This is a genomic window from Streptomyces sp. NPDC107654 (assembly GCF_055639035.1).
Genome location: NZ_JBVKBI010000032.1, coordinates 1 through 55,081, shown reverse-complemented (window position 1 = coordinate 55,081; position 55,081 = coordinate 1). Strand labels below are relative to the sequence as shown.

The window sequence follows — 55,081 nt, the reverse complement described above, 5'->3', positions numbered from 1 at the left end:
ACCGGTCGGCCTCCAGGCGCTTGCGGGCCCGGTAGGCGGCGACGTTGGCGCGGGTGGCGCAGCGGTCCGAGCAGTAGCGGCGGGAGCGGTTGGTGGAGGTGTCCAGGTAGGCGTTGCGGCAGGGGGCCGCCTCGCACAGGCCGAGCCGGTCGACGCCGTACTCGGTGAGGTGGAAGGCAAGGCCCATCGCCGCGATCGCCGCGTAGCCGGCGGTGGCGTTGGACGGGTGGTCGGCGAGGTGCATGTGCCACAGGGGGCGGCCGTCCTCGTCCCGGAAGTCGTGCCCGGAGATCTGCGGGCTGACCGGGAACTCCAGCAGGAGCGAGTTCAGCAGGTCCACGGCCAGGGTCTCGTCGCCCGAGTCCGCCGCCTCGAAGACCCCGCGCAGCCGCGCCCGGACCGAACGGAAGCGGGTGACGTCCGCGTCGGTGGCGCGGCGGGCCGCCGACGAGTTGTCGCCGAAGAGGTCGCGGACGGCCTCGACCGTGGTCAGGATGTCCTTGCCCCGGGCCGGTTCCTCGCTGTTCACGAGACGTACGGCGTAATCCGAGTAATAGGCCAGTTCCACTTGTAGTCCTTACGGGGGCGCATTATCGTCGGGTCTGCGGTCGGGTAACAGCCGGTCGTGCTTCCAGGGTATTACTCGAACCGAGGGGGGTCGGAGTTCCATGACCACAAGTGCCGGAACCGACTGGGCGGCGTGGCAGGAGAGCTGGGACCGGCAGCAGGAGTGGTACATGCCGGACCGCGAGGAGCGCTTCCGGATCATGCTCGACATGGTCGAGGCGCTCGTGGGCACGGCCCCGCGCGTGCTCGACCTCGCGTGCGGCACCGGCAGCATCACCGCCCGGCTGCTCCGCCGCTTCCCCGAGGCCACCAGCACCGGCGTCGACCTCGACCCGGCGCTGCTCGCCATCGCGCGGGGCACCTTCGAGGGCGACGACCGGGTCGACCTCGTCACCGCCGACCTCAAGGACCCGGACTGGCCGGCGAAGCTGCCGTACGACTCGTACGACGCCGTACTGACCGCTACGGCCCTCCACTGGCTGCACAGCGAACCCCTCGCGGCCCTCTACGGTCAGGTCGCGGAGCTGGTTCGCGACGGTGGTGTCTTCATGAACGCGGACCACATGATCGATGACACCACGCCCCGGATCAACGCGGCCGAGCGCGCCCAGCGCCGCGCCCGCATGGATCAGGCCAAGCACAGCGGCGCCCTGGACTGGACCGACTGGTGGCAGCTGGCGGCCCAGGACCCGGTACTCGGCGAACCGACCGCCCGCCGCTTCGAGATCTACGGCGAGCACGCCGACGGGGACACCCCGCCGGCCGCATGGCACGCGCGCGTCCTGCGCGACAAGGGGTTCGCCGAGGCCCGCCCGGTGTGGTGCTCGCCCTCCGACACACTGCTGCTCGCCCTCAAGTAGGCCCGCGGCCGCGCAGGGAACGGCTTTTGGAGCCGGGCCGGACGGCTGCTTGGACGCCATGACGGGCGGGACATGACGAAGGGCGGTACGGGAAGCCGTACCGCCCTTCGTCATGCGTGGTGCCGGCGCGCCCTCGGGTCAGAGCACCTTCGACAGGAAGGACTGCGTCCGCTCGTGCTGCGGGTTCGTCAGGACGTCCCGCGGGTGGCCGGATTCCACCACCACACCGCCGTCCATGAACACCAGGCTGTCGCCCACCTCGCGGGCGAAGCCCATCTCGTGGGTGACGACGACCATGGTCATACCGGACTCGGCGAGGTCGCGCATGACGTCCAGGACGTCACCGACCAGCTCCGGGTCCAGGGCCGAGGTCGGCTCGTCGAACAGCATCAGCTTCGGCTCCATCGCCAGCGCCCGGGCGATCGCCACGCGCTGCTGCTGGCCGCCGGAGAGCTGGGAGGGGTAGTGCCCGGCCCGGTCGGCCAGGCCCACGCGCTCCAGCAGCTGCATGGCGCGCTCCCTGGCCTGCGTCCGGTTGATGCCCTTGACCTGCACCGGCGCCTCCATGACGTTCTCCACGGCCGTCATGTGCGGGAACAGGTTGAAGCGCTGGAAGACCATGCCGATGTCCCGGCGCTTCAGGGCGACCTCGCGGTCACGCAGCTCGTACAGCTTCTCGCCCTGCTGGCGGTAGCCGACCAGCTCGCCGTCCACGTACAGCCGCCCGGCGTTGATCTTCTCCAGGTGGTTGATGCACCGCAGGAAGGTCGACTTGCCGGAACCGGAGGGGCCGATGAGGCAGAACACCTCGCCCGGCTTGACCTCCAGGTCGATGCCCTTGAGCACCTCGACGTGGCCGAAGGACTTGTGGACGCCCTCGGCCCTGACCATCGGGACGGCGCCCCCGGCCGCCGGGGTGTCCTGCGTCTTGCTCAGCTTGTCGGTCATGCCATGCCTCCCTTGGGCCGGCCCAGGGACAGCATGTTCGTCTTCACTTTCTGCCACGGCGTCGGCGGCAGCTGACGGCTGGAACCGCGTGCGTAGTACCGCTCGATGTAGTACTGGCCCACGCTCAGCACCGAGGTCATGATCAGGTACCAGGCCGCGGCGAGGAAGTACATCTCCACCGGTGCACCGGAGTTCTGGCCGATGTCCTGGGCGTAGCGGAACAGCTCGGGGTACTGGACGGCCGCCACGAGCGAGGTCGTCTTCAGCATGTTGATCACTTCGTTGCCCGTCGGCGGCACGATCACCCGCATCGCCTGCGGGATGACCACCCGGAGCAGCGTCTTGCCGTGGCTCATGCCGAGCGCGTGGGCCGCCTCGGTCTGGCCCTCGTCCACCGCCAGCAGGCCGGCGCGGCAGATCTCCGCCATGTACGCCGCCTCGTTCAGACCCAGGCCGAGCAGCGCCGTCAGCAGCGGCGTCATGAAGTTCGACCAGTAGTCCTTGTAGAACGGCATCAGGTTGATGTACTCGAAGACCAGGCCCAGGTTGAACCAGAGGAACAGCTGGACCAGGACCGGGGTGCCGCGGAAGAACCAGATGTAGAACCACGAGATGGACGAGGTCACCGGGTTCTTCGACAGCCGCATCACCGCGAGCACGATGCCGCCCACGATGCCGATCAGCATCGACAGCACCGTCAGCAGCAGGGTCTTGCCGACACCGGTCATGATCCGGTCGTCGAAGAAGTAGTCCGGTACCGCGTGCCAGTTGATCCTGCCCTGGCCGAACGCGTAGATGATCGCGACGAGGAGCGCGATCGCGATGACGGCGGCGACGTACCGCCCGTAGTGCCGGACCGGGATGGCCTTGATGGCCTCCACGCCGGCCGGGGGCGTGTCCGTCGGCCCCGCCGTCTTGTCGATGTCAGTCACGGGTATTGCCTTTCAGTGGCCGCTGGCTGCCGCGGGTCACTTGCCGCCATTGATCACGGACTGCTTGACGGCGCCGTCCTGGGCGCCCCACTTCTCGAGAATCTTCTGGTACTCGCCGCTCTTGATGATCGCGTCCATCGCGGCCTGGAGGGCGTCGCGCAGCTGCGTCTCCGTCTTGGAGACCGCGATGCCGTAGGGGGCCGCCTCGACCTGCTCGCCGACGGTCTGGAAGTCCTTGCCGCCGCCGGAGGTCTTCACCGCGTACGCGGCCACCGGGAAGTCGGCGGACACGGCGTCCGCGCCGCCCGAGCGCAGCCGGGTCTGGGCCTGCTGGTTGTCGTCGAAGGGCTCGATGGCGAGCTTCTTGCCGCTCGGACACTTCTTGGCCTGCTGCTTGGCCAGGTCCTCCGAGGTGGTGCCGCGCTGCACGGCGAGCCTCTTGCCGCACAGGTCGTCCCAGGTCGTGATGCCCTTGGTGTCGCCCTTGCGGGTGTAGATGGAGACACCGGCGGTCAGGTAGTCGACGAAGTCGACGCCCTCGCCGACCTTCTTGCCCGTGTCCGGGTCGACACCCTCCTGACGGTTCTTGTTGTCCGTCATCGCCGACATCGCGATGTCGTAGCGGTCCGAGCGCAGACCGGTGATCAGGCCGTCGAAAGTGCCGTTCTGGAAGTCGAACGTCACGCCGAGCTGCTTGCCGAGGGCCGCCGCCAGGTCGGGGTCGAGGCCGACGACCTTGCCGGAGGAGTCCTTGTACTCGACCGGGGCGTAGGCGATGTCCGAACCGACGCGGATCTTGCCCTTGCTCCGGATCTCCTGCGGGAGCTTGTCGGCGAGCGGTGCGCTGGTGGTGGACGCGCTGCCGGAGTCGTTGTTCTTGTCCTTGGTCTGGTCACCGCAGCCGGTGAGCAGCAGGGCCCCTGCGACCGCGATCGCACCGGCCGCGGCCAGACGTGAGCGCGCTGCGGTCGTACGACGGGTGGAGCTTGCGGTCATCGTGGTTCCTCCGGCGGATGCGAAGAGTTGCCGATGGGTCGACGGAAACACACACCTTCGGGTGTCGCGACCTCGTGGGTTTACGGCATCTTGCCATTCGGACTACGCCATTCAGGGGAGTCGCTATGTCAAAATCGGATAACGGGTGACCCCCGAACCGCATCAGGTCCGGACATCCTTGGTCCGTCACCGTCGAACATCTACGGGAATCCAGCGCTCCGGCCGGAAAATCTTCGGCGTGTCTCAGTATGTGATCACCCTTCCCCCGGGCACCATCGGTCGGCCTTGGGCGTTTTCGCGCCGTTCCGGTCCGTCGGCCGCGTGTCACCGGCGTGTCGCTTTCCGGTTCCTGGATGTGACCTTGCACCTAATGGACTCGTCCTGGGCACCGTCCGTCCGGTAAGAAGGTTCTTTACACCCCTCATCCGGGGCTCAGGGCGCGTGTGCGGCGCGCCCGTCGCGTATGAGCTCGTACGTATCCGCAATCGAGCCGTACGCGGTGCCCGCCCACCCCTCACCAGGAGTGGTCGACCCTCAAACCATGCATACCTAAGGGGTAAAACAAAGTGGCAGCGGAGATCGTCAATCCTCGCAGCGACGGCACTACGGACCAGGACGGCGGGGCCGAGCCCCTCGATTCCTTCGATCCGGTGTTCGCCCTGCACCGCGGCGGCAAAATGGCTGTGCAGGCCACCGTGCCGGTCCGCGACAAGGACGACCTTTCCCTCGCGTACACGCCCGGCGTCGCTCGCGTGTGCACCGCGATCGCGGAACAGCCGGAGCTGGTCAACGACTACACATGGAAGTCCAGCGTGGTCGCCGTCGTCACCGACGGCACGGCCGTGCTCGGACTCGGGGACATCGGTCCCCAGGCCTCCCTCCCCGTGATGGAGGGCAAGGCGATCCTCTTCAAGCAGTTCGGCGGCGTCGACGCGGTGCCGATCGCGCTCGACTGCACCGACGTGGACGACATCGTCGAGACCGTCGTCCGGCTCGCTCCCTCGTTCGGCGGAGTGAACCTGGAGGACATCTCGGCCCCCCGGTGCTTCGAGATCGAGCGCCGCCTCCAGGAGCGCCTGGACATCCCGGTCTTCCACGACGACCAGCACGGTACGGCCGTCGTGACGCTCGCGGCGCTGCGGAACGCGGCGCGGCTGAGCGGGCGCGAGATCGGGCAGCTGCGGGCCGTCATCTCGGGCGCCGGCGCGGCCGGTGTCGCCATCGCCAGGATGCTGGTCGAGGCCGGCATCGGGGACGTGGCGGTCGCGGACCGCAAGGGCGTCGTGTCGGCCGACCGGGAGGACCTGACCCCGGTCAAGCGCGAGCTGGCCGGCTTCACGAACAAGGCCGGCCTCACCGGCACGCTGGAGGACGCCCTCGCGGGCGCGGACGTCTTCATCGGCGTCTCCGGCGGTACGGTCCCGGAGGAGGCCGTGGCCTCCATGGCCGAGGGCGCCTTCGTGTTCGCGATGGCCAACCCGAACCCGGAGGTGCACCCCGACGTCGCGCACAAGTACGCGGCGGTCGTGGCCACCGGACGGTCGGACTTCCCGAACCAGATCAACAACGTGCTGGCCTTCCCCGGGATCTTCGCGGGCGCGCTCCAGGTGCGGGCCACGCGGATCACGGAGGGCATGAAGATCGCCGCGGCGGAGGCGCTGGCCGCGGTGGTCGGCGACGACCTCGCCGCCGACTACGTGATCCCGTCGCCGTTCGACGAGCGGGTCGCTCCGGCCGTCACCGCCGCGGTCGCCGCCGCCGCCCGGGCCGCGGGCGTCGCCCGTCGCTGACGTCGCGCTGAACGGCCCCGCCCCCGTGGGCGGGGCCGTTTTTCTGCCTTTGCCCTCCCCTTTTCCTCCCCTTCCTGCCCTTTCCTTCCGCGCGGTCGCCCCTCCGGCCGGGCGCTCCCCGGCGCGCCGGCGCGGTGCTGCGCCGCATGGGTGCGGTTGCGCAAGAGGGCATGTGTCACAGGGGGCGCTGGTTCCGCCGACTGCACCGTGCACCTATCGTCGGCACCATGTTCGCTGTCTACGCCGCCCGAATCGACCGCGACCAGCCGCTCACCGGCCTTGAGTTGGGGGAGCGTCCGGCTCCCGAGGCCCGTCCCGGCTGGAGCACCATCACCGTGCGGGCCGCTTCCCTCAATCACCACGACCTCTGGTCCCTGCGGGGCGTCGGCCTCCCGGAGGACCGGCTGCCGATGATCCTCGGCTGCGACGCCGCCGGGATCGACGCGGACGGCAACGAGGTCGTCCTGCACTCCGTCATCGGCCAGACCGGCCACGGCGTCGGCCCCGACGAGCCGCGCTCCATCCTCACCGAGCGCTACCAGGGCACCTTCGCCGAACAGGTCGCCGTGCCGACGTGGAACGTCCTGCCCAAGCCGAAGGAGCTGTCCTTCGCCGAGGCCGCCTGCCTGCCGACGGCCTGGCTGACCGCGTACCGGATGCTGTTCACCAACGCCGGTGTACGACCCGGGGACTCGGTCCTCGTGCAGGGCGCGGGCGGCGGTGTCGCCACGGCCGCGATCGTCCTCGGCAAGGCGGCCGGACTCCGGGTCTTCGCCACCAGCCGGGACGAGGCCAAGCGGAAGCGGGCCCTGGAGCTGGGCGCGGTGGAGGCCGTGGAGCCCGGGGCACGGCTGCCGCAGCGGGTGGACGCGGTCATCGAGACCGTGGGCGCCGCCACCTGGTCCCACTCGGTGAAGTCCCTGCGGCCCGGCGGAACGCTCGTCATCTCCGGTGCCACCAGCGGGGACCGGCCCTCGCACGCCGAGCTGACCCGGATCTTCTTCCTCGAACTGAAGGTGGTCGGCTCCACCATGGGCACCAAGGACGAGCTGGAGGACCTCCTCGCCTTCTGCGCCGCGACCGGGGTACGGCCCGTCATCGACGAGGAGCTGCCGCTGGACCGGGCCCGCGAGGGCTTCGAACGGCTGGCGTCCGGGGAGCAGTTCGGGAAGATCGTGCTCACCAACTCCTGAACCCGCGGGGCCGTTGGGCCAAGAGCCGGTCCGGGGCTTGAGTCGGGAGCTGGGCCGGGAATTGGGCCGGGAGTGGGTTGAGAGGCGGGTCCGGGATGCGGGCCCGCCTTTCGTTCGGCCTGCCTGTCAACCGTGGTTGACGGATCGGGCTTGTCAACCTACATTGACATCATGAGTGAGGCAACCGATCTCGCCGAGCGCGCCGGTGACCGGGACCCGCGGGTGGGACTGCGGGCCGTGGCCGCGCTGCGCCGGCTGCTGGAGCAGTTGGAGGCGGTACAGGTGCGCAGTGCGCGCAATCAGGGCTGGTCGTGGCAGGAGATCGCCGCGGAGCTGGGTGTCAGCAGGCAGGCCGTGCACAAGAAGTACGGGAGGCGTTGATGTTCGAGCGGTTCACCAAGGACGCCCGGGCGGTGGTCACGGGCGCGGTCGAGAACGCGCGGAGCGGCGGGGCGCGGACGGTCGACGCCGAGCATCTGCTGCTCGCCCTCCTCGACGGCGAGGGCAGCCGGGCCTCGTTCGCGCTCGCCGCGCTCGGGCTCGCGGAGCCGCAGGAGCGGGAGCCGGTACGACGGGCCGTGCGCGAGGCGCGGCGGCGGGCCGGGCTGACCCGGGCCGACACCGAGGCGCTGGCGGGACTGGGGATCGACGTGTCGGAGATCGTCGCCCGGGTGGAGGAGGCGCACGGGGCCGGTGCCATGTCCGGTGAACTGCGTGGGCGGCCCGAGGGACGCCGGCCGGCCTTCGGCAGGGCCGCCAAGGGGGTACTGGAGAGGTCGCTGCGGATCGCCCTCGCCCGGCATGACCGGCGCATCGGGGACGAGCATCTGCTGCTGGCGCTGACGGTGGTGCCGGGGGTGGCGGGGGAGGTGCTGGCCGACCACGGGGTGACGTTCGAGTCGGTGACGAGGGTCTGCCCGCCCGCCCGGGAGGCTCGCTCGGCTGGACGGTGAGCGTGTACTGAGCGGGTGAGCGGGTGCCGAGAGGGTGGTGTGCGGGCGGTGCCGGGTGCGGACAGGCCCTGGGTCGCCGGGCGCTGTGCTCACGGCGCTTGCGGAGCGTCATCCGTCGGTCGGCGCGCGGCGGCTCGCAAGCCCGGACGCCAGGCACGGCAACGCCGGCCGCGCCACGCACACCCCATGGTCGTGATCGGCGAACGTCCGGCCGAAGCCGCCGACCGGGCCGTCCCGGGCCACTGGGAAGACGACCTGATCAGCGGCAAGGACAACGCCTCCGCCATCGGCACCCTCGTCGAGCGGAGCACCCGCCACCTCATGCTGGTCCCCCTGCCCAACGGCCGTGCCACCGACCGTGTCCGCGACGCCCTGGCCGAGACCGTCAGCCGCCTGCCGCCTCACCTCGAACCGTCCCTGACCTGGGATCAAGGCAGCGAGATGGGCCGCCATCACGAGTTCACGGCCGCAGCCGACATGCCGGTCCGTTTCTGCGACCCAGCCGGCCCCTGGCAGCGCGGCTCGAACGAGAACACGAACGGCCTGCTACGGCAGTACTTCCCCAAGGGCACCCATCTGGTCGTCCGCTCCCGTGCGGACTCGGACGCCGTCGCCGCCGAACTCAACAGCCGACCACGCGAAACGCTCGGCTGGGACACCCCGGCCGAGCGCCTCGCACAGCTCCTGGAGACAGCCGGTCGATCACTGTGACGCGACGACCGCCGGAACGCGCCTCTCGACGGTGGGAGGTGTCACGCGGGTGGCCTCACCCCCAACAAGCTGACGCGCTATAGCCCGCGTAGTTGTTGTTGTAGACGTAGAACCAACCGTTGCCGTTCGATGTGCCGCAAGCGGTATACCGGCCGCCCAGTAAGACGCTATTCGCACCACAGGCCCACGTCTGCCCCTTCAGGGCAGTGGTCACCAGAGCGGCACTGGTGCTGGTACTGGTGCGGATGGCCACGTTTTCCGATGCTGTCGCCTTGCCGTCGTTACAGGCCGTGTTGGACCTGAGTGGGGCCGAGCCATCCGCCGCACCGGCAACTCCCGGAAGGGCAAGGCCGACGACGGCGGCGACCGCCAGCGTGACAGCCAGCCTCGATCGCGTGATCTTTCCCATTGAGCCCCCTTTGATCGGTATGTGTGCAGTGAGTACCGACAAGTAGCGCCTGAGCTCCGCACCCCGTCAAGCGCCCTGTATGAGGTTGACCTGTTTTCAACGTGAACCCGTGGTCGAGGAACTGGAGACTCGTCGGCCGGGTGCAGCCGCCAGGAGCCGGACGCTGCTGCCGCCGAACTCGACAACGGCCCACACACACCGCTCGGCTGGGGTGCTGACGGCCTTCACGGCCCCGACGGTCGGCCGGCTGTGCTTGCCCGGCTGGAAGGCGGGTGGGGTCCGGCTCGGCGTGGGGGGTGGGTCAGTGGGTCGGGGTGTGGAGTATCGCCGCGATGTGGGCGGCCGCTGAGGACAGATGCCGGCGGGCCTCGCTCAGCTGGGTGGGGGTGACGCCGTGGTCGCGGGCCGCGTCGCGGATGCCGTCGCGGAAGCGGTCCAGCAGGCGGTCCAGATCGCGGGCCGGGTCACCGGTGGACTCCTCGTGGGCCCAGGAGGGCTCGTACGCGGCGGGGAAGCCCTCCGGGGGCGAGGTGTAGTGGACTTCTGAGGCGGGGTCGGGGCCGGGCGCGGGCGCGGATGTGCGCGTCTTGTCACCGGGGTGGTCGAAGCCGCGGTCCCTGCCGAACTCCTTGCCGAGGTTGTTCCCGAAGTCCTTCCCGAACTCGCCGAGATCCTTGGCCAGTTCCGTCAGGCCCTCGCGGAGGCCGGTCGGCCAGTCGCCGCGGGCGAAGTGGTCCTGGACCCGGTCCTGGACACGGCGGGCGATGCGCTGGAGCTCCTCCTGCGCCTGGGCCCGAGCCCGGGCCTGTGCCTCCTGGGCCTGGCGGTGGGCCCGCTGGGCCTCCTCGCGGGCCCGGCGGCTCTCGTCCTTCGCGCGCCGTGCCTGCTCCTTCCACTCCTGCTTGACCCGGCGCATCTCCTCCTTGGCGGCTTTCCAGGCCTCCTTGTCGTCCGGCTCGTCGTACCCCCCGTGAGCGGGCTCGCCCCCGGTGTCCTTCGCGTCCCGGCGGGCCTCGGAGGCGGCGGCGCGCACCTCGCGGCGCAGGTCACCGGCCGCGCCGCGCACGTCGGCCCTTATCTCGGCGGCCAGTTCCGCGACCGACTCGCGGATCTCCAGCTCCAGGTCGGCCAGCTCGCCGCTGCGGTCGGCCAGTTCGGCGCGGCCGGCGTCGGTGATGGCGTACACCTTGCGGCCGCCCTCGGTGGTGTGCCGGACCAGGCCCTCCGCCTCCAGCTTGGCCAGGCGGGGATAGACCGTGCCGGCCGAGGGGGCGTAGAGCCCCTGGAAGCGCTCCTCGAGGAGTCTGATCACCTCATAGCCGTGACGCGGGGCCTCGTCGAGCAGCTTGAGCAGGTACAGGCGGAGGCGGCCGTGGGCGAAGACGGGAGGCATGTCAGAGCACCTTCTTGTCGGTCGTGCCGTCGGCCGGGGCGCCGCCGGCGCCGGGGGCATCGGGGGTGCCGGTGGCATCGGTTGCGTCGGGGGCGGTGGCGGTGGTGTCCCGGCCGGATACGGAATTGTCTCCCGGGGTGGCCGAGGGGCGGCCGGGCGGGTGCGGTGCGTCGGAGGCCGGGGGCTTCGGGGGCTCGGTCTCCCAGGGGGTGCTCTCCTCGTCGTCCCGGGGCGGGCGGCGCAGCAGGGCGATCGAGCCGGAGACGGTGGTGGCGCGCAGCTTGCCGGTTCCCGCGCCGAGGCGGCCGGTGATCTTGTGGGCGCCCCACCGGCCGTGTACACGGAGTCCGTCGAAGGCGTTGGAGATCGTGCCGCTCGCCGTGTTCGCCTCCACCTCGGCGTCCGCCGGGTGCGGGAGACGGATGGCGATCTCGCCGGAGACGCTGGTGAGGCCGATGTCCGTGGGGCCGTCCGGGTCCAGGTCGACGATCATGGAGCCGCTGACGGAGTCGGCGCGCACGGAGGTGCCGGAGCCCTCGACCACGGTGAGGTCGCCCGAGACCGAGTGGAAGCGGAGATCGCCGGTGACCGCCTGGGCCTCCACGTTGCCCGAGACGGTGTCCGCGCGGACGGGGCCGGAGAGGCCGACGAGGGTGGTGTCGCCGGTGACTCCCTTCACCGCGGCGGGGCCGCGGATGCCGGAGACGACCGCGGTGGCGCCGACGACGCCCACCTCCACGCGGGTGCCGGTGGGGACGGCCAGGGAGACGACGGCGGTGCGGCGCCAGCCGTTGTGGTCGAGCCACTTGAGGAAGCCCTTCCAGGGGAGGTCCTCGTAGGCCACGGTGAGGGTGCCGCCGCGCTGGGTGACCACCAGGGGTGGGCCTTCCAGGTCCGAGACCTCCAGGCGGGCGGGGCCGTCGTCCGTGCCGACCACGTTGACCGTGCCGTTGACGATGCGGACGTGGAGGTCGTGGACGGAGGTGTCGAAGGTGAGCTTCCGGGGCTCGGTGACGGACCACTCGGACATGGGGCCTCCTCGGCCGGTCACGGTGTGCGAGACGCGGACGCGCCATATCGCGTCCCGTGGTAAACACGATATATCGCGGATTGGGGAAGTCAAGACACCCGTTCGAGGGAAGCCGAGCGAGGGGGCGAGGGGAGGGGCGCTGGTGCCGGCCCGGCGTCGGGGTCGCTCGCCCGCGGGCCTCCGTGGCCGACGGCGAGGGACGGGGCGCATACGCTGGGGGGAGTTGTTGGCAGGCTGATGTTTACGCAGGAGACGTGACCCTATGTACTTCACCGACCGCGGTATCGAGGAGTTGGAGAAGCGGCGTGGCGAGGAAGAGGTCACCTTTGAGTGGCTCGCGGAGCAGCTACGGACGTTCGTGGACCTGAACCCGGACTTCGAGGTGCCCGTGGAGCGGCTGGCGACCTGGCTCGCGCGGCTCGATGACGAGGACGACGAGTAGGAGACGAGGGGGGGCGAGCAGGAGGGCCGGAGGCCGTAGTACGGGCCGGGCTCAGTGCCGCCGAGGAGGAGGCGCTGGGGTCATCGGCACGGCGGGCGGACCGGCCGGCACGGTCGGAGGGGCGTGCGCTCCCCGCACTCCGGGCCCACGACCTCCAGTGCGAGGTCCTCGACGGCGACGAGCGGCTCCCCGGCCCCGACGAGCCGCCCACCCTGGTCGCCCGGCGCGACCTCGGCGTCGCCCTGCGCATGCCCGGCCGGTACGCCGAGGCCCTCGGCTCGGCCCGGAGGCCCTGATCCGGCGCGCGGGCGCGCCGGCGGCGGATCCGCGCGCGGCGCACGAGCGGCAGGAGGCCGGGAAGCCGGAGGAGGACGCCCTGCCGGCTCTCACCCGCACGCTGGGCGTCCAGCACCCGCACATTCATCGTGGCCCGCCAACAGGCGCGGCCGTACGGGACTTCGAGGCCCCCTGGCGGAAGCGGCCCGAAGAGGCGCGAGGCACCGAAGGGGCGTGGGGCACCGAAGGGGCGTGGGGCACCGAGGGGGCGCGAGGGGGCGTGGGGCACCGAAGAGGCGCGGGCACCGAAGAGACGCTGGGAACCGCGCGAAGGGCCCGGTACCGAGTCGGAACTCGGTACCGGGCCCTTGCCTTCGGCTGACCGCCGGAGACGCTACGCCTCGAACACCTCGCGGACGAGCTGCTCCTGCTCGGCCTGGTGCCGCTTCGCGGAACCCACCGCCGGGGACGACGAGTGCGGGCGCGAGATGCGGCGCAGGCGCTCGCCGGCCGGGATGTCCGCGCCGACCGCCAGGTCCAGGTGGTCGATCAGGTTGAGCGCGATGAACGGCCAGGCACCCTGGTTCGCCGGCTCCTCCTGCACCCACAGGTACTTCTCGGCGTTCGGGTACTTGTTGACCTCCGCCTGGAGCTCGGCGCCCGGCAGCGGGTACAGCCGCTCGATGCGGATGATCGCCGTGTCCGTGGCGCCGCGCTTCTGCCGCTCGGCCTCCAGGTCGTAGTAGACCTTGCCGGCGCAGAAGACGACCCTGCGCACCGCGGCCGGGTCGACCGTGCCGTCACCGATGACCGGGCGGAACTCGCCCGTGGTGAACTCCTCCGCCTTCGAGGCCGCGGCCTTCAGGCGCAGCATCGACTTCGGGGTGAAGACGACCAGCGGCTTGTGGTGCGGGTTGTGCACCTGCCACCGCAGGAGGTGGAAGTAGTTCGACGGCGAGGTCGGCATGGCGACCGTCATGTTGTTCTGCGCGCACAGCTGGAGGAACCGCTCGGGACGCGCGGACGAGTGGTCCGGGCCCTGACCCTCGTAACCGTGCGGCAGGAGCAGGACGACGCCGGAGGTCTGGCTCCACTTCTGCTCCGCCGACGAGATGAACTCGTCCACGACCGTCTGCGCGCCGTTGACGAAGTCGCCGAACTGCGCCTCCCACATCACGAGCGCGTCCGGGCGGGCCAGCGAGTAGCCGTACTCGAAGCCCATCGCGGCGTACTCGGAGAGCAGCGAGTTGTAGACGTTCAGCCGGGCCTGGTCCTCGGAGAGGTACTGCAGCGGGGTGTACTCCTCGCCGGTCTCCCGGTCGATGAGCACCGCGTGCCGCTGGCCGAAGGTGCCGCGCTGGGAGTCCTGGCCCGCGAGCCGGACCGGGGTGCCCTCCAGCAGCAGGGAGCCGATGGCCAGGGTCTCGCCCATGCCCCAGTCGATCGTGCCGTCCTCGACCATCGCGGCCCGGCGCTGCAGCTGCGGCTGCAGGCGCGGGTGGACGGTGATGTGGTCGGGGACGTTGACCTGGGACTCGGCGATCCGCTTGACGACCTCGGCGGAGACCGCGGTCGGGACCGCGACCGGGAAGCCGTCCTGGGGCGCCTGGACGTCGCCGGCGGCCGGCTGGGAGGTGGCCTCGCGGACCTCCGTGAAGACCTTCTCCAGCTGGCCCTGGTAGTCCTGCAGGGCCTGCTCGGCCTCTTCCAGGGTGATGTCGCCGCGACCGATGAGGGACTCGGTGTAGAGCTTGCGCACCGAGCGCTTCTTGTCGATCAGGTCGTACATCAGCGGCTGGGTGAAGGCCGGGTTGTCCGACTCGTTGTGACCGCGGCGGCGGTAGCAGATGAGGTCGATCACCACGTCCTTGTTGAACGCCTGGCGGAACTCGAAGGCGAGCCGCGCGACGCGCACGACGGCCTCGGGGTCGTCGCCGTTCACGTGGAAGATCGGGGCCTCGATCATCCGCGCGACGTCCGTCGCGTACATGGAGGAACGCGAGGACTCGGGCGCGGCGGTGAAGCCGACCTGGTTGTTGATGACGATGTGGACCGTGCCGCCGGTGCGGTAACCGCGCAGCTGCGACATGTTCAGGGTCTCGGCCACCACGCCCTGGCCCGCGAAGGCCGCGTCGCCGTGGATCGCCACCGGCAGGACCGTGAAGTCCGTGCCGCCCTTGTTGATGATGTCCTGCTTGGCGCGGGCGACGCCCTCCAGGACCGGGTCCACCGCCTCCAGGTGCGAGGGGTTCGCGACCAGGGAGACCTTGATCTGCTCGCCGTCCAGACCGGTGAACGTGCCCTCGGCGCCCAGGTGGTACTTCACGTCGCCGGAGCCGTGCATCGACTTCGGGTCGAGGTTGCCCTCGAACTCGCGGAAGATCTGCGCGTACGACTTGCCGACGATGTTGGCGAGGACGTTCAGGCGGCCGCGGTGGGCCATGCCGATGACGACCTCGTCCAGCCGGGACTCGGCGGCGGAGTCGATGACCGCGTCGAGCAGCGGGATGACGGACTCGCCGCCCTCCAGGGAGAAGCGCTTCTGGCCGACGTACTTCGTCTGCAGGAACGTCTCGAAGGCCTCCGCCGCGTTCAGGCGGCGCAGGATCCGCAGCTGCTCCTCGCGCTCCATCTTGGAGTGCGGGCGCTCCACGCGGTCCTGGATCCACTTGCGCTGCTTGGGGTCCTGGATGTGCATGAACTCGATGCCGGTGGTGCGGCAGTACGAGTCGCGGAGCACACCGAGGATGTCGCGCAGCTTCATCATCGACTTGCCGGCGAAGCCGCCGACGGCGAACTCGCGCTCCAGGTCCCACAGGGTGAGGCCGTGCTCGACGATGTCCAGGTCGGGGTGCTTGCGCTGCTTGTACTCCAGCGGGTCGGTGTCGGCCATGACGTGGCCGCGGACCCGGTAGGAGTGGATCAGCTCGAAGACGCGGGCGGCCTTGGTGACGTCGTCGTCGTGCGAGGCGTCGATGTCACGCAGCCAGCGGACCGGCTCGTACGGGATCCGCAGCGCCTCGAAGATGTCGTCGTAGAAGCCGTTCTCGCCGAGCAGCAGGTTGGCGACGGTGCGCAGGAACTCGCCGGAGGCGGCGCCCTGGATGACCCGGTGGTCGTAGGTCGACGTGAGCGTCATGACCTTGGAGACGCCGAGCTTGTTCAGGGTGTCCTGGCTGGTGCCCTGGAACTCCGCCGGGTAGTCCATGGAGCCGACGCCCATGATCACGGACTGGCCGGGCATCAGGCGCGGCACGGAGTGGACGGTGCCGAGGCCGCCGGGGTTGGTCAGGGAGACCGTGACACCGGTGAAGTCGTCCATCGTCAGCTTGCCGTCACGGGCGCGGCGGACGATGTCCTCGTAGGCCTGCCAGAACTCGAAGAAGTTCAGCGTCTCGGCCTTCTTGATGGCGGCCACGACGAGCTGGCGGTCGCCGTTCGGCTTGACCAGGTCGATGGCCAGACCGAGGTTGACGTGCGCCGGCTTGACGAGGGTCGGCTTGCCGTCCTTCTCGCCGAACGACCAGTTCATCGACGGCATGGCCTTGATGGCCTGCACCATCGCGAAGCCGATCAGGTGCGTGAAGGAGATCTTCCCGCCCCGGGCGCGCTTCAGGTGGTTGTTGATGACGATCCGGTTGTCGAACAGCAGCTTCACCGGGACCGCGCGCACGGACGTCGCGGTCGGCAGCTCCAGCGAGGCGTTCATGTTCTTCGCGACGGCGGCGGACGGACCACGCAGCGTCACGTACTCGGGACCCTCGGGGGCCTCGGCGGCCGAAGATCGCGCGGCGCCGGCCGCTCCGGTGGAGCCGGTGCCCGCACCGGGCTTCGCCTTCGGCTGAGCGGGCGCCTGTGCGGGCGTCGCCGGCTTGGCCGGGGCGGGGGCCGCCTGCGCCGCGGGAGCGGCGGCCGCGGCGGGCTTCGGGGCCGCGGGGGCGGCCGGGGCGGCGGCCTGGGGGGCCGGAGCCGCGGGCTGGGGCTTCGGGGCCGTGGTGGTCTCTGCGGCCCCCGTGGCCGCAGTACCCGCCGGAGCCGGAGTGGCAGGAGCACCCGGCTTGTAATCGGCGAAGAAGTCCCACCAGGCGCGGTCTACCGAATTCGGGTCCTGGAGGTACTGCTGATAGATCTCGTCGACGAGCCACTCGTTCGGACCGAACGCGGCAGCGGGGTTCTTCCCGGCTTGGTCGTCGGTGGAGATGCTCGAGTTACTGGGGGACTGTGGCGACACGGCGGCAACCGCCCTCTTCCGCTTCACAAGGTGATGGACAGCGGGAATAAAGGCTACGCCTCCCTGGCCGGGAAGGTCAGGCCGGGCATGGTCATCGTCGCGTAAGTCACATCAAGAATCTTGTTTCAGGGCTTGAAATGGCGGGAAACAAGCGTGGTTCCGCATGTGAGAGGGTGCGTCGGCCCGGGCCCGGCGCGCCTTCGTTCGACGGGTGGCGCGGGCCTGCCTGTGATCACACGTGTCCAGCTGCGCGGAGCGGCAGCGACCGTCGTGGATCTTGTGCTTCCGGTTCGGACCCTACGTCAACTCGGGACGGAAGTCAGTCCCGGGAGAGTGACGATGATCCGGCAGCCTCGCTCGGATTCGGCCACACCGATCCGGCCGCCGTGCAGATCCACCGCCCAGCGGGCGATCGCCAGCCCCAGCCCCGTGCCGCCGTCGCTGCCCGGCCCGTGCGGCCGGGTGACGGCACCCCGGTTGAACCGCTCGAACACCCGGTGCCACTCGGACCGGGGGATGCCGGGGCCCTCGTCCAGGACCTCCAGCTCCAGCGACTCCGGCTGCGGCCCCCGGCGCGCCCGCACGGTCACCCGGCCGTGCGGCGGGCTGTGCTTGACCGCGTTGTCGATCAGGTTGGCGACGACCTGGTGGATGCGCTCGGGGTCGGCGTGCGCGGTCAGCTCCGGCGGCGAGACGTCGAGGTGCAGATGGACGTCCGTGCGGGTGTGGCTGCCCGAGCCGGTGGCCATGCCCGCGCGCGCCGAGGCGACCATGTTGGCCTCCTTCAGCACGCCCGAGAGGTACGGCCACACCTCGAACCGGCGCAGCTTCAGCGGGACGACGCCGTTGTCCAGCCGGGACAGGTCCAGCAGGGTCTCCACCAGCCGGCCGAGCCGCTCGGTCTGCTTCAGGGCCGTCCGCATGGTCTCCGGGTCGGCCTCGGTGACCCCGTCCACGATGTTCTCCAGCACCGCGCGCAGCCCGGCGATGGGTGTGCGCAGCTCGTGGGAGACGTTCGCGACCAGCTCCTTGCGCTGGTTGTCCTGGGCCTCCAGCTCATCGGCCATGACGTTGATCGTCTGGGCCAGGTCGCCGAGTTCGTCGCGGCGGTTCTCGCGCACCCGGCGGGTGTAGTCGCCCTGCGAGATGGAGCGGGCCACCGCGTTCATCTCGTCCAGCGGCATGGTGAGCGAGTGCGCCACGAACTGCGTGATGAGCAGTGTGGCGATCATCGAGAAGACCGTGATGAAGCGCAGCTCCGTCTTGGTGTGCACCGCGACGATCGACAGACCGGTGGTGATGAGCACCGAGATGACGACCAGCGCACCCAGCTTGGTCTTGATCGAGAACGGGCGTACGCCGCCCCAGGGGTCCTCGCCGAGGGTCCCGGGGCTCCTCCGTGCGGCCTGGCGCCCGTCGCGGCTCACGGGGTCGGTGTCTCCAGCGCGTAGCCCACACCGTGCACGGTACGGATGCGCTCCGCGCCGATCTTCCGCCGCAGCGCCTTGATGTGGCTGTCGACCGTGCGGGTGCCGGAGGCGTCCGCCCAGTCCCACACCTCGGCCAGCAGCTGCTCCCGGGAGAGCACCGCGCGCGGGGTGTTCGCCAGGCACACCAGCAGGTCGAACTCGGTGGGTGTCAGGTGGACGTCCTCGGACTTCACCCGCACCCTGCGCTGCGCGTGGTCGATCTCCAGCTCGCCGAGGCGCAGGATGCCGGAGCGGGGCGTGGCGGCGGCCAGCGCGGCCCGCTCCATCCGGCGCAGCAGCACGTGCACGCGGGCCGCCAGCTCCCGCATCGAGAACGGCTTGGTCATGTAGTCGTCGGCGCCGACGCCGAGCCCGACGAGCATGTCCGTCTCGTCGTCCCGCGCGGTCAGCATCAGGACCGGTACCGGCCGCTGGGCCTGCACCCGCCGGCACACCTCCAGCCCGTCGAAGCCGGGCAGCATGATGTCGAGGATCAGCAGGTCGGGCTGCCAGGCCTCGGCCGTGTCGACGGCGGCCGGTCCGTCGGCCGCCGTCTGCACCAGGAATCCCTCGGCGCGGAGCCGGGCCGCGATGGCGTCGAGGATCGTGGGATCGTCCTCGACGACCAGCACCCGGCGCTGTGCGCCCGGGGTGGTCGTCGCCGCGCCGCTCTGGGAGGTGTGTGTCTGCTCCATCGCCCGCCCCTGTTGTTGCTTTCCGGAATCCGTGGGGTGATCCCATGTCTGCGATTGACGCTTGAATGATCGGCGTCAGGGCAGCACATTACGGGGACTCACCGCGCTGTCGCTATCCAGGTCGGACGCCGAGGTGGACGGCGTCCGGAACGCCCCGGGCAACCGGCACCTCTTCGGTACGCACCTGCTGGAACCCGGCATTCCGCAAGCTTCCTTCAAATTCCGGAGAGGGCTGGGCCGACCACACCGCGAGCACCCCGCCGGGTCTCAACACCCGCGCGCAGGCGGCGAGTCCGGCCGGTGAGTAGAGGCCGTCGTTGCCCTCCGAGACGGTCCAGCCGGGCCCGTTGTCGATGTCGAGGCACAGCGCGTCGAACGTGTCGGATGTCTCATTGACGTAGGTCACGAGATCCGCTTCCACGATCGAGGTCCGCGGGTCGGCGAGCGCGTCCGCGGACACCTCGGCCAGCGGTCCCTCCCGGTGCCAGCCGATCACGGCGGGCTCCCGCTCCACCACGGTGATCCGCCCCCACCCGGGCCCCGCGGCGGCGTGTGCGAGCGAGAATCCCACGCCCAGCCCGCCGATCAGCACCTCGGGTGCCGGCCGCCCGTCCAGCGCCGACCGGGCCGCGTCGACCAGCAGCCGCTCCGACCGGCCGTCGGAGGTGTCCATCAGGAAACAGCCGTTGGCGATGATCTGCAGCAGCGCACCGTGCCTGCGCAGCACCACCTCGCCGTACGGGCCGTCGCGTCGGTCAAGGACCACAGGAGAGTCGTACACGGCAGTCATGCCCCCATCCTGCTCGAACGGCGCCCGGCGTTCACGGGAATTGCGCATGACGCCCCCGGACGTGTGCCACGGGCCGCGGGCCGGACGCGGCGGGCCGGTGAGAGGTTGCCGTGAAACCGCTCTCGCGTGGCGTCGGTCATAGACAGCGGCGCACCGGGCACGGAGGGTGGGGCGCGACGGAAGGAGCGCCTCACCGTGGAACGGAGCACGACGGGCCCCTCGCAGGGCGTGTCCCCGCCCGCGCCGGGCGCGCCCCTTCCGGACGGCACGGCCGCCGCCGGCCCCCCGGTCCTCGCGGGCCTGCTCGACGGCATACCCCGCCAGCGCGGCGCCGCGCCCCCCGCTCCGGCCGCGCGCCCGTCCCGTCCGCTGCCCCGTCCGTGGCGCCTGCTGCCCACTCCGGCCGGCACCCCGTTCACCTTCGCCTACACGGCCGTCCTGGCCGTCACCTCCCTGGTCGCGGCCCGCGCCGACCCCGGTCTGGTGCACGCCCTGCACCAGGAGTCCAGCACGGACGTGGCCCACCTGGCCGGCGCGCCCGTGCCGGTGCTCCTGGCGAGCGCGCTGTGGGTCGCGGGCGGGCTCCTCTCGCCGTACGCGCTCGGTTTCGTGCTGGTGCTCACCGCGCTGGAGCGACGGGCGGGCGCGCTGCGGGCCGCCGGTGTCTTCCTGGCCGGCCATGTCCTGGCCACCCTCGCCACCGAGGTCCCGGTGGGCCTCGCCGTCCTCGCCGGCCACCTGCCCGGATCCTCGCTGCACCGCCTGGACTACGGCATCAGCTTCGGCGTGGCCGCGAGTACCGGAGCCCTGGCGGGCCTGCTCCGCCCGTGGCTGCGCTGGCCCCTGCTGGCACTGGTGACCGGCGCGCTCCTGGACGCGCTGCTGGTGTACGCCGATCCCCTGACCGACTGGGGTCACCTGATCGCGCTGGCGATCGGCGTGTCCGCCTGGCCTCTCGTACGCCGCCGGGACCGGCCGGCCTGACGGGCGCGGCGAACCGCGCGACCAGCCGCGAAACCCCCGGATGACGCAGGTGCTCCGTTGCCGTGACGCAGGTTTTCCGTCGCCGGCACCCCTTCGGCGCACATGATCGCTCACAGCGAACACCCTCACGGGAACAATGGGCGGCGCCAGAACATTGAGTCGGCATAGCTCAAGTTGACTGCCGAAGGGGAAATCATGGCTGCTGAGTCACCGGCGTTCACGCTGACCCTGCCCGTGCTGCCGCTCGACGACGAGGTCGTGCTGCCCGGGATGGTGGTTCCGCTGGACCTGAGCGACGCCGAGGTGCGGGCCGCGGTGGAGGCCGCGCAGGCCGCCGCCCGTTCCGAACCCGGGAAGCCCAAGGTGCTGCTGGTGCCGCGCGTCGACGGCACGTACGCCAGGACCGGCGTCCTCGGCACGGTCGAGCAGGTCGGCCGGCTGGCCGACGGTGACCCCGGGGCCCTGATCCGCGGGCGGAGCCGGGTCCGCATCGGCGCCGGCACCACCGGACCGGGCGCCGCCCTCTGGGTCGAGGGCGCCCGGGTCGAGGAGGCCGTTCCCGAGCCGCTGCCGGGCCAGGTGGCCGAGCTGGTCAAGGAGTACAAGGCGCTCGCCACCACATGGCTGAAGAAGCGCGGCGCCTGGCAGGTCGTGGACCGCGTCCAGGCCATCGACGACGTGTCGGCCCTCGCCGACAACTCCGGCTACTCGCCGTTCCTGACCACCGAGCAGAAGGTCGAGCTGCTGGAGACGGCCGACCCGGTGGCCCGCCTCAGGCTCGCCACGCAGCAGCTGCGCGACCACCTCGCGGAGCAGGAGGTGGCCGAGACCATCGCCAAGGACGTCCAGGAGGGCGTCGACAAGCAGCAGCGCGAGTTCCTGCTGCGCCGTCAGCTGGAGGCGGTGCGCAAGGAGTTGCGCGAGCTGAACGGGGAGAACTCCAGGGATTCCGTCGAGGAGTCCGACGACTACCGCGCCCGCGTGGAGGCCGCCGGTCTGCCGGAGAAGGTCCGCGAGGCCGCCCTGAAGGAGGTCGACAAGCTGGAGCGCGCCTCCGACCAGTCGCCCGAGGGCTCCTGGATCCGCACCTGGCTGGACACGGTCCTGGAGATGCCGTGGAACGAGCGGACCGAGGACGCCTACGACATCCAGGGCGCGAAGGCGGTGCTGGACGCCGAGCACGCCGGTCTGGAGGACGTCAAGGAGCGCATCACCGAGTACCTGGCCGTGCGCAAGCGGCGCGCCGACCGCGGGCTCGGCGTCATCGGCGGGCGGCGCGGCGGTGCCGTACTCGCCCTGGTCGGCCCGCCTGGTGTCGGAAAGACCAGTCTGGGAGAGAGTGTCGCGCACGCCATGGGCCGCAAGTTCGTCCGGGTCGCCCTCGGCGGCGTCCGTGACGAGGCCGAGATCCGCGGTCACCGCCGTACGTACGTCGGCGCGCTGCCCGGCCGGATCGTGCGCGCCGTCAAGGAGGCCGGGTCGATGAACCCGGTGGTCCTGCTGGACGAGATCGACAAGGTGGGCTCCGACTTCCGGGGCGACCCGGCCGCCGCCCTCCTCGAAGTGCTCGACCCGGCGCAGAACCACACCTTCCGGGACCACTACCTGGAGGTCGAGCTGGACCTGTCCGACGTGGTCTTCCTCGCCACCGCCAACGTCCTGGAGGCCATCCCGGAGGCGCTCGCCGACCGGATGGAGATCGTCCGCCTGGACGGCTACACCGAGGACGAGAAGGTCGTCATCGCCCGCGACCACCTGCTCCCGCGTCAGCTGGAGCGGGCCGGCCTGGACAAGGACGAGGTCACGCTCGACGAGAGCGCGCTGCGCAAGCTCGCCGGCGAGTACACCCGCGAGGCGGGCGTACGGACCCTGGAGCGGTCCGTCGCCCGGCTGCTGCGGAAGATCGCCGCGCAGCACGAACTGGGCGAGCGGGAACTGCCGTTCACCGTCACCGACGGCGACCTGCGCGCGCTGATCGGCCGGCCGCACCACGTGCCCGAGTCCGCCCAGGACCCGGCCGAGCGCCGTACGGCCGTGCCCGGCGTGGCGACCGGCCTCGCGGTCACCGGCGCCGGCGGCGACGTGCTCTACGTGGAGGCGTCCCTGGCCGACCCGGAGACGGGCGCGGCGGGGCTGACCCTGACCGGCCAGCTGGGTGACGTGATGAAGGAGTCGGCGCAGATCGCGCTGAGCTTCCTGCGCAGCCACGGCGCCGAGCTGGAGCTGCCGGTGGCCGACCTCAAGGACCGGGGCGTGCACATCCACTTCCCGGCGGGCGCGGTGCCGAAGGACGGCCCGAGCGCGGGCATCACGATGACCACGGCCCTCGCCTCGCTGCTCTCCGGCCGCCTGGTCCGCACCGACGTCGCCATGACTGGCGAGGTCTCGCTGACCGGCCGGGTCCTGCCGATCGGCGGGGTGAAGCAGAAGCTGCTCGCCGCCCACCGCGCCGGGGTGACCACCGTGATCATCCCCAAGCGCAACGAGCCCGACCTGGACGACGTCCCGGCCGAGGTGCTGGACAAGCTGGACGTCCACGCCGTGACCGACGTCCGCCAGGTCCTGGAGCTGGCGCTCGCGCCCGCCACGAGCGAGTCGGCGCCGGAGGTTCCGGTCGCGGCGTGACGCCCGCTCCCGGAGGAGCGTCCGGATGAGCTCCGGTACGAGCTCCGGTCGAGCGTCCGGATGAGCTGCCGGACGCGGGAGGCCCGGGTCCCGTGAGGGAGGCCCGGGCCTTCCCCGTACGCGCCCCCCGTCCCGGCCATGGGCCCGAAAGGGGATCACTCGGTAGAATCAGGACGTGACGTGGGCTCCCGAGAGCGCCTCCGGCCTGATCGGGGCCGAGATCGCGGGCTACCGGGTGGAGCGCGAACTCGGCCGTGGTGGGATGGCCGTCGTCTACTGCGCCAAGGACCTGCGCCTCGGCCGCACGGTCGCCCTGAAACTGCTCGCCCCCGAGTACACCCGCAACGAGGCCTTCCGCAGCCGCTTCGCCCAGGAGTCCCGGGTCGCCGCCGCCATCGACCACCCCAACATCGTGCCGGTCTTCGAGGCCGGAGAGGCGGACGGGGTGCTGTACATCGCCATGTGCTTCGTGGCCGGCCTCGACCTGCGCGCCCTGCTCGACCGCGAGGGCCCCCTCCCGGTGCCGGCCGCGCTGCGCATCGCCGCCCAGCTCGCCTCCGCGCTCGACGCGGCCCACGCCCGCGACCTGGTGCACCGGGACGTCAAGCCCGGCAACGTGCTGATCACCAAGGGCATCGACAGCGACCACCCGGAGCACGTGTACCTCACCGACTTCGGGCTGGCCAAGAAGTCCCTGTCGCTCACCGGGTTCACCACGGCCGGCGAGTTCGTCGGCACGCTGGACTACGTGGCGCCCGAGCGGATCGCCGGGCGCCCGGTGGACGGCCGGTCCGACCAGTACAGCCTCGCCTGCGTGGTCCACGAGACCCTCGCGGGTGCCCCGCCCTTCCGGCGGGCGGACCACATGGAGCTGCTCTGGGCCCACCAGTACGACCCCCCGCCCGCGCTGAGCAAGGACCGGCCGGACATCCCCGCCGCCGCGGACGAGGTCCTGCGCCGGGCCCTGGCGAAGATCCCCGACGACCGCTACGACACCTGCCTGGAGTTCGTGGGTGCCCTGCGCGGTGCCGTCGGCGGCGCCGGCCGCGGCGCGTCCGCACCGGCGTCGGCCGACCTGCCCCCGGCCGCCCCCTGCGCGGACCGGGGCGCGCGGGAGGCCGAGGAGCCCGCGCCTCCCGAGCCGCACCCGCTTCCCCAGCCGGACCCGCTGCCCGAACCGCCGCCGCTGCCCGAGCCGCCCGAGCCCCCGTCCTGGGCCGGTCCCGTGCTCCGGGCGCCCCGCTAGGGCCGGGTTCGGGGCCGCGTTCTCCCGCCGTCAAGTCCCGAGACCCCGGAACATGACCCCGACCTGCCGTTCCGGCCTACTGGACGTACGGGCCGCACCGGAGACACCGGACACCGACCGGGGCCCGCGGAACGCGACAGGAGAGAACCGTGAAGAACACGATCCGTACCTGTGTGGTGCGCCAGTGGCTGCGGGGCAGGCGGCTGGCCGTGCTCGCCGTCACGAGCACCCGTACCCGGAGCACCACGGGCGGGGGCGCGTCCGCGTGCGGGGTCAGGGTGCCGTCAGCGACTGCTCCGCCCACACCGTCTTGCCCACCCGGTCGTGCCGGGTGCCCCAGCGCTCGGCGAGCTGGGCGACCAGCAGCAGGCCCCGGCCGCCCTCGTCGAAGATCCGGGCCCGCCGCATGTGCGGGGTGGTGCCGCTGGAGTCGTAGACCTCGCTGATCAGTTTGGTGCCCTGGTGGATCAGCCGGAGCCGGATGGGCGGGCGGCCGTACCGGATGGCGTTGGTGACCAGCTCGCTGACCATCAGCTCGGTGGTGAAGGAGGCCTCGTCCAGCCCCCAGGCCGTCAGCTGCTCGGTGGCGTACCGTCGGGCCCGGGAGACGACCGTGAGTTCGTCGTCCAGCTGCCAGGAGGCGACCAGGTCCTCGTGCAGCGCCCGGGTACGGGCCACCAGCAGGGCGATGTCGTCGTCGGGGCGGCGGGTGAGCAGCTCGGTGAGGACCCGGTCGCACACCGAGTCCAGTGACTTCGCGGGGCGGCCCAGCGCGGTGAACATCTTCTCCAGCGCCTCGTCGATGTCGTGGTCGCGGGCCTCCAGCAGACCGTCGGTGTACAGCGCCAGCAGGCTGCCCTCCGGCAGTTCCGTCTCGAACGCCTCGAAGGGCAGCCCGCCGAGCCCCAGCGGCGGCCCCGCGGGCACGTCGAGGAAGCGGACGACGCCGTCCGGGCTCACCACCGCGGGCGGCGGATGCCCGGCCCGGGCCAGGGAGCACCGGCGCGAGACCGGGTCGTAGACGGCGTACAGGCAGGTGGTGCCGATGCCGCCGGCGCTGTCCGCGTCCGGGTCGGCGCTGCCCTCGTCGGCGGCGAGCCGCAGCACCAGGTCGTCCAGGTGGGTGAGCAGCTCGTCGGCCGGCAGGTCGACGTCGGCCAGGGTGCGCACCGCCGTGCGCAGCCGGCCCATGGTGGCGGAGGCACGGATGCCGTGGCCCACCACGTCGCCCACGACCAGCGCCACCCGCGCCCCGGACAGCGGGATCACGTCGAACCAGTCGCCGCCCACGCCGGCCCGGGTCGCGGCCGGCAGGTAGCGGGTGGCGATCTCCAGGGCCTCCTGCTCGGGCAGCGTGTGCGGCAGCAGGCTGCGCTGCAGGGCCATGGTGGTGGTGCGGGAGCGCGCGTAGCCGCGGGCCTGTTCGATGCCGGCGGCGGCCTTGGCGGCGAACTCCTCGGCGAGCCGCAGCTCCTCCGGGCCGAAGGACCCCCGCTCCGGGTGCCGGCCGAACAGGGCGACGCCCAGCGTGCCGCCCGGGGCGAGCAGCGGCACCGCCAGCAGCGCGTGCGTCCCGGACGCGCGCACCCACGCGCCGCCCGGGTCCAGCGCCGCCCACTCGGCGACCGCCGGGTCCGCCGTGTCGTACAGCTGCGGGCCGGCGAGCGTCAGACAGCGGGCGGGCGGCGAGTCGGCCGGGCAGACGACCGCCTCGCCGACACATGTGCCGGAGCCGGGCCCCGCGCCGTCGGGGACCGTGCGCAGGGCGGCCCGGCGCAGCACGAACCGCTCCGGCCCGGGGTGGACGGTCCCGGTGCCGGTCAGCGGGGAGTCCAGCAGGTCGACGGTCATCGCGTCGGCCAGCCTGGGGACCGTCACCTCGGCCAGTTCCTGGGCGGCACGGGCCTGGTCCGCCGCCGTCCCGACGGCGGTGTCGGACTCGGCGGGGGGACGGGCACGGCCGGTGCGCTCCGGGGACGGCTGCTCCACGGACAGGCAGACGGCCCGCACCCTGCCGTCGGCGTCCTTCAGGGGGGTGAGGAGGGTGGCCCGGCCTAGGTCGGGACCGAGCCCGGCCCGCGACTCCTGCGGCCGGCCGGACTCCAGTGCCAGCCGCATCGCCCGGTGGGCCTCCTCGCTCGCGGCCCCCGGCACGATGTGGGCGAGGCTCAGCCCGCGCATCGCCGCCTCGGGCAGGGCGAGGGCGTGCTCCAGCCGGCGGTTCGCGCGGACCAGGCGCAGCTCCGCGTCGAAGATCGCCAGCGGAAAGGGGGACTGGAGGAAGGTCCACTCCTCCAGCGGTTCACCCCGGGGCGGCTGGGCCCGGGCCGTCACGGCGCTCACCACGAGCCAGTCGGTGGCGCCGGTGCCCGTGGTGCGGCGGTGGGCGAGCACGCCGAGTTCCAGGTGCCGGCCGTCCCGGTGGCGCAACGGGACGTTGCCGTTCCAGCGGCTGCGGCCGGCCAGCGCCCGCCGGACCGCGGCGGCGTCGGTGGCGAGGAGCGCGGTGGCGGGACGGCCGACCACGGCCGGGGAGTCGTAGCCGAGCAGCCGCCGCGCTCCCTCGCTCCAGCCGGTCAGGATGCCCTGCTCATCGATGGTGGCCGTGGCCGTGTACGTCGACTGTCGCTCCATCGCCGCTCATCTCGCCCTTGCTCGGCAGGCTCTCCTGACCAGCATGATCCCGGGCGGCGCGGAGCACCAACGCAGCGCGGCGCAACCGGTGGCCCCCACCGGCGGGACCCACCACCCGGCCGTCGGCCGGGCACCGGCGGCGACACCGGCGCCGTCCCGCACCCGGCCGGGCGCCCTGTCGCCGTGCCTGCCCCGGGCGCCCCGCGGGGCACCCGGCCGGGAAGGGACCCCGGATCCCTGACCGGGAGGGTGCCCGATCCCCGGCCCGCGGGGCTGTGTCAGCCCAGGGCCAGTGCCTGCACCCGGTCCAGCGCCCCGTTGAACTTGTCGTGGTCGCCGACGGTCGGGCCGGAGGAGGTGTACTGCCACATGGTGTAGTACGACCACCCGGCCGGCAGCGTCCCCGGGTCCGAGGCGTAGCGGGCGATCCACAGGGGGCTGTTCACCGCGAAGCCGCCGTGGTTGCCGGTGCACTGGGTCCACCAGCTGGCGGCCGTGTAGATCACCGGGTAGCGGCCGGTGCGTGACCTGTAGGTGTTGACGAAGTCGGTGATCCAGCCGACCATCTGGCTCGCGGTCTTGCCGTAGCAGGCGGCGCCGTACGGGTTCCACTCGATGTCGAGGGCGCCGGGCAGGGTCTTGCCGTCGCGGGACCAGCCGCCGCCGTGGTCGACGAAGTAGTTGGCCTGGGTGGCGCCGCTGGTGGTGTCCGGGGTGGCGAAGTGGTACGAGCCGCGGATCATGCCGACGTTGTAGGAGCCGTTGTACTGCTGGGCGAAGTACGGGTTCAGGTAGTACGTGCCTTCCGTCGCCTTCGTGTACGCCCAGCGGACCCCGCTGTTCCACAGGGTCGACCAGGCGACGTTGCCCTGGTAGGCGGCGACGTCGACGCCCTCCGTCTGGGTGGCGTCGCCGGTGCTGGGCGTGCCGTCCTGGCCGTCGTGGGCGAGGACGCCCATGCCCATGTGGGCGGAGCCGCGGCTGGGGGTGCTCGCGGCCTGCGCGGAGGTGAGCGGCAGAGCGCAGGAGAGCGCCGCGAGCAGGGCCGTGAGGAGGACGGCGCGGGGGCGCGGGCGGCGGAGGGGGCGCACGCGGGAGGAGGAGGCGGAGAAGAGGGGGGAGGGGGGCGAGCCGGGTCTGAGCACGGACATGTCGTGCCTCCGGGGAGTGGGGTGGGGGGAGAACTGCGCGAGCTGCGTGGGGGGCTCATGGCGCCGGCGCGTCCACTGGCGTGGGCATGCCATTAGGGGCCGTGGTAAAGAAGCTACGCACGTAGATACGGCGTGGGAAGGGGGTCCGGAGGACGCCGTTGGTCTACGCCTGCGAAATACTTACGGAGCTGCGGCAATGACGACATGTGACAGAAATTTTCAGGACCGCGAAACCGATCAGGGGTGCTGACGTGCACGAGGACGGAAACGGCGACGCGCACGGCGTCGCCGGGCAGGTGACGCCCAGTGGTGCAGACCAGGAGTTCCTGGCGCTGGAACGCGAGTTGACCGTGCTGCTCCGGCGTGCCCGCGCCAATCAGGGCGAGATGGCCCGGGAGGTCCACCCCGACCTGGAGTCCTCCGCGTACGGCCTGCTCATCCGGCTGGACGAGCTCGGCGGTCAGCGGGCCACGGAACTCGCCGCCTACATCGGCGTCGGCAAGGCCACCATGTCCCGCCAGCTGCGGGCCCTGGAGGACCTGGGGCTGATCGCCCGCGAACCCGACCCCGCCGACGGCCGCGCCTGGCTGGTCACCCTCACCGAGGAGGGCCGCCGCCGCGTCGGTACGGTCCGCGAGGCCCGCCGCGCCCGCTACGTCCGCCAGCTGGCCCACTGGGACCGCAGCGAGGTCTCCGAGCTGGCCCGGCTGCTCCACGAGCTGAACGGCGTCATGGCGAAGTAGTCCGGTGGTCGGGCACGGGGGCCGGGGGTGGTCCGGTGGTCGGGCACGGGGCCGGGGGTGGTCCGGTGGTCCGGCACGGGGCCGAGGGTGGTCCGGTGGTCCGGCACGGGGCCGAGGCTGGTCCGGTGGTCCGGCACGGGGGCCGAGACGGACGCCCCCGCCGCCGGCCGTGCCCGAACGGCGGCTCACAGCTCCGCGAACACCACCGTCGCGTCGTCGTGCGTCTTGCTCCGCCCCAGGAACGCCCGCTCCTCACGGTCCGCCGCCTCCAGCTCCCGTACCCGCTCCACCAGCGACCGGGCGCCGTCCTTCGCGACCACGTCGAACAGGGCCGTCCAGTCACCCTCCCGGAACGTCTCCGTCCAGCGGGTCGCGCCGTCCGTCAGCGCGGCCAGCGCCCGGACCTCGCGCCGGGGCAGCACGCCGGTGACCGCCCGCGCCGCCACCGCGGGATCGGCGGCGGCCGTGAAGAAGCCGCCCTCCCTGTTGCGCAGGTTCGCGTCGACCAGGGCGTCGGTGGCGAGCGCGGCGCGCGGCAGCCGGGCCAGCCGGTCGTCCAGCACCGGGGTGACCGTGCCGTCGGGTCCCTGCAGCAGCAGCGCCGCGTCGGACAGCACCAGGTACTCGACCTCGGCGGCGGACCAGCGGGTCAGGGCGACGGTTGCCTGGGGGGTGCGCGGGTGAGAAAGGTCACAGGCGCCCGCGTGGGCGTCGGCGGTACGGCGGATCGCCGTCGCGAGAATCTCCGGGAGCGTCAGATCTCGGCCGGAAACGGTCAGTTCGGTCAGCGCCCCGCCCAGGCGCGCGGTGAACCAGGGGACGGAATGCAGACAGCCCGTCCCGGCGCTCGGCGGTGTCACCCCGTCCAGGACGATCACGCAACCGCCCTGTCCGGAGGCGGGTAGTCCGACACCGGCGAAGTCCTCGTTGGGGCGGGACGCGTCGCCGGGTTCCGAAACGAGATCAGTGCGCATCCGGCCAGTCTGCACGAGCCCTTCACACGCCCCGGCAAAGGCCGGCAACCGTTCGGCGAATTCGGGTGACCACGCAGGTCAGGCGCCTGGTTTGGGGGGGAATGGGCCACTCCGGGAAGACGTGGTGGCGAATACTGCCAAAGCCAGCCGCGCGCGTCCAACCGGCACGGCGCACGGCAGCCGCGCACGCGCCAGAGGAACTTGCCCGCCAACTCCCCTCCGATGTTCACTCCTTCGGGTGGCGGGTCAGGTGATGCGCGACCACTGCCCACCGGCGCTGGGAGGGTCGGGAACCGTACGAACCGGGTGTACGCACCACTTGGCACCGATATGACGGGGCGCCACCCGGGCCCCTGGGTAGACGAGTTCAGGAATGCGAGCACCGGTGCAGAAGAAGCGGCCTCGGCGCACAGGCAGGCAGACGGCCCCCGAGGGGACCGTCCCCCAGACCCCCGTGGGCTCCGGCCGTCCCACTCATGTGCGCACCCGGCTGATCGTCGCCGTGGCCGTGGTGGCCGCCGCCGTGGCGGGAGCCGGCGCGCCCGCGCTGCTCACCGCCTCCGGGGACGTCAGCGACTCCCAGGAGCTGGTGACGCTCGCCGTCCGCACCCAGGACGCGCTCACCCTCGCCCACTCCCTGGCCGACGAACGCGACGAGGTCACCTCGTACATCGCGGCCGGCCGCCCCAAGTCCAAGGCACCCTCGGAGGACCGCAGCGCCCGCGTGGACCGGCAGGTCGAGGAGCTGCGCGCCGACACCGACACCCCGGCGGACCTGCGCACCACCCTCGACGGCATCGACGCGCTGCGCCGGGCCGCGCTCACCGGCAAGACCTCCACCCTCCAGACCCACCAGGCGTACTCGGCGACGATCACCGCACTGCACCGGCTCGCCGAGCAGCTGGCCGAGCAGATGCCCCCGCGGGCCGGCTCCGGCGCCCACGCCCTGGCCGAACTGGACTCCGCCGTCCAGCAGTCCGCCGCCGCCCGCGGCCTGCTGCTGGCCGCGCTGAACGTCCCCTCCCGCAGCCGGACGGTGATCGACCCCACCACCGGCCTGCCCACCACCTCCGCCACCGGCAGCGACGCGGACCGCGAACAGCGCGACGCGCTCACCGCCGCCGCCCAGCAGGCCCGGCTGCGCGCCGACGCGGCCCTCGCCGACTTCCGCGCGACCGCGCCCAAGGCCGCCGTGGACTCCTACACCTCCACGGTCACCGGCCCCGAGGTGAACTCGGCCGAGAAGTACCTGGCGACGCTCACCGACCAGCCCACCCTCGCCGACAGCGAGCTGACCACCGGCACCAAGAAGCTGGACGCGGCCCTGTCCGCCCGCGTCGACCTGATGCGCGGCGCCGAGTCCGCGCTCTACGACCACCGCGCCAAGGACCTCGAGAAGCTCCGCGACGACGACGTCACCGCGCTGGAGATCCGGGTCGCGGTCCTCGGCGCGCTGCTGCTGGTCGCGGTCGGCATCGCCACCGCCATGGCCCGCAGTCTGACCCGCCCCCTGTCGGTGCTGCGCCGCGGCTCCGCCCGCCTCGCCGAGGCCGAGGACCCGACGGCCCAGGACCCGATCGCCTTCACGGGCCGCAACGACGAGTTCGCCCAGGTGGTCCGCTCGGTCAACGCCCTGCACGCGCACGCGGCGGCCCTGCACGAGCGGGTCGCCACCCTGGAGACCGACCGCAAGCACCTGGTCGGCCAGCGGCAGAAGATGGCCGACGCCCGCGAGGAGCTGCGCGCCGAACTCGCCGACTCCGCCGCCCAGCTGGAGCGGCTGCGCACCAGCATCGGCTCCACCTTCGTCAACCTGGCGCTGCGCACCCTGGGCCTGGTCGAGCGCCAACTGGCCGTCATCGAGGGCCTGGAGGACCGCGAGCAGGACCCGGACCGTCTCGCCACGCTCTTCAAGCTCGACCACTTCGCCACGGTGATGCGCCGGCACAGCGAGAACCTCCTGGTCCTCGCCGGCACCGAGCACGTCCAGCAGCACCCCGGCCCGGTGCCGCTGGTCGACGTGGTCCGGGCGGCGGTCAGCGAGATCGAGCGCTACGAGCGCGTCCGCATCGCGGCCCTGCCCCCGCACGCGCACGTGGCCGGCTTCGCCGCCGACGACCTCTCCCACCTGCTGGCCGAACTGATGGAGAACGCCACCTCGTTCTCCCCGCCGGACCTTCCGGTGGAGGTCTCCGGCTGGCTCCTGGAGTCGGGCGAGGTCATGCTGTCGGTCCAGGACGAGGGCATCGGCGTGGCGGAGGACCGCCTCGCCCGCCTCAACGCCCGCCTCGCCGACTTCGACCCCGAGTCCCTCTACGACCAGGAGGGCGACGACGGCCTCGGCCTCGGCCTGTACGTCGTCGCGCGTCTCGCCCACCGCCACGGCGTCCGCGTGCAGCTGCGCGAGCAGAAGCAGGGCGGCCTCGCGGCGGTGGTCGTCCTTCCGTCCGGCCTCCTCACCGAGGCCCCGCCCACGGCCCTCCCGCCCCGCACCACCGTCCCCGGCGTCACGACCACCCGCACGCTCCCCGGCGCCGACGCGGAGGCCAACTCCAACGTCCTGCCCGCCCGCGCCAAGCACCAGGACCTCCTGGTCACCCTGGCGGAACAGGCGGTACGGGAGGCGGGCGAGGAGGCCGGCCAGGAGGCAGGCGAGGAGGCGCCGCGCGAAGCGCCGGCGGAGGCCCACGAGCAGGCCGCCCAGCCCGCCCGGGACACGGAGACCCGCCCGAAGCCCCCGGCGGAGACGCCCGCCGAGACGACGATGGAGCTGCTGCTCCCGGAGCCCCCGGCCGAGCCGGCGAACGACGCGGCGGCCCGTCCCCACGACCCGGCGGCCGCCGGCGGCGAGGACGCCCCCCAGGGACCGCACGCATCCGGCGACGGAACCCGCACCGACGGTGCGGGCGGGGAAGGGACCGACGCCGAAGGCGAAGCCGAGGCGGAGGAGGAACGGCTCACCAGCAAGGGCCTCCCCAAGCGCACACCCAGGATCACCGCCCCCGCCGCACCGCCCCGCCAGCGCAGCACCTCCGTCGACGCCGAGGCCCTGCGCCGCAGGCTCGGCGGTTTCCGCAGCGGAGCCCAGGCCGGCTATCGCGACGTGGAGACGGAGATCGCCGAACAGACGGCCAACACCAAGCGGCCGACCAGCCACGCACACGCCGAAGAAGCCACGGGGGGCACAGCCGAGGAGGCAAGCAGTTGACCGCGCCCACTACCTACGGACTGAGCAGTGAAGCCCGCAACCTGCACTGGCTGCTGACCAACCTGGTCGAGGAAGTACCCGGCATCCAGTCCGTCGCCGTGGTCTCCTCCGACGGGCTGCTCCTGCTGTCGTCCGACCCGGGCCACACCGAGCAGTCCCGCCAGGCCCGTCCGGCGAAGGGCCCCCGGGGCTCCTCCGCGGACCTCGCCACCATCGTCTCCGGCATCGGCAGCCTCACCGTCGGCGCCGCGAAGCTGATGGAGTTCGGCGGGGTCAAACACACCATGGTCGCGATGGAGGAGGGCAGCCTGTTCGTGATGTCGATCAGCGACGGCTCACTGCTCGGCGTACACGGTTCCGCCGAGTGCGACATGAGCGTCGTGGCGTACCACATGGCGCTCTTCGTCGGCCGCGCCGGGCACGTCCTGACGCCCGAACTCCGCAGCGAGCTCCGCAAATCCCTGGAGGCCGAGTCGACGGGGAGCGCCCGATGACCGGCACCGGGAGGAAGCCGGGGAAGTCGCAGCTCCCGGTCCGCGGCGGTGACCGCAAGCCCGCCCGCGTCCGCCCCTACTCGCTCACCGGCGGCCGTACCCGCTTCGGCCACGTCCTCCTGGTGGAGACGTTCGTGGCCGCGCTGGAGGCCCCGGAGGAGCGCAGGGAACTGACAAGTGCTCCGCTGTCCGCCCGGGTCATGCCGGAGATGCGGGCCATTGTCGAACTGTGCCGCCGTATGCGCACGGTGGCCGAGATCGCCGCGCTGCTGAAGATGCCGCTCGGCGTGGTCCGCGTCCTCCTGAGTGATCTCGCGGACCAGGGAAAGATCCGTGTGTACGGCACCGGAACCGGTCACGGCACCGGCCGCCCGGACCGCGCTCTGCTGGAAAGGGTGCTGAGTGGACTCCGCCGTCTCTGACGCCACCGCCTCCTTCGGGGGCACCCCCCTCGTCCCCGGGTTCGCCGAGCCGGACGAGGACCTGAGGGCCTGGCAGACGGACCGAACCCGCGCCCCCATCGCGACCAAGATCGTGGTGGCGGGCGGGTTCGGCGTCGGCAAGACCACCCTCGTCACCTCCGTCTCGGAGATCACGCCCCTGCAGACCGAGGCGCTGATGACCGAGGCCAGCGAGGGCACCGACGACCTGTCGGCCACGCCGGGCAAGCTCACCACCACCGTGGCCATGGACTTCGGCCGCATCACGCTCGACGACGACCTGGTGCTCTACCTGTTCGGCACGCCGGGCCAGCAGCGGTTCTGGTTCATGTGGGACGACCTGGTGCGCGGCGCGATCGGCGCCGTCGTCATGGCCGACACCCGCCGCCTGAAGGACTGCTTCCCGGCACTGGACTACTTCGAGAGCTGCGGACTGCCCTACGTCGTCGCGGTCAACCACTTCGACGGCAGCGAGCGGTTCGAGCCGGAGGACGTGCGCGAGGCCCTTACGATTCCTCCGCACATACCTGTCATGATCATGGACGCGCGGCGCCGGATCTCGGTGATCGAGACCCTCCTGGCCCTGGTGGCCCACGCGCTGGACGAAACCCCCGAGTAGTCCACGAACCGTCCCCAGCTCCCGTAGGAGGCACCACCCGCATGCGGAAGATACTCGTCGTCGGGGCCGGCCAGTCCGGCCTCCAGCTCGCCCTCGGCCTGCAGTCGCACGGCTACGAGGTCACCCTGATGTCGAACCGGACCGCGGACGAGATCCGCTCCGGCCGGGTCATGTCGACGCAGTGCATGTTCGACACGGCCCTCCAGCACGAGCGTGACCTCCAGCTGAACTTCTGGGAGTCCCAGGCCCCGAAGATCGAGGGAGTCGGCGTCTCCGTCGCCGCGCCCGGCTCGCACGACCCGGGCCCCACGCAGCGGGCCATCGACTGGGTCGGCAGGCTGGACGGGTACGCGCAGTCGGTCGACCAGCGGGTGAAGATGGCCGGCTGGATGGAGACCTTCGCGCAGCGCGGCGGCCAGCTGGTCATCCACGGCGCGGCCGTCGGCGACCTGGACTACTTCTCCCGCACCTACGACCTCGTCCTGGTCGCCGCGGGCAAGGGCGAACTGGTGTCGATGTTCGCCCGCGACCCCGAGCGCTCCCCGTACAGCGAGCCGCAGCGGGCGCTGGCGGTGGCGTACGTCCACGGTCTCGGCCCGCGGCCGGAGCACCCGGAGTTCGACGCGGTCCGCTGCAACCTGGTCCCGGGCGTCGGCGAGCTGTTCGTCATGCCGACCCTGACCACCTCCGGCCGCGCCGACATCCTGTTCTGGGAGGGCATACCCGGCGGCCCGCTCGACGTCTTCAAGGGCGTCAAGGACCCGGCGGAACACCTCTCCCTGACCCTGGAACTCATGGAGCGGTTCACGCCCTGGGAGTACGCGCGGGCCACCAGGGTCGAACTCACCGACGCCGGCGGCACGCTGGCCGGCCGGTACGCCCCGACCGTCCGCAACCCCGTCGGCCGGCTGCCCGGCGGCGGACTGGTCCTCGGCGTGGCCGACGTGGTCGTCGCCAACGACCCGATCACCGGCCAGGGTTCCAACTCGGCGGCCAAGTGCGCGGCCGCGTACCTCGCCTCGATCCTGGAGCACGGGGACAAGCCGTTCGACGAGGAGTGGATGCGGCAGACCTTCGACCGGTACTGGGCCACCGCCCAGCACGTCACCAAGTGGACCAACGCCATGCTGGCGCCGCCGCCGGAGCACGTGCTGAACCTCATCGGCGCGGCCGGGCAGCTCCAGCCGGTGGCGAATCGATTCGCCAACGCGTTCGACAACCCGGCCGACTTCGAGGACTTCTTCTTCGAGCCGGAGAAGACGGCCGCCTACCTGGAGTCGGTGGCCCGGGCCTGACGGGACCGTCCCCCTTTTGACACCTCTCACCGGCGGAGGGACGCTGGAGGGAAAGGGGCGGAGGGGGACGAGCCACGCAGGAGTTCCCATGGACGGTCGACGCGTACGCCTGGCGGTGCTGACGCCCCTGACGGTGTCGGCGTTGACAGTGTCGGCGCTGACGGCCGCGGTGACGCCCGCCGCCCCGACGGCCGCCGCGACGGCGTCGCCCACCTGCGGTGTCTCGCGGGCCGACGGCCCGGCGCGCCTGGAGGTCGTCGGCGAGGACTTCAGGCCGGACAAGGCCGTGTTCATCGAGTCCGCCCACGGAGCCGAGGGCACCGTGCGGACCGATGCCGACGGCGCGTTCGCCGCGACGATCAGCCATGCCGCCGGCACCGTCAGCGCCCGGCAGGCCGGCGGCCCCGAGGTCAGGTGCGGCACGGCCGAGCGGGGGGCGCGCATGAACGCCCAGGAGCAGTACGCGGCGGGCTACAAGGCGGGATACGCCGCCATGAAGAACGACTGCGACGTCCGGGACCTCAAGCGCGTACCGGTGAACGACAACTTCCGCGACGGATTCCGGGACGGCGCGGCCGCGGCCGGGAAGACGTTCTGCTCGCGCTAGCCCCGCGCTGCCGGACCGGGACGTACCGCGCCGAGGATCGGGTGGCCGGCGATCGGGGAGACCGTGACCTTCTCGCCCGGTCTCGGCGCCTGGACGACCCTGCCGTCCCCGACGTACAGGGCGACGTGCGTCGCCTCGGGGAAGTACACGACCAGGTCGCCCGGCCGGAGCTGGTTCAGCGGAATCCTCTCCAGCTGTTCCCACTGCTCCTGGCTGGTGCGCGGGATCGGTGTCCCCGCGTGGGCCCACGCCTGCGAGGTGAGGCCCGAGCAGTCGAACGCGTCCGGGCCCTTCGCCCCCCACGCGTACGGCTTGCCGACCTGCTCCATGGCGTAGCGGACCGCCCGTTCGCCCTGCGCGGTGGCCGGGCGGTCGGCGGGGAGGGCGCCCGCGGTGGTGAGCCTGCGCTGCGCCTCGGTGACCCCCTGCTGTTCCAGGCGGGCGATCGCGGCGAGCTGGTCGGGGCTGAGACCGGCCAGCAGGCGTTCCACGTCGGCGAGTCCGGCCCGGACGCCGTCACGCTGCCGCTGCTGCCGGCCGGCCAGGGTGAGCTGGGTGTCGAGGGCCTTGCGGGCGGCGCGGGCCAGCGTGTCCTTGCGCCTCTCGGCGGTGGCCAGCCGGGTCACCGTACGGGCCCGCTGGCGTGCCAGCTCGCCGATGACGTGACCCTCGTCCAGCGCGTGCTGGGGGTCGGGGGCGAGGAGGAGCCGCACGTACGGGCCGAGGCCGCCGCTGCTCTGGTACTGCTGCCGGGCCAGGCGCCCGGCGTCGGTCCGGCTGCCCTGCAGGGCGAGCCGGGCGCGGGCCAGTTCGCCGTCGAGCCGGGCCACCTCGGCGCGTTGCCGCTCCAGCTGCTCGGTCGTGGCGTTGTAGGTCTCGGTGGCCTGTTCCGTCTGCCGGTACAGCCGCTGAAGATCCGTCAGCAGCCGGGCCACGGACCGCTGCGGGTCCGGCGCGGCCGCGGCCGGTACGGGCACGAGAGCGGCCTGGGCCGCCACCGTGGCCGCACAGGCCAGCCGCAGAAGACTTCCTGACACGTCATCACCTCTGCTGGTGGGATAGTCGCAAAGGTGATAATCGGACGCGTCGGTACGGAGTCAGGAGCAGGCCCGCGCGGTACGGCGCTGCGGTTTCACCCGTTCGGTCGCGACCAGGGCCACCGGAGCCCGCCCCCGGAGGTGTCGTCCGGGTCGTACGCGTACTTCCATCCCTGGACCAGCCCCAGCCTCCTGCTGTGCCCCCGGGGCACACGCCGGTAGACCAGCACCGTGGGCGGGCCGCCCTCCGGGTTCGGGACGGGGATGCGGTACGACTTCGGGGGGTGCCCGGTGGGACCGAGCAGCACGGGCAGCACCCGCCCGTCCATGGGGCCGCCCTCGAAGGGGATGTCCTGGCTCTTCACGAGGTCAGTCTCGGCCATCCTCGGCGAGCGCGCCGACGAGTGCCGCGGTCTGGGGGTCACGGGCCGCGGTGACGCTGAGGACGGCCACGAACTGGTCCACCAGCCAGTCCCGCAGCTCACCGGCCGGGGGCTGCTTGCCCTCGTCCAGCCAGATGAGGGAGGCCGCCTCGACGGCCGTGATCCACATCCGGACCGTCATGCGCAGCCGGGGCCCGGGACCGGTGATGCCGAGGTGCTCGTAGATGTGTTCGGCGGCAGACCGGCGCACCCCGTCCACGAGGGCGGTGGTGCGGGAGGTCTCCACCACGCTGCCGCCCTGGAGCAGCGCGCTGAAGCCGGCGTCGTGCTGGTCCACGAAGGCCAGATAGCGGTCCAGGGCGCGGGACAGGCGGGGCAGCAGGGGGCCCTCGCGGGCCTCGTCGAAGCACTGCCGGAGTTCCTCGGCGGCGGAGCGCAGCGCGGCCTCGTACAGCTGCTGCTTGCCGCCCGGGAAGTACCGGTACACCAGCGGGCGGGAGACTCCGGCCGCCTCCGCCACGTCGTCCAGGGAGACGTCCTCGGGGGCGCGGTGCGCGAAGAGGCCCAGGGCGGCGTCGAGGAGCTGACTTCGTCGCTCCTCGACGCTCAGGCGGCGGTATGCGGGGGTGGCCGACGGGGTCATGACCAGCAGCCTAATCGCCGCGCGGCCCCGGCCGTCCTCCGTCCGCCGGCAGACGGTGGCCGCCCGCGCCGTTCCCCGCGCCCCTGCGGGTCGCACCGGCCGGCCTAGGCCAGGAGGCCCGACGACCTCCACAGCCGCCGTCCGACTCCCCTGAGCACACCGATGTCGTCCAGGAAGTCCGTCAGCCGCTTCGCGCCCGTCTGCATGACCTCGCGCCGGTGCGCGCTGGCCTTCACCTGGGCCATGGCCTCCCGCTTGTCCAGGCCCACGTTGGTGTAGACGTCGGGGTTGACGAAGGCGACCGAGAAGACGCGGGCGAACTCGCCGGAGGTGACCCGGGTGAACTCCTGGGACCACTTCGGGGCGGTCACCATCTGGCGGCGCAGTTCCTCGCGGGCGTACCGGACGTGCCGGGCCTCCTCGACCACGTGGATGCGGGTGACCCCGCGGACCAGCGGCTGCACCCGCTCGTCCGGGAACGTCAGCCGCTGCATCCAGTCCAGGATCTCCTCGCCGAGCAGCGTGGCGGTGAAGGAACCGGGGGTGGTGGAGATGGTCTTGAAGAGGCGGCCGAGGTTCTGGTGGGCGCGGCTCACCGGGTACCAGGGCGTGTCCCCGTGCGAGATCAGCCGGGCGAACATCTTCGAGTGCCGGCACTCGTCCTCGATCTCGGTGAGCGCGTACCGCACGTGCGCGCTCGTCGCCGCCTTGTCGTATATGTGCCTCACGAGAAGCTGCATCAGGATGATCTCGAACCAGATGCCGAGCGAGGCCAGCGCGGCGGCCTCGTGCTGGGAGAGCAGGATGCGCTGCTCCTCGCTCATCCGCTTCCACATCGGGGTGTCGTAGAGGGACACCAGCTCCGGCGGCCAGAACCACTTGCCCTCCTCGAAGGGCGCGTCCCAGTCCAGCTCCTTGTCCGGGTCGAAGGAGTGCTTGGCGGAAGAGACGAGCAGCCGTTCGGCCACCTGTTCCCGGTCCTTGAGCAGGCCGAGCGCGTCGCGCAGGCCCTCCAGCGCGTCCGCTTCCGTCAGGGTCGTCATGGCTCCCTCACCTCGTTACCCGGGGGTAGTCGTCCTGCCTCTTATGAGACTGCTTGTCAGCAAGCCCGTCAATCCCTCACGCATGACTTGTTGACCCGGCGTCTACGTGTGAGCCTGCCGGGTATGCCGACGCATGACCTCTACGCCAACGACCCCGGAAGCTCCTCCTGGCAGGTGCCCGCCGCCGGCGCGGCCCGCTTCAGCTGGGAGTACGACGACGGGCGCGACCGCCTGCTCGCCCTGTACCAGAAGGGCAAGGACAAGCAGTGGGACGGGCGGACCCGGATCGACTGGGACCTGGAGGTCGACCCGTACGACGCCCTCGGCACCCCGGAGGAGGCGATGTCCCTGTACGGCACCCCGTACTGGGCCAAGCTCTCCGAGAAGGACAAGGGCGAGCTGCGCCGGCACTACGCCTCCTGGCAGTTCAGCCAGTTCCTGCACGGCGAGCAGGGCGCGATGATCTGCGCCGCGCGGATCGTGGAGTCGGTGCCCGACCTCGACGCCAAGTTCTACTCCGCGACCCAGACCATGGACGAGGCCCGGCACGCCGAGATATACGCCCGGTTCCTGCACGAGAAGATGGGCCTCGTCTACCCGATCAACGACAACCTCCAGTCGCTGCTCGGCGACACCCTGCGCGACAGCCGCTGGGACATGCCCTACCTGGGCATGCAGGTGCTCATCGAGGGCCTGGCGCTGGCCGCGTTCGGCATGATCCGGGACACCACGGACAAGCCGCTGCCCCGGCAGATCCTCACCTACGTCATGCAGGACGAGGCCCGGCACGTCGCCTTCGGTCGGATGGCGCTGCGCGACTACTACCGGCAGCTCACCGACGCCGAACTGCGCGAGCGCGAGGAGTTCGTCATCGAGGGCTGCTACCTGATGCGCGACCGGCTGCGCGGGGTCGAGGTGCTGGAGAACTTCGGCATCCCGAAGGCCGAGGCGGAGGCGCTGAGCGAGCAGTCCGAGTTCCTCGGGCTCTTCCGGAAGCTGCTGTTCAGCCGGATCGTGCCGTGCGTCAAGGACATCGGCCTGTGGGGCAGGCGGCTCCAGCAGGCCTACGCGGACATGGGCGTGTTCGAGCTGGGCGACTCCAACCTGGACCTGCTGATGGCCCAGGACGAGGAGCTGGCCGAGCAACTGGACGCCGAGCGCTTCGCCGCCGAGGAGCGGGAGCGGGTGGCCGAGGTGGAGGCGGCGATCGAGTCCGGCGCGGCGGAGGGCTGACCGGCACGGGGTGCGGTGCCGGTCGGGTCACCCGGGTGCAGTAGCGTGCTGGCGTGTCCATGCCTCCGCCGCCGCAGAACCCGGGCCCGTACGGCCAGCAGCCGCCGTACCCGCCGCAGCAGCCCCCGTACGGCCAGCAGGCCCCCTACGGCCAGCAGGCCCCGGGTCCGTACGGCTCGCCGTACCCGCCCCAGCAGCCTCATCCCCAGCAGCAGCCCTACCCCCAGCAGCAGCCGTACCCGGCTCAGCAGCCGTACCCCGGCTGGGGTGTGCCGCCCATGGTCCCGCCGCCGAAGAAGCGGCGGGTCGGGCTGGTGCTCGGCATCGTGGGCGGTGTCGTCGCGGCCGGGATCGCGCTGCTCCTGGTGGTCGGCGCGGTGGCCGGGAGCGGCTTCCCGGAGGCCGAGAACAGGCTGACCCTGCCGCACACGCTGCTGGACGGGACGTACACGCTCGCCGAGGACCTCTCCGGCACCGAGGGGAAGAAGATCGAGGACGAGGCCGACGGCGCCTGGGACGCGAAGGACATCCACGCCGCGGTCGGCCGCTACAGCCCGGACGGCGACAACACGGAGGGCATGCTGCTCGTCTCCGGCATGTACGGCCGGTTCAAGAACCGGTCCGAGGTCCGGCACAACATGCTCAAGGGCGCCGCGGAGGCCGACAGCGTGACGGCCGAGGAACGCGCGCAGGACGTCACCCCGCCCGGCGCGGACACCACCGTCAGCTGCCAGGTGCTCACCCAGAAGCAGTCCGGGACGACTCTCGTCTACCCGGTCTGCGCCTGGGCGGACGGCAACACGGCGGCCATCGTCGGCGAGGTCAGCCTCGGACAGAAGGACCCCGGCGGCGTCGACCTGGAGGCCGCGGCCCGGAAGACCCTCAAGATCCGCTCCGAGATGCTCCGGCCCGTCGGCTGACAGGCCGGCCGGCTCACCGCCGCAGCACCGCCCGCATCACCTCGCGAGCGATCGGTGCCGCGTCCCCGCCGCCGCTGATCTCGCCCCGGTCGGCGGAGGCGTCCTCCACCACCACCGCGACCGCCACCTGCGGCTCCGGCGCTCCCTCGGCCTGCGCCCAGGAGACGAACCAGGCGTACGGCACACCGGCGTTGCCGACCCCGTGCTGGGCGGTGCCCGTCTTGCCGCCGACCAGCGCGCCGGGGATGGCCGCGTTGGTGCCGGTGCCCTCCTGCACCACACCGGCCATCAACTCCATCAGCCGGGCCGCGGTGTCCGGCCGCATCACCTGCCGCCCCGGCCGGGCCCCGCTGCCCGAGACCGTCTCGCCGCCGTGCCGGGTGGTCCGCTCCACCAGGTACGGCGGACGCAGCCGGCCGCCGTCCGCGACCGCCGCCGTGACCATCGCCATCTGCAGCGGGGTGGCCCGCGTGTTGTACTGCCCGATCGAGGACAGCGCCAGCTGCGCCCGGTCCACCTTCGGGTCGAAGGTGCTCGGCGCCACGGCGAAGGGGATGCGCAGGTCGGTGTCGTTGAACCCGAACGCCTGGGCCGTGGTCGCCATGTCCCGCACCCCCACGTCCACGCCCAGCTTGGCGAAGACCGTGTTGCAGGACCACTCGAAGGCGTCCCGCACCGAGGCGTTCCGGCAGCCCTCGCCCTCGTTGGTGAGCCGGGTGGTGGTGCCGGGCAGCCGGTAGGGGTCGGGGGAGTCGGTGCGCTCGTCCAGGTCGGTCACCACGCCCGCGTCCAGTGCAGCCGCCGCGGTGACCACCTTGAACGTCGACCCCGGCGGATAGGTCTGCCGTACCGCCCGGTTCAGCATCGGCCTCTCCGGGTCGTGGCCCAGCCGGTCCCAGGCCGCCGACACCGCCTCGCTGTTGCCGGACAGCTCCGCCGGGTCGTAGGAGGGGCTGGTCACCAGCGCCAGCACGCGGCCCGTGGCCGGCTCGACCGCGGCCACCGCGCCCTTGCGCCCCGCCAGCCCCCGGTACGCCGCCTCCTGGGCCCGCCGGTCGAGGGTCGTGACGACGTCCCCGCCGCGGTTCGGTGCGCGGGTGACGTCGTTCCACACCGGCAGCGGCGTGAGCAGCGGATCGGTGCCGGAGAGCACCCCGTCCTCGGCGTGCTCCAGGAACGTGGTGCCGTACTTCTGCGAGGCGAAGCCGGTGACCGGCGCGTACAACGGGCCGTCGAGGTAGGTGCGTTCGTAGCGCAGCTGCTCCCCGGTGTCCACCGACCCGGTGACCGGCGCCCCGCCCACCAGGATGTTCCCGCGCGGTTGCTGGTAACGGGCGATCGTGGCACGGCGGTTGGCCGGATTGCCGTCGTACTCCCGGGACTGCACGACCTGCACCCGGGTGGCGTTGGCCAGCAGGGCCGCCAGCAGCAGGGCGCAGAAGACGCAGGCGTGCCGGATGCACTTCGTCATCGGGCGCCCGCCGTCGGGGAGGCCGCCGTACTCGGTCACGGTGTCTCCCGGCCGTCGTGCTGGCTGCGTGCCGAGTCGCTCAGCCGGACCAGCAACGCCACGATCGCCCAGTTGGTGACCACCGAGGAGCCGCCCTGGGCGAGGAACGGCATCGCCATGCCGGTCAGCGGGATCAGCCCGGTGACCCCGCCCGCGATCACGAACACCTGCAACGCCACGATCGAGGCGAGCCCGACCGCGAGGAGCCGCCCGAACGGCTCGCGCAGCGCGAGGCCCGCCCGGTAGCCGCGCTCCACCAGCAGGGCGTACAGCAGTACGATCCCCGCGAGTCCGGCGAGGCCCAGTTCCTCCCCGGCGGTCGCCAGGATGAAGTCGGACTTGACGGCGAAGCCGATCAGGATGGAGTGGCCGAGGCCCAGCCCGGTGCCGAGGATCCCGCCGGCGGCGAAGGCGAACAGCGACTGGGAGAGCTGGTTGGCGCCCTGTCCGGCCTCGATCGAGGCGAACGGGTGCAGCCAGTCCTCGATCCGGCCGCCCACATGGGGTTCCAGGTGCCCCACGGCGACGGCGCCGAGCACCGCCAGCACCAGGCCGACCGCGATCCAGCCGGTGCGCCCGGTGGCGACGTACAGCAGCACCACGAACAGCCCGAAGAACAGCAGCGAGGTTCCCAGGTCCCGCTCCAACACCAGGACGCCCACGCTCAGCAGCCAGATCGTCAGGATCGGCCCGAGTACCCGCCCGGTCGGGAACTGCAGCCGCCACAGCCGGCGGCCGGTGTAGGCGAGCGCGCTGCGGTTCGCGGCCAGGTACGCGGCGAAGAACACCGCGAGCAGCACCTTCGCGAACTCGCCGGGCTGGATGGAGAACCCGGCGATCCGGATCCAGATCCGGGCCCCGTTCACCGCCGGGAACAGGATCGGCGCCGCCAGCAGGGCGAGGGCGGCGACCACGCAGACGTACGCGTACCGCTGGAGCACCCGGTGGTCGCGCAGGACCAGCACCACGCCGATGAACAGGCCCACCCCGAGCGTCGACCACACCAGCTGGGTGGGGGCCGCCTGGTCGCGCGGGGTCTCCAGGTCCAGGCGGTAGATCAGCACCAGGCCCAGCCCGTTGAGCAGCACACCGATGGGCAGCGGCAGCGGATCGGCGTACGGCGCCCGGATCCGGACCGCGATGTGGGCGAACAGGGCCAGCACGCCGAGCCCGGCACCGTACCCGGCGGCGCCGGGCGGCACGGTGCCGGTCCGCGCCAGCCCCACCGCGCAGTAGCCGTACACGGACAGCAGGACGGCCAGTACGAGGAGGGACAGTTCGACGCCCCGGCGCCGGGGAAGGCGCGGGGCGCGCGCGGGAGCGGGGGCCGCCAGGGTGGTTCCGGCCTTCGTCATGCCCGGAACCTACCGAAACGGGAAGTCTTGTGCGTGGTGTTAGGGGGCCGGGCGCGCCCCTGCGGGCAACGTCAGCGTCGCCACCGCGCCGCCGTCCACCGCGTTGGCGAACGTCAGCGTGGCACCCAGCACCTCCGCCTGCCCCACCGCGATCGTCAGCCCCAGCCCGTGTCCCTTGGCCCCGCCCTCCGTGCGGAACCGCTGCGGGCCGTGGGCCACCAGGTACTCCGGATACCCGGGCCCGTGGTCCCGGACGGTCACCACGGGCCCGTCCACGGTCAGCACCACCGGAGGGCGCCCGTGCTTGTGGGCGTTGGCCACCAGGTTCCCCAGCACCCGCTCCAGCCGCCGCCGGTCGGTCTCCACCCGGGCGTCCCGCAGGATCCGCACCTCGGTGCCGGCGCCCGAGGCCCGTACCACCCGCTCGGCCAGCGCGCCCAGCGCCTCGGTGCCGACCTGCGGCCGTTCCCGCCCGGTGTCCAGCCGGGAGATCTCCAGCAGGTCCTCGGTGAGCGTGCGCAGCGCCGCCACCCGGTCCCGCACCAGCTCCGTCGGCCGCCCCGGAGGCAGCAGCTCCGCCGCCGCGTGCAGCCCGGTCAGCGGGGTGCGCAGCTCGTGCGCGACGTCCGCGGTGAACCGCTGCTCGCTCAGCAGCTTCCCCTGGAGTGAGGAGGCCATCGAGTCCAGCGCGGCCGCGACCGCGGCGACCTCGTCCTGCGGCCGGCTCGTGTCCTTCGTGCGGGGGTCGTCGACCCGGGCGTCCAGATCGCCGGCGCTGATCCGCCGGGCGACCCGCGCGGTCCCGTGCAGCCGCCGGGTCACCCGGGTCACCGCGAACACGCCGACCAGCACCGTCGCGCCGATCGCCAGCGCCGACGACCACAGGATCGACTGGTCGAGACCGTCGATGGTGCGGGCCTGCTGCGAGTAGTCGACCTCCACGGCCAGCGCCCGGTGCCCGGCCACCGGACCCGCCGCCCACATCGCCGGGCGCCCCCGGTGGGCGGCGACCATCGTGCCGCGTTCCCCGGCCACCGCCATCGACCGCAGCGGCGCGGGCAGCCCCTCCGGGTCCACCCCGGCACCCGGCAGCAGCGTGTCCCCGGCCTCGTACGCCCGGGTGGCGTCGGCGAGGCGGGACAGCGCCAGGTCGCGGGCCTGGCCGACGGTCTGGTTGGTCACCGAGACGTGGACGAGCACGCCGAGCAGCGCCGCCAGCGCACAGCACATCACCGTGATGAACGCGGCGGCCTTGACGGCGAGGGTCCCGGCCCAGTGGGGCAGCGCGAGCCTCATCGCGGGCTCTCCGCGCTGTCCGCCGGGGAGGGCGACGGGGGCCGGGTCTTGGCGTGCCGGCCGTCGCCGACGTGCAGGTACTCGTCGCGGGAGAACACCATCGCGCGCTGGCCCGGGTCCCACACCCAGGTGGTGCGGTACTCGTAGCCGGAGATGTCGGCCGGTGAGCGCTCGATCAGCGACCGTCCGGCCAGCTCCACCCCGACGATCGCGTCGTTGTCGGCCAGCACCTGCACGAGCCGGTGCCCCTCGACCGTGTAGACCCGTACCGCCGTCTGGTTGGTCGGGTACAGCCGGAAGCCCAGCGTCAGATCGGCCCGGCCGTCCCCGGTGAGGTCCCGGTAGTACGGCGTGAGCAGCGGGCACCGGGCCCGGTTCCCGCCCGGCCGGCACTCCTTCATCCGGTCCACGGTCGCGTGGTACGCCCCCTTCGACCCGTAGTCGTCGGGGCGCGCCGCCAGCTCCGCCTCGACGACGTCCACCGGGTCGACCGCGCGGATGTCGTCACCGTGCACCGTGATGCCCTTGACGACCTTCCGGGTGGCCACGTCGTAGGGGTAGGCCGGGCTGGACGCCGGCCGCAGATCGGGCCAGAGCCTGACCGGGCTGGCCGCGGTCGGCGTCGATCCGGCACCCTGCAGGGCACCGGAGTCCCCGCAGGCCGCCGCCGTCGCCGACAGCAGGGCGGCGGCGGTCACGGCGACGGCGGTGCGCAGGGCACGACGGGCTGGGCGCACGGCACGACGGACTGGGCGGACTGACATCTTTTCATTCTGACGGAAGTGCGCTTTGTACTGCTTCGTACCCCTGCGGTGACGCGAGCGCGGTCCGCGCGGAGCGGGGGAGAGGCTACTCGGCCAGCTCCTCCAGCAGCCGCACGGTCGCCAGCCCCGCCCGCAGGTACTCCACGAACAGCTCGTTGTGCAGCGCCCACGCCGAGCGCCGGGCCCGGATCAGCTGGATCGCCTGGTCGGCCGAGTCCCCCCGCTGGACCAGGGCGTGCGCGATGACCAGCCCCGAGCGGTTGTACCCGTGGTAGCAGCGCACGAGCACCCGGCGGCCGGCGTCCAGCGCCTCGTTCACCGCCCGCGCCAGCCGGATCACCCCGGCGAGCTGCGTCCCGTCCAGCGGTCCGTCCGGTATCGGCCACACATGGTGCTCCACCTCCGGATCGGGCCCGTACCCCGGCAGCCGCAGCAGCGACTGCACCAGATCGAACTCGTTTCGTACGACGGCGACCTCCAGCCGTCCGGAGCGGCTCCGGAACTCGTGCCCGCCCATCCACAGTCCGGGCACGATCTCGTTCCACGGGCTCTCCGGGGCCGGCACGTCGGGCTGCGCTCCGCGGGTCCGCAACGGTGCCTCCCCCACTCCCCTCGCAGGGCCGGCCTCCACGGTAACCGGTCTTGCCCCCGGAGCACCCCGCCTGTTCCCATGGTCGAGGGGTGATGGCGCATGAGCGGACTGCGCGTGGTGCCGGCCTTCCGGCACGGCCGGGAGCGGCTGTACGTCTGCCGGGAGAACGGGACCGACGTCGCCTGGTACGACCGTGAGACGGGCCGGGTCAACCTGCTCGGCGAGGACGTCGCGGACGATGTGCTCGACGCCCTGAAGCCCTTCCTGACCGGCCCCGTCACCGTGGGCCCGCCCCCGGTCCCCACCCCCGCGGAACTCGCCCGGCTCACCCTGCACCCGGACGACGACCTGGCCCCCAACCGCCCCGGCGAGGCCCTGCTCGTCGCCCTCGACCGCGACCCCGGCCCCGCCCACCGGCTGCGCCCCGACCCGCGCCGGCGCGCCCTCACCGCCGAGCAGACCGTCGGCGAGGCCCTGGACGGCCTGGAGGGAGCCGGCTGGCACACCCTGCACTCCCTGCCCCTGCCGGGCGGCGACCGCATCCACCACCTGGTGATCGGCCCCGGCGGCCTGTTCACCGTCCACGCCCTGCACGCCCGCAGGGCCCGGGTCCTGGTCGCCGACCCGATGGTCACCCTGGGCCGCCGCGAGGCCGAGCCGCTGCTGCGCCGGCTGCGCGCCGACGCCGACCGCGCCGCCTACGCCCTGACCGCCGAGGTCCGCCCGCTGCTGGTGCTGGTCGACCCGGCCGAGGTGACCGTGACGGCCGAGCCGCGCCGCGTACGGATCCTGACGGACGGCGAGCTGGCGGGCCTGGGGCGGCTGGGCGGGGTGCTCAAACCGGCCGACGTGGAGGCCCTGCACGGGATGGCCCGGGACCGGAACACCTGGGGGAGGCTGTAGCTCAGGGCAGGGGCGCGGCCTGAGCCGGATCCGTCAGGGGGGCCATCAGGTCGCCGAGGTCCTGGAGCCGCGGGGCGAGGTCCTCCGGCCGGAACTCCAGCTGCGCGGGGCTGCGGCAGTCGGCGACCTCCTCCCAGGTCACCGGCGCCGACACCAGGGGGAGCCGGCGGGCGCGCACGGTGTAGGGGGTGGCCGTGGTCTTGCGGGCCGCGTTCTGGCTCCAGTCGACGAACACCTTCCCGGGCCTGAGGCTCTTGGTCATCCGGTGCACCACCAGCCGGGGCATCTCCCGCTCCGCCTCCACCGCCAGCGCCTTCGCGTACTCGGACGTCCGCTCGGAGGAACTCCCGCGCACCGCCGCCAGCAGGTGCAGCCCCTTCGACCCCGCCGTCTTCGGGTACGCCTCGATCCCGTCCGCCGCGAGCCGCTCACGCAGCCACAGAGCGACCTCGCAGCAGTGCACGACGGTCGCGGGCGCGCCCGGGTCGAGGTCGAAGACCAGCCGGTCCGCCTCCTGCGGGGACCGCACCAGCCACTGGTGCGTGTGGAACTCGGTGACCAGGTTCGCCGCCCACACCAGGCTCGGCAGGTCCTGCACCACGACCATCCGGGCCGGGCTGTCGGCCGACGACCGGGGGACCTCGGCGGTGGTGACCCACTCGGGCGTACCCGGCGGCACGTTCTTGGTGAAGAACAGCTGCCCCTCGGGGCCGTCCGGATAGCGCAGGAAGGACACCGCCCGGTCGCGCAGATGCGGCAGCAGGGCCGCGGCGGCGGTCGCGTAGTAGTGCAGCAGCTCCCCTTTGGTGAAGCCGGTCTCCGGATACAGCACCTTCTCCAGGTTGCTGAGCGCGACCCGGCGCCCCTCCACCTCTGTGATAGGCGTCATAGGATGACAATCCCAGAAAAAGCGGACAAATCTCCCAAGGAAGGGTGCGGCACGTGCGATCGATCTGGAACGGCGCCATCTCCTTCGGGCTCGTCAGCATCCCGATCAAGCTGGTGAACGCGACGGAGAGCCACGCCATCGCCTTCCGTCAGATCCACACCGAGGACAACGGCCGCATCCGCTACCGCAAGGTGTGCGAGCTGGAGGACCGGGAGGTGAGCCAGGCCGAGATCGGCAAGGCGTACGAGGACGCCGACGGCTCGATCATCCCGATCACCGACGACGACCTCTCCCACCTGCCCATCCCGACCGCCCGCACGATCGAGATCGTCGCCTTCGTCCCGGCCGACCGCATCGATCCCCTCCAGATGGGCGCGGCGTACTACCTGGCGGCCAGCGGCGCCCCCGCCGCCAAGCCGTACACCCTCCTGCGCGAGGCCCTGAAGCGCAGCAACAAGGTCGCCATTGCCAAGTACGCGCTGCGCGGCCGGGAGCGGCTCGGCATGCTCCGGGTCGTCGGCGACGCCATCGCCATGCACGGCCTGCTCTGGCCCGACGAGGTCCGCACACCCGAGGGCGTCGCCCCGGACACCGCCGTCACCATCCGCGACAAGGAGCTCGACCTCGCCGACGCCCTGATGGACACGCTCGGCGAGGTCGACCTCGCCGACCTGCACGACGAGTACCGGGAGGCACTGGAGGAGGTCATCGCCGCGAAGGCCTCCGGCGAGGCCCCGCCCGAGGCCCCCGCGCCCGCCGCCGCCGGCAAGGTCCTCGACCTCATGGCCGCCCTGGAGAGCAGCGTCCGCGCGGCCCGCGAGTCCCGCGGGGGCGGCGCGGCGGAGGCCGAGGTCACCACCCTGCGGGCCGCCCCCAAGGAGACCGGGGGCAAGAAGTCGACGTCCACGGCGAAGAAGACGACCACGGCGAAGAAGGCGGCCCCCGCGCGCAAGTCGACGTCCAAGGCGGGGGAGGGCGCGGCGAAGAAGGCGACGGCGACGAAGAAGACGGCGGCGAAGAAGACGTCGTCGCGCAAGCGGTCGGCGTGAGGACGCTGGTGCGGACCGGTTCCGGTCTTCGGGGTGCGGCTGGTCGGTATGGGGGTGCTGGTGCGGGGTGCTGGTGCGGGGCCGGTTCCGGTCCCCTCTCGGGCCCTGCGCGAGGCCGGCATCACCCGCCGCGCCACTACGGTGTGGAGCGCCGCGGCAACGACCGGGTGATCGCTTCCAGGGCTGCTGGACCTGGTGGCCGGGTCGGTCCCGCCGGAGCGCGACTCACCGGCACCACCTGGTGCCCGCGAGCGGTGCCGTGCCGCCCCCGAGTGGCGGCGACAAGTCACGCGGGGTCACACAGGGACACGGACGGCTACTGGCACTGTCACGCACGACGGCACGACGGCCTTCCCTGCCGCCCCGGCCTTGGGCGAGCGCGTCGAACCGGAGACGTCTCCCGCGACCAGCACGCCGTATGCGCCCACCGAAATCCTGGCCGACCCGGCTCACCTGAACCGCCGCACCGGTTCAGCCCTCCGGCCGCCCCGCATTGCCGCCCGACCCGCCGGGACGAATGCTTGCAGCCGGACCCACCGAAGGTCCGCTCACGCGGCCGGACAGGAGACGCTTCGATGGTGGACGACCCGATCGTGGTGCTGGCGGCGACGGGCGGCCAGGGCCGGGCCGTGACGGAGGCGCTGCTGACCCGGGGAGCCCCCATCCGGGCCCTGGTCCGCGACCCGGCCCGGCCGGCCGCACGGGAGCTGGCGGAACAGGGCGTCGAAGTGGTGGCGGGCTCGCTGGACGACCGGGAGTCACTCGCCGCGGCGATGCGCGGAGCGGCCTCCGTCTTCGCGTTCACCACACCCTTCGAGGCCGGCGTGGAGGCCGAGGTCGAACAGGGCCGCGCGATCCTCTCCGCGGCGACCGCGGCGCGCGTCCCGCACCTGGTCCTCAGCTCCGTGGCCGGCGCCGACCAGCACACCGGCGTGCCCCACTTCGACAGCAAGGCACGCATCGAGGCGGAGCTGACCTCCGGGGACGTGCCGTACACGATCCTGGGCCCGGCCTACTTCCACGACAACTCCCTGGCAGGAGCGGACCGCATCCTCGCCGGCACCCTGGACCTCCCGCTGCCCCCCGACCGCCCACTACAGCAGCTCGCCCGCCAGGACCTGGCCGCCTTCGCGGCGAAGATCCTTCTCGACCCCACCCCCCACACCGGCCACCGCATCGAACTGGCCGGCGACGCCCCCACCCCCACCCGGATGGCAACCGCCCTGACGGAGGCCCTGGGCCACGAGGTCCACCACACCCAAGTCCCCCTGACGGCGATCGACAGCCCCGACATGCGCGCCATGTGGACGTTCCTGAACACCCGCGGCTACCAGGTCGACATCCCCACCCTCCACGCCGCCCACCCGGACATCCCCTGGACCTCCTTCACGACGTGGGCCCGGCGGACCTGGGGAGACGCAGGGCGAGGAACGCGGCGGTGAGGCGTATCCGCGACGCCGGTCACGGCGATCGCGGTGGTGGTGGGGAGCGGGCCGCTGCCCCATGACCGTCGCCCGGTATCGCCTCAAGCCACCGCGGTTACTGCACCTCTTTTGGGTACCCGCTGGGCGAAACGCAACGAATCCGACATACCGGAGGCGATTGGCATGGCGACCTCTCCTCGGTCCGACATGGCAACCCATCCCGACATCATCGACATGCGCGAACGCCATGAGATGGCCGAGCGCAGCGCGAGCACCCCGAAGGCGCAGGGCATGGAGACCATGGCTCTCCTCACCGGCCTGTACCTCGCGGCGTCGCCCTGGATCACGGGCTTCAACGGTTTCTCCACCCTGGCGGTCAACAACCTGATCGTCGGCATCGCCTACGCCCTGCTCATGAGCGGCGGCTTCGGCCGGCCCTACGAGCGTGTGCACAGCATGGCGTGGGCGGCCTGCGCGCTGAGCCTGTGGACGATCATCGCCCCGTGGGTCGTGGCCGGTAACGTCTCCACGACGAAGACCATCGTCAACAACGTCATCGTCGGCGTGATAGGCCTCCTGGTCGCCCTGATGGCCGCCTCGATCGGCCGCCCGACCGACCGGAGCCGTGGAACCTCCGGCCGCATGTCCGCCCCGTACACGGGAGGCCGGACCTGACCGGACGCGGCGAAAGGCACGCACCGTCCTCGCCCCCGTCCACGGACGTCCAAGGACCCCGCCACACGGCCACTCCGAGCGGCGCACGGCTGCTCGCACGCGAAGACCCCGCCCTCAGCGCGACCGTTGACGGCGGGGTCCCTGGGACACGTGGCACAAGGCGCCCCCGGCAGGACCCGAACCTTCGCACACGGCAGCCCCCCCCAGCTCGTCGCCATCCTTCGGCAGCGCACCCAGACCCCTTCGGCACCGCCGAGAACACCGAACGCACGGGTGACACGGTCGAGGTCCGGTCCTGCCGAGCCGCTACGCCGAGTGCATCGACGGACGGCAGGAGATCCCCCACCGCACGATCGAGGAGTTGTCGCGCGAGCACGAGTGATCACGGAAGGCGCCAGGGACCGCCCCCTGCTGCCACCGGGGCTCGTCGGACATCGGCTGATGGGGCCCCTGCCCTTGCCGGCCTTGCTGGCTGGAAGCCCCCCGTATGTGGCGCGAACTCCAACTGAGCCTGGCTCCTGGCGCCGATCTCGCCGCCCCCGCAGCCGACGTCTCCTTGACCACGACGGAACGGGCTGCTCGGGCGTGCTCGGGCAGCGGCTTCCCACTGAGCTTGTCACGCTGCTCCCGGAGTACAACGGAGCGGCTCATGACGGCGTCGACGTCATAGGGAGCGCTGAGCAGGCCGCAAGGGACACCACTGCGTTCAGAGGCACTCCGGACTTCGCCGGCCTGTACACGCCCTTCGAGCCGCTGATGTTCTTCGGTGACCACGCCGGCGGGGACCAGTTCGCCTTCGTGCGCGCCGGAGCCGGGGTGAGGTCTTCGACTTGGAAACAGGTTGCCGGCCGCGTCGATCCGACCGCGTCCCGTTCGACGTCATGATGTGCGGCGCCTTGCCACACGATGACGCGACAGGACCTGACGAGGAAAACACATGGATCAACTACTGAGAGTAATGAACTTCAACGTCTCGAGTGACGGAATCGGGGCCGGTCAGCACCAGAGTCTCGAGCGGCCGTTCGGCCACGATCATCCCGAGAGGCTGTTCTCCTGGGCCGGAGCCACGGCGAGCTGGCCCATGCGCACGGACCGCGGGGGGAGCCGGGGCCTCGACGACTACTTTACGCGAGACTTCGCGCGCAACATCGGTGCCGAGATCATGGGCCGCAACAAGTTCGGGCCCCAGCGCGGCCCCTGGCAGGACCATGAGTGGTGCGGCTGGTGGGGTGAGGAGCCCCCGTTCCACACGCCGGTGTTCGTCATGACCCACCACGAGCGCCCATCGTTCACGCTCTCCGACACCACGTTCCACTTCGTCGACGGTGACCCGGCCACGGTCCTCGAACGGGCGCGGGAAGCGGCGCAGGGCAAGGACGTCCGGCTCGGCGGCGGGGTCACCACGATCCGGCAGTTCCTTGATGCCGACCTCGTCGACACCATGCATGTGGCGGTCGCGCCGGTGGAACTCGGGTCCGGACTACGGCTCTGGGAGTCCCCCGATGAGCTGCTCGACCGGTTCCACCTGGAGGTCGTGCCCAGCCCGAGCGGCGTGACGCACCACCTGTTCTGGCGAAGGTGACACGAGGGCGCATTCGAGTTCAGGCGGCGACTGCGAGAGGGCGTCCGCCCAGGCGGATGCCCTCTCTCTGCGGATGCGGGCATGTCACCCCGCACGTCAAAGATCATTCACAGAACGGCCCTTTCATGCCCCGACATGGAGGAACCTGCACGGCGCGTCGTAATCTCGCGCGTGCAGTACAGCGCGATGGCCGACACACCCACGGCGAGGGGGACCCATTGCGGCAAGACGGCCCAGACATATTGGAACCAGAACCGATGGCCTGACACCAATTGCGTGAACGTGCCGAGTACCGCGACGGCGTTGACGCCGACGAGGCCGTAGCCGATTCCGCGGGTCCGGCGCTTCGCCCAGGGGGTGAGGGCCGCGGTCACGGCCAGAAGGCCCGTCAGCGTGAGCGTGGAGACCCCGCCGACGGGCAGCCAGTCGCCCCAGTCGATCCCGCCGATGGACGCGTCGTCGGCGAGGGCGACCGCGACCACCGCGGCGTAGACGCAGAAGAGGAGCATCGGCGGGAGGAATCGGAGCGGCAGGCCCACGCGTGCTTGCCAATGCGGTCGTCTCTGCACGGCGAACCACACGATGAGCCCCCCGGTGGCGACGGCGACCGCGCCGGCGCCGCTGGCTACGTCGCGACCGTCGGCGACTCCGTCGATATTGACCGCGGTCACCGTGGCGGCCACCAGCGTGATGAGGCACCAGACCGCAACGGCGATCCAGGAGCGCGCCCCAGCAGGCCTCCTGAGAACAGGGCCGGGGGGAGGCGGCGACGGCGAAGCGTCTGTCAGCAGCGCGGTGACCGCCGGCATGCGCTCAGGGGCTTCCGCAAGCCTGCGCAGGGCCCGGGCGGCGTCGGCAGCGTCCGCGTACCGCTCCGCGGGATCCTTGGCCAATAGCTTGAGCAGGAGAGCATCCCATGCCCCCGGCACACCCGCGGCCACGGAACTGGGCGCGGGCGGCTGCTGGCTCAGGTGCGCCGTCACTTCTTGACGTCGATGTGGACCAGTTCGCCGGGCCGAGCGCGTTCGTAGCGGCGGACGGGCTCGCCGGTGGCCCGGTCCGTGGCGGCCAGGGCGGG

The 55,081-nt window shown here is 72.2% G+C and carries 50 protein-coding genes and 2 pseudogenes (2 of these 52 running past the window's edge); 26 read left to right on the top strand and 26 right to left on the bottom strand.

Annotation, left to right across the window (positions count from 1 at the left end):
- Window positions 1-35, top strand: partial view of a nickel-type superoxide dismutase maturation protease gene (gene sodX / locus ACZ7N4_RS35295; RefSeq protein ID WP_471367309.1) — the 3' end only. Its footprint begins 400 nt before the window's first position; the window shows 35 of its 435 coding nt (coding positions 401-435); its start codon lies off the left edge, out of view; it ends in the stop codon at window positions 33-35.
- Here sodX and ACZ7N4_RS35290 read toward each other — a convergent pair.
- Window positions 1-568, bottom strand: the 5' portion of a protein-coding gene (locus tag ACZ7N4_RS35290; protein ID WP_471367261.1) for a CGNR zinc finger domain-containing protein. Its footprint begins 62 nt before the window's first position; 568 of the gene's 630 nt are visible here — the first part of the coding sequence; the start codon lies at window positions 566-568; the stop codon falls past the left edge of the window. The two genes, sodX and ACZ7N4_RS35290, sit on opposite strands and share 97 nt — an antisense overlap.
- A gap of 100 nt (window positions 569-668) precedes the next feature.
- Here ACZ7N4_RS35290 and ACZ7N4_RS35285 point away from each other — a divergent pair, with 100 nt between their 5' ends.
- Window positions 669-1,427, top strand: coding sequence for a class I SAM-dependent methyltransferase (locus tag ACZ7N4_RS35285; protein ID WP_471367259.1), 759 nt, complete (start codon window positions 669-671; stop codon window positions 1,425-1,427).
- A 138-nt stretch (window positions 1,428-1,565) separates the two neighbouring features.
- Here ACZ7N4_RS35285 and ACZ7N4_RS35280 read toward each other — a convergent pair whose 3' ends face one another.
- The 3 genes from ACZ7N4_RS35280 to ACZ7N4_RS35270 are packed head-to-tail and all read right to left on the bottom strand — an operon-like array spanning window position 1,566 to window position 4,303.
- Window positions 1,566-2,375, bottom strand: coding sequence for an amino acid ABC transporter ATP-binding protein (locus tag ACZ7N4_RS35280; protein ID WP_471367257.1), 810 nt, complete (start codon window positions 2,373-2,375; stop codon window positions 1,566-1,568).
- On the bottom strand, window positions 2,372-3,307 hold the full coding sequence (locus ACZ7N4_RS35275) for an amino acid ABC transporter permease (protein ID WP_471367255.1): 936 nt from the start codon (window positions 3,305-3,307) through the stop codon (window positions 2,372-2,374). Before ACZ7N4_RS35275 ends, ACZ7N4_RS35280 begins: the two co-directional genes overlap by 4 nt.
- Before the next feature lie 36 nt (window positions 3,308-3,343).
- Window positions 3,344-4,303 (bottom strand): ABC transporter substrate-binding protein, encoded by a 960-nt coding sequence (locus tag ACZ7N4_RS35270; RefSeq protein ID WP_471367252.1) that lies wholly within the window; start codon window positions 4,301-4,303, stop codon window positions 3,344-3,346.
- 566 nt (window positions 4,304-4,869) lie between these two features.
- On the opposite strand from ACZ7N4_RS35270, the gene ACZ7N4_RS35265 reads away from it, so the two are divergent.
- The 5 genes and pseudogenes from ACZ7N4_RS35265 to ACZ7N4_RS35245 form a co-directional block, all read left to right on the top strand.
- The gene (locus tag ACZ7N4_RS35265; RefSeq protein ID WP_467931116.1) at window positions 4,870-6,093 is read left to right on the top strand and encodes an NAD(P)-dependent malic enzyme; all 1,224 of its coding nucleotides are present in this window, start codon (window positions 4,870-4,872) and stop codon (window positions 6,091-6,093) included.
- A gap of 227 nt (window positions 6,094-6,320) precedes the next feature.
- On the top strand, window positions 6,321-7,286 hold the full coding sequence (locus ACZ7N4_RS35260; protein WP_471367248.1) for a zinc-binding dehydrogenase: 966 nt from the start codon (window positions 6,321-6,323) through the stop codon (window positions 7,284-7,286).
- A 171-nt stretch (window positions 7,287-7,457) separates the two neighbouring features.
- Complete coding sequence (locus ACZ7N4_RS35255; RefSeq protein ID WP_030339104.1) at window positions 7,458-7,667, top strand: helix-turn-helix domain-containing protein; 210 nt, start codon at window positions 7,458-7,460, stop codon at window positions 7,665-7,667.
- Window positions 7,667-8,239 (top strand): Clp protease N-terminal domain-containing protein, encoded by a 573-nt coding sequence (locus ACZ7N4_RS35250; protein ID WP_471367244.1) that lies wholly within the window; start codon window positions 7,667-7,669, stop codon window positions 8,237-8,239. Before ACZ7N4_RS35255 ends, ACZ7N4_RS35250 begins: the two co-directional genes overlap by 1 nt.
- A 129-nt stretch (window positions 8,240-8,368) precedes the next feature.
- A pseudogene (locus ACZ7N4_RS35245) lies at window positions 8,369-8,950 on the top strand (IS30 family transposase); the annotation flags it as partial.
- A gap of 55 nt (window positions 8,951-9,005) precedes the next feature.
- Here the strand turns inward: ACZ7N4_RS35245 and ACZ7N4_RS35240 are convergent.
- The 3 genes from ACZ7N4_RS35240 to ACZ7N4_RS35230 all read right to left on the bottom strand — a co-directional run bounded on the left by ACZ7N4_RS35240 (window position 9,006) and on the right by ACZ7N4_RS35230 (window position 11,782).
- On the bottom strand, window positions 9,006-9,359 hold the full coding sequence (locus ACZ7N4_RS35240; RefSeq protein ID WP_471367241.1) for a hypothetical protein: 354 nt from the start codon (window positions 9,357-9,359) through the stop codon (window positions 9,006-9,008).
- Between the two features lie 301 nt (window positions 9,360-9,660).
- Window positions 9,661-10,752: a PadR family transcriptional regulator gene (locus tag ACZ7N4_RS35235; RefSeq protein WP_471367238.1), complete on the bottom strand. Its 1,092-nt coding sequence runs from the start codon at window positions 10,750-10,752 to the stop codon at window positions 9,661-9,663.
- 1 nt (window position 10,753) lies between these two features.
- Window positions 10,754-11,782: a DUF4097 family beta strand repeat-containing protein gene (locus ACZ7N4_RS35230; protein ID WP_471367235.1), complete on the bottom strand. Its 1,029-nt coding sequence runs from the start codon at window positions 11,780-11,782 to the stop codon at window positions 10,754-10,756.
- Between the two features lie 262 nt (window positions 11,783-12,044).
- Here ACZ7N4_RS35230 and ACZ7N4_RS35225 point away from each other — a divergent pair, with 262 nt between their 5' ends.
- Complete coding sequence (locus ACZ7N4_RS35225; RefSeq protein WP_003992906.1) at window positions 12,045-12,224, top strand: DUF6104 family protein; 180 nt, start codon at window positions 12,045-12,047, stop codon at window positions 12,222-12,224.
- Window positions 12,225-12,894: 670 nt separating this feature from the next.
- Here the strand turns inward: ACZ7N4_RS35225 and ACZ7N4_RS35220 are convergent.
- From ACZ7N4_RS35220 to ACZ7N4_RS35205, 4 genes are all read right to left on the bottom strand, one after another.
- On the bottom strand, window positions 12,895-16,731 hold the full coding sequence (locus ACZ7N4_RS35220; protein WP_471367231.1) for a multifunctional oxoglutarate decarboxylase/oxoglutarate dehydrogenase thiamine pyrophosphate-binding subunit/dihydrolipoyllysine-residue succinyltransferase subunit: 3,837 nt from the start codon (window positions 16,729-16,731) through the stop codon (window positions 12,895-12,897).
- A 302-nt stretch (window positions 16,732-17,033) separates the two neighbouring features.
- Window positions 17,034-18,158 (bottom strand): HAMP domain-containing sensor histidine kinase, encoded by a 1,125-nt coding sequence (locus ACZ7N4_RS35215; RefSeq protein ID WP_467931125.1) that lies wholly within the window; start codon window positions 18,156-18,158, stop codon window positions 17,034-17,036.
- On the bottom strand, window positions 18,155-18,895 hold the full coding sequence (locus ACZ7N4_RS35210) for a response regulator transcription factor (RefSeq protein WP_471367227.1): 741 nt from the start codon (window positions 18,893-18,895) through the stop codon (window positions 18,155-18,157). Before ACZ7N4_RS35210 ends, ACZ7N4_RS35215 begins: the two co-directional genes overlap by 4 nt.
- 112 nt (window positions 18,896-19,007) lie before the next feature.
- Window positions 19,008-19,685 (bottom strand): spermine/spermidine synthase domain-containing protein, encoded by a 678-nt coding sequence (locus ACZ7N4_RS35205; protein ID WP_471367224.1) that lies wholly within the window; start codon window positions 19,683-19,685, stop codon window positions 19,008-19,010.
- 195 nt (window positions 19,686-19,880) lie between these two features.
- On the opposite strand from ACZ7N4_RS35205, the gene ACZ7N4_RS35200 reads away from it, so the two are divergent.
- The 3 genes from ACZ7N4_RS35200 to ACZ7N4_RS35190 all read left to right on the top strand — a co-directional run bounded on the left by ACZ7N4_RS35200 (window position 19,881) and on the right by ACZ7N4_RS35190 (window position 24,540).
- A complete protein-coding gene (locus tag ACZ7N4_RS35200; RefSeq protein WP_471367222.1) occupies window positions 19,881-20,669 on the top strand; it encodes a rhomboid-like protein in 789 nt (262 codons plus the stop codon).
- A 195-nt stretch (window positions 20,670-20,864) separates the two neighbouring features.
- On the top strand, window positions 20,865-23,294 hold the full coding sequence (gene lon, locus ACZ7N4_RS35195) for an endopeptidase La (RefSeq protein WP_471367219.1): 2,430 nt from the start codon (window positions 20,865-20,867) through the stop codon (window positions 23,292-23,294).
- A 175-nt stretch (window positions 23,295-23,469) separates the two neighbouring features.
- Window positions 23,470-24,540, top strand: coding sequence for a serine/threonine-protein kinase (locus tag ACZ7N4_RS35190; protein WP_471367216.1), 1,071 nt, complete (start codon window positions 23,470-23,472; stop codon window positions 24,538-24,540).
- A gap of 273 nt (window positions 24,541-24,813) precedes the next feature.
- On the opposite strand, the gene ACZ7N4_RS35185 is transcribed toward ACZ7N4_RS35190, so the two are convergent.
- Together ACZ7N4_RS35185 and ACZ7N4_RS35180 are read right to left on the bottom strand one after the other, a co-directional pair.
- Window positions 24,814-27,174, bottom strand: coding sequence for a SpoIIE family protein phosphatase (locus tag ACZ7N4_RS35185; RefSeq protein WP_471367213.1), 2,361 nt, complete (start codon window positions 27,172-27,174; stop codon window positions 24,814-24,816).
- Window positions 27,175-27,452: 278 nt separating this feature from the next.
- Window positions 27,453-28,325 carry a lysozyme gene (locus ACZ7N4_RS35180; protein WP_471367211.1) on the bottom strand — a complete coding sequence of 291 codons (873 nt, stop codon included), beginning with the start codon at window positions 28,323-28,325 and terminating at the stop codon, window positions 27,453-27,455.
- 251 nt (window positions 28,326-28,576) lie between these two features.
- Between ACZ7N4_RS35180 and ACZ7N4_RS35175 the strand changes: the two genes are divergently transcribed.
- On the top strand, window positions 28,577-29,068 hold the full coding sequence (locus ACZ7N4_RS35175; protein ID WP_471367209.1) for a MarR family winged helix-turn-helix transcriptional regulator: 492 nt from the start codon (window positions 28,577-28,579) through the stop codon (window positions 29,066-29,068).
- A gap of 185 nt (window positions 29,069-29,253) precedes the next feature.
- Here the strand turns inward: ACZ7N4_RS35175 and ACZ7N4_RS35170 are convergent, their stop codons facing one another.
- Window positions 29,254-30,042, bottom strand: coding sequence for a protein phosphatase 2C domain-containing protein (locus ACZ7N4_RS35170; RefSeq protein ID WP_471367206.1), 789 nt, complete (start codon window positions 30,040-30,042; stop codon window positions 29,254-29,256).
- A 385-nt stretch (window positions 30,043-30,427) separates the two neighbouring features.
- On the opposite strand from ACZ7N4_RS35170, the gene ACZ7N4_RS35165 reads away from it, so the two are divergent.
- The 6 genes from ACZ7N4_RS35165 (at window position 30,428) to ACZ7N4_RS35140 (ending at window position 36,705) form a co-directional block, all read left to right on the top strand.
- On the top strand, window positions 30,428-33,250 hold the full coding sequence (locus ACZ7N4_RS35165; protein ID WP_471367204.1) for a sensor histidine kinase: 2,823 nt from the start codon (window positions 30,428-30,430) through the stop codon (window positions 33,248-33,250).
- Window positions 33,247-33,744, top strand: coding sequence for a roadblock/LC7 domain-containing protein (locus tag ACZ7N4_RS35160; RefSeq protein ID WP_471367200.1), 498 nt, complete (start codon window positions 33,247-33,249; stop codon window positions 33,742-33,744). The genes ACZ7N4_RS35165 and ACZ7N4_RS35160 overlap by 4 nt, the downstream gene beginning before the upstream one ends.
- Window positions 33,741-34,166: a DUF742 domain-containing protein gene (locus tag ACZ7N4_RS35155; protein WP_471367198.1), complete on the top strand. Its 426-nt coding sequence runs from the start codon at window positions 33,741-33,743 to the stop codon at window positions 34,164-34,166. The genes ACZ7N4_RS35160 and ACZ7N4_RS35155 overlap by 4 nt, the downstream gene beginning before the upstream one ends.
- Entirely contained in the window at window positions 34,147-34,803 is a 657-nt protein-coding gene (locus tag ACZ7N4_RS35150; protein ID WP_471367195.1) for a GTP-binding protein, read from the top strand. The genes ACZ7N4_RS35155 and ACZ7N4_RS35150 overlap by 20 nt, the downstream gene beginning before the upstream one ends.
- Before the next feature lie 41 nt (window positions 34,804-34,844).
- Window positions 34,845-36,098: a styrene monooxygenase/indole monooxygenase family protein gene (locus tag ACZ7N4_RS35145; RefSeq protein WP_471367192.1), complete on the top strand. Its 1,254-nt coding sequence runs from the start codon at window positions 34,845-34,847 to the stop codon at window positions 36,096-36,098.
- An 88-nt stretch (window positions 36,099-36,186) separates the two neighbouring features.
- The gene (locus ACZ7N4_RS35140; protein WP_471367189.1) at window positions 36,187-36,705 is read left to right on the top strand and encodes a hypothetical protein; all 519 of its coding nucleotides are present in this window, start codon (window positions 36,187-36,189) and stop codon (window positions 36,703-36,705) included.
- Here the strand turns inward: ACZ7N4_RS35140 and ACZ7N4_RS35135 are convergent.
- From ACZ7N4_RS35135 to ACZ7N4_RS35120, 4 genes are all read right to left on the bottom strand, one after another.
- Window positions 36,702-37,742: a C40 family peptidase gene (locus ACZ7N4_RS35135; RefSeq protein WP_471367187.1), complete on the bottom strand. Its 1,041-nt coding sequence runs from the start codon at window positions 37,740-37,742 to the stop codon at window positions 36,702-36,704. The two genes, ACZ7N4_RS35140 and ACZ7N4_RS35135, sit on opposite strands and share 4 nt — an antisense overlap.
- A gap of 95 nt (window positions 37,743-37,837) precedes the next feature.
- Window positions 37,838-38,125, bottom strand: coding sequence for a hypothetical protein (locus tag ACZ7N4_RS35130; RefSeq protein WP_471367185.1), 288 nt, complete (start codon window positions 38,123-38,125; stop codon window positions 37,838-37,840).
- Window positions 38,112-38,768, bottom strand: coding sequence for a TetR/AcrR family transcriptional regulator (locus tag ACZ7N4_RS35125; RefSeq protein ID WP_471367182.1), 657 nt, complete (start codon window positions 38,766-38,768; stop codon window positions 38,112-38,114). Before ACZ7N4_RS35125 ends, ACZ7N4_RS35130 begins: the two co-directional genes overlap by 14 nt.
- 104 nt (window positions 38,769-38,872) lie before the next feature.
- Window positions 38,873-39,811, bottom strand: a complete 939-nt coding sequence (locus ACZ7N4_RS35120) for an AurF N-oxygenase family protein (RefSeq protein ID WP_471367178.1) — start codon at window positions 39,809-39,811, stop codon at window positions 38,873-38,875.
- Window positions 39,812-39,934: 123 nt separating this feature from the next.
- Here ACZ7N4_RS35120 and ACZ7N4_RS35115 point away from each other — a divergent pair, with 123 nt between their 5' ends.
- Window positions 39,935-41,044: a ferritin-like domain-containing protein gene (locus ACZ7N4_RS35115; RefSeq protein WP_471367176.1), complete on the top strand. Its 1,110-nt coding sequence runs from the start codon at window positions 39,935-39,937 to the stop codon at window positions 41,042-41,044.
- Between the two features lie 59 nt (window positions 41,045-41,103).
- Entirely contained in the window at window positions 41,104-41,964 is an 861-nt protein-coding gene (locus tag ACZ7N4_RS35110) for a hypothetical protein (RefSeq protein WP_471367307.1), read from the top strand.
- 13 nt (window positions 41,965-41,977) lie between these two features.
- Here ACZ7N4_RS35110 and ACZ7N4_RS35105 read toward each other — a convergent pair whose 3' ends face one another.
- From ACZ7N4_RS35105 to ACZ7N4_RS35085, 5 genes are all read right to left on the bottom strand, one after another.
- Window positions 41,978-43,435, bottom strand: coding sequence for a peptidoglycan D,D-transpeptidase FtsI family protein (locus ACZ7N4_RS35105; RefSeq protein WP_471367304.1), 1,458 nt, complete (start codon window positions 43,433-43,435; stop codon window positions 41,978-41,980).
- Between the two features lie 35 nt (window positions 43,436-43,470).
- Complete coding sequence (locus tag ACZ7N4_RS35100) at window positions 43,471-44,829, bottom strand: FtsW/RodA/SpoVE family cell cycle protein (protein WP_471367172.1); 1,359 nt, start codon at window positions 44,827-44,829, stop codon at window positions 43,471-43,473.
- Window positions 44,830-44,868: 39 nt separating this feature from the next.
- Window positions 44,869-46,125: an ATP-binding protein gene (locus ACZ7N4_RS35095; protein WP_471367170.1), complete on the bottom strand. Its 1,257-nt coding sequence runs from the start codon at window positions 46,123-46,125 to the stop codon at window positions 44,869-44,871.
- The gene (locus ACZ7N4_RS35090; protein WP_471367167.1) at window positions 46,122-46,889 is read right to left on the bottom strand and encodes a hypothetical protein; all 768 of its coding nucleotides are present in this window, start codon (window positions 46,887-46,889) and stop codon (window positions 46,122-46,124) included. Before ACZ7N4_RS35090 ends, ACZ7N4_RS35095 begins: the two co-directional genes overlap by 4 nt.
- An 85-nt stretch (window positions 46,890-46,974) precedes the next feature.
- Window positions 46,975-47,481 (bottom strand): protein-tyrosine phosphatase family protein, encoded by a 507-nt coding sequence (locus ACZ7N4_RS35085; RefSeq protein WP_471367166.1) that lies wholly within the window; start codon window positions 47,479-47,481, stop codon window positions 46,975-46,977.
- A 99-nt stretch (window positions 47,482-47,580) separates the two neighbouring features.
- Between ACZ7N4_RS35085 and ACZ7N4_RS35080 the strand changes: the two genes are divergently transcribed.
- A complete protein-coding gene (locus ACZ7N4_RS35080; RefSeq protein WP_471367162.1) occupies window positions 47,581-48,384 on the top strand; it encodes a nuclease-related domain-containing protein in 804 nt (267 codons plus the stop codon).
- Between the two features lies 1 nt (window position 48,385).
- Here ACZ7N4_RS35080 and ligD read toward each other — a convergent pair whose 3' ends face one another.
- Entirely contained in the window at window positions 48,386-49,273 is an 888-nt protein-coding gene (ligD, locus tag ACZ7N4_RS35075; protein WP_471367158.1) for a non-homologous end-joining DNA ligase, read from the bottom strand.
- A 53-nt stretch (window positions 49,274-49,326) separates the two neighbouring features.
- On the opposite strand from ligD, the gene ku reads away from it, so the two are divergent.
- From ku to ACZ7N4_RS35050, 5 genes are all read left to right on the top strand, one after another.
- The gene (gene ku / locus ACZ7N4_RS35070) at window positions 49,327-50,322 is read left to right on the top strand and encodes a non-homologous end joining protein Ku (protein ID WP_471367156.1); all 996 of its coding nucleotides are present in this window, start codon (window positions 49,327-49,329) and stop codon (window positions 50,320-50,322) included.
- Between the two features lie 575 nt (window positions 50,323-50,897).
- Window positions 50,898-51,764 carry an NmrA/HSCARG family protein gene (locus tag ACZ7N4_RS35065; protein ID WP_471367151.1) on the top strand — a complete coding sequence of 289 codons (867 nt, stop codon included), beginning with the start codon at window positions 50,898-50,900 and terminating at the stop codon, window positions 51,762-51,764.
- A 165-nt stretch (window positions 51,765-51,929) separates the two neighbouring features.
- Window positions 51,930-52,421: an SPW repeat protein gene (locus ACZ7N4_RS35060; RefSeq protein ID WP_471367146.1), complete on the top strand. Its 492-nt coding sequence runs from the start codon at window positions 51,930-51,932 to the stop codon at window positions 52,419-52,421.
- 585 nt (window positions 52,422-53,006) lie between these two features.
- Window positions 53,007-53,306: an SMI1/KNR4 family protein gene (locus ACZ7N4_RS35055; protein ID WP_471367142.1), complete on the top strand. Its 300-nt coding sequence runs from the start codon at window positions 53,007-53,009 to the stop codon at window positions 53,304-53,306.
- Window positions 53,307-53,358: 52 nt separating this feature from the next.
- Window positions 53,359-54,003 (top strand): dihydrofolate reductase family protein, encoded by a 645-nt coding sequence (locus tag ACZ7N4_RS35050; RefSeq protein ID WP_471367139.1) that lies wholly within the window; start codon window positions 53,359-53,361, stop codon window positions 54,001-54,003.
- A gap of 107 nt (window positions 54,004-54,110) precedes the next feature.
- Here the strand turns inward: ACZ7N4_RS35050 and ACZ7N4_RS35045 are convergent, their stop codons facing one another.
- Window positions 54,111-54,986: a hypothetical protein gene (locus ACZ7N4_RS35045; RefSeq protein ID WP_471367137.1), complete on the bottom strand. Its 876-nt coding sequence runs from the start codon at window positions 54,984-54,986 to the stop codon at window positions 54,111-54,113.
- A pseudogene (locus ACZ7N4_RS35040) lies at window positions 54,986-55,081 on the bottom strand (IS481 family transposase); the annotation flags it as partial. The gene ACZ7N4_RS35045 and the pseudogene ACZ7N4_RS35040, both read right to left, overlap by 1 nt.

Excerpts from the sequence above, each read along its gene's own strand:
- ACZ7N4_RS35095 (WP_471367170.1), bottom strand. The coding sequence starts at position 46,125 with ATGAGGCTCGCGCTGCCCCACTGGGCCGGGACCCTCGCCGTCAAGGCC.
- ACZ7N4_RS35285 (WP_471367259.1), top strand. The coding sequence starts at position 669 with ATGACCACAAGTGCCGGAACCGACTGGGCGGCGTGGCAGGAGAGCTGG.
- ACZ7N4_RS35180 (WP_471367211.1), bottom strand. The coding sequence starts at position 28,325 with ATGTCCGTGCTCAGACCCGGCTCGCCCCCCTCCCCCCTCTTCTCCGCC.
- ACZ7N4_RS35250 (WP_471367244.1), top strand. The coding sequence starts at position 7,667 with ATGTTCGAGCGGTTCACCAAGGACGCCCGGGCGGTGGTCACGGGCGCG.
- ACZ7N4_RS35205 (WP_471367224.1), bottom strand. The coding sequence starts at position 19,685 with ATGACTGCCGTGTACGACTCTCCTGTGGTCCTTGACCGACGCGACGGC.
- ACZ7N4_RS35110 (WP_471367307.1), top strand. The coding sequence starts at position 41,104 with ATGCCTCCGCCGCCGCAGAACCCGGGCCCGTACGGCCAGCAGCCGCCG.
- ACZ7N4_RS35240 (WP_471367241.1), bottom strand. The coding sequence starts at position 9,359 with ATGGGAAAGATCACGCGATCGAGGCTGGCTGTCACGCTGGCGGTCGCC.
- ACZ7N4_RS35100 (WP_471367172.1), bottom strand. The coding sequence starts at position 44,829 with ATGACGAAGGCCGGAACCACCCTGGCGGCCCCCGCTCCCGCGCGCGCC.
- ACZ7N4_RS35050 (WP_471367139.1), top strand. The coding sequence starts at position 53,359 with ATGGATCAACTACTGAGAGTAATGAACTTCAACGTCTCGAGTGACGGA.
- ACZ7N4_RS35115 (WP_471367176.1), top strand. The coding sequence starts at position 39,935 with ATGCCGACGCATGACCTCTACGCCAACGACCCCGGAAGCTCCTCCTGG.
- ACZ7N4_RS35120 (WP_471367178.1), bottom strand. The coding sequence starts at position 39,811 with ATGACGACCCTGACGGAAGCGGACGCGCTGGAGGGCCTGCGCGACGCG.
- ACZ7N4_RS35105 (WP_471367304.1), bottom strand. The coding sequence starts at position 43,435 with ATGACGAAGTGCATCCGGCACGCCTGCGTCTTCTGCGCCCTGCTGCTG.
- ACZ7N4_RS35170 (WP_471367206.1), bottom strand. The coding sequence starts at position 30,042 with ATGCGCACTGATCTCGTTTCGGAACCCGGCGACGCGTCCCGCCCCAAC.
- ACZ7N4_RS35155 (WP_471367198.1), top strand. The coding sequence starts at position 33,741 with ATGACCGGCACCGGGAGGAAGCCGGGGAAGTCGCAGCTCCCGGTCCGC.
- ACZ7N4_RS35260 (WP_471367248.1), top strand. The coding sequence starts at position 6,321 with ATGTTCGCTGTCTACGCCGCCCGAATCGACCGCGACCAGCCGCTCACC.
- ACZ7N4_RS35270 (WP_471367252.1), bottom strand. The coding sequence starts at position 4,303 with ATGACCGCAAGCTCCACCCGTCGTACGACCGCAGCGCGCTCACGTCTG.
- ACZ7N4_RS35210 (WP_471367227.1), bottom strand. The coding sequence starts at position 18,895 with ATGGAGCAGACACACACCTCCCAGAGCGGCGCGGCGACGACCACCCCG.
- ACZ7N4_RS35060 (WP_471367146.1), top strand. The coding sequence starts at position 51,930 with ATGGCGACCTCTCCTCGGTCCGACATGGCAACCCATCCCGACATCATC.
- ACZ7N4_RS35065 (WP_471367151.1), top strand. The coding sequence starts at position 50,898 with ATGGTGGACGACCCGATCGTGGTGCTGGCGGCGACGGGCGGCCAGGGC.
- ACZ7N4_RS35225 (WP_003992906.1), top strand. The coding sequence starts at position 12,045 with ATGTACTTCACCGACCGCGGTATCGAGGAGTTGGAGAAGCGGCGTGGC.
- ACZ7N4_RS35255 (WP_030339104.1), top strand. The coding sequence starts at position 7,458 with ATGAGTGAGGCAACCGATCTCGCCGAGCGCGCCGGTGACCGGGACCCG.
- ACZ7N4_RS35125 (WP_471367182.1), bottom strand. The coding sequence starts at position 38,768 with ATGACCCCGTCGGCCACCCCCGCATACCGCCGCCTGAGCGTCGAGGAG.
- ACZ7N4_RS35185 (WP_471367213.1), bottom strand. The coding sequence starts at position 27,174 with ATGGAGCGACAGTCGACGTACACGGCCACGGCCACCATCGATGAGCAG.
- ACZ7N4_RS35230 (WP_471367235.1), bottom strand. The coding sequence starts at position 11,782 with ATGTCCGAGTGGTCCGTCACCGAGCCCCGGAAGCTCACCTTCGACACC.
- ligD (WP_471367158.1), bottom strand. The coding sequence starts at position 49,273 with ATGACGCCTATCACAGAGGTGGAGGGGCGCCGGGTCGCGCTCAGCAAC.
- ACZ7N4_RS35130 (WP_471367185.1), bottom strand. The coding sequence starts at position 38,125 with ATGGCCGAGACTGACCTCGTGAAGAGCCAGGACATCCCCTTCGAGGGC.
- lon (WP_471367219.1), top strand. The coding sequence starts at position 20,865 with ATGGCTGCTGAGTCACCGGCGTTCACGCTGACCCTGCCCGTGCTGCCG.
- ACZ7N4_RS35235 (WP_471367238.1), bottom strand. The coding sequence starts at position 10,752 with ATGCCTCCCGTCTTCGCCCACGGCCGCCTCCGCCTGTACCTGCTCAAG.
- ACZ7N4_RS35080 (WP_471367162.1), top strand. The coding sequence starts at position 47,581 with ATGAGCGGACTGCGCGTGGTGCCGGCCTTCCGGCACGGCCGGGAGCGG.
- ACZ7N4_RS35090 (WP_471367167.1), bottom strand. The coding sequence starts at position 46,889 with ATGTCAGTCCGCCCAGTCCGTCGTGCCGTGCGCCCAGCCCGTCGTGCC.
- ACZ7N4_RS35140 (WP_471367189.1), top strand. The coding sequence starts at position 36,187 with ATGGACGGTCGACGCGTACGCCTGGCGGTGCTGACGCCCCTGACGGTG.
- ACZ7N4_RS35280 (WP_471367257.1), bottom strand. The coding sequence starts at position 2,375 with ATGACCGACAAGCTGAGCAAGACGCAGGACACCCCGGCGGCCGGGGGC.
- ACZ7N4_RS35145 (WP_471367192.1), top strand. The coding sequence starts at position 34,845 with ATGCGGAAGATACTCGTCGTCGGGGCCGGCCAGTCCGGCCTCCAGCTC.